Consider the following 52,851-nt stretch of genomic DNA (forward strand, 5'->3'; position numbering starts at 1 on the left):
AACCTTGCGGCCGCAACACAGCTCCCTGCATTGGACTTGCAGCTCTCTTGATCGAAGCCGCCGATCCGGAAGCAACGATGGTTGTCATGCCCGCGGATCATGTGATTCAAGACTATCAGAAGTTTCAGAACGCCATTGCGATGGCTGAAGAAGCCCTTGAGAACAGCCCCGAAGAACTCATTCTTTTTGGAATCCCTCCAGTGAGTCCGGAAACCGGATACGGGTATATCGAGGTCAGCAAATCTGATTCACAACAACTTCATCAGGTTGTTGGATTTCGAGAGAAGCCCGATCTCGAAACGGCAAAGTCTTATGTCGAACAGGGACGATTTCTTTGGAATTCCGGAATCTTTGTCTGGCGGGCTTCAACGATTCTCTCAGCAATCCGCACTCATCAACCGGAGATTGGGCGTTATCTCGACGAGTTGCGAAGCCATATTGGCACCGAACAGTGGAACGAAGCACTTCAGAAAACGTTTCCGCTGATGCCATCTGTCTCGATTGACTATGCTGTCCTTGAACACGAAATGAAACTTTCCGTTGTCGAAGCAAAATTCGACTGGGATGATGTCGGTAGTTGGGAAGCGATGTCTCGTCTGAATCCTCAAGACGAGGCGGGAAACACTTCAATCGGCCGAACGTGTGTCGTTGACTCGAACGATTGCATTATCCACAGCAGTGGCGAACAAGTCGTTACACTGTTGGGAATGGAGAACTGCATCGTCGTTCACACCCTCGATGCGACACTTGTCGCGGACCGAAGCGACCAGAATGCGATTCGCGAACTGGTCAAAAGACTGGAAGAACAAGGATATGACCGAGTCCTCTGAGGACTTCCCACAAACCGGCAGACTTCTGGGAGTCGATTACGGAACGAAGCGGGTCGGGATTGCTGTCTCGACACCCGATCAGAAGATCGCCAGTCCTCTGGAGATTCTCACACGCCAAAACGAAAACTACGACGCGAAGTATTTCAAGGAGGTGATTTCCGAATACCGAATCTCTGCACTCGTCGTCGGGCTCCCGATCCATGTGAATGGAACCGAAGGTCAGAAAGCGCGCGAAGCTCGGGAATACGGGGGATGGCTTTCGCAACTGACGAACCTTCCCGTCAAATATTGGGATGAGCGGTATACGTCTGTCGCCGCCGAAGACTGCATGATCGGAATTGATTTCACGCGGAAGCAGCGGAAACGGCGGATGGATATGGTGGCTGCTCAAATCATGCTTCAAGCATACCTGGATCATCAGGAAACTCTTCGACGCGATGCAGCCGCCGTCGAAGCGGAAGCGCAGGACAATGCCAGTGAATCGGCGAATGAATCGCTCGATTCAGCAGACTGACACGCGCGAACATCTCATTACATTGAGAACTGTTTCACCGGTGAAATCACGATGACCTCGCGGCTCACATCTCCTCACTTGTCGGGAGTTCTTCTTCAGCTTCGGCATCCGGCTCCGGTTCAACCTCCACAGTGGGAAGTCGACCAATCGTGTTGAGCATGTCGATGACAGATTGCTCGTTCCAGTTGTCTTCATTCACACGCATCGAAAGCAGGACTTCCCCCTGCTTCCCTTGAAAGACACCTTCCACGATATGAAAGACTCGCCCGGTGGGAGGATCGCGTCCGATCTCGAACTTGAACGGGACCAGTTCTTCTCCAATGGCGACTTCGACGATTCGGGATTCTGAATCGTTGATCACCAATGGTGTTCCGCCCCCTCCTTTTCGAAGAAGCGTATCACGAATGTGTTGACGGACATCTTCTTCGCTTCGAAATCGACTGTCGACTTCCACAACAGTGAGAAGCCCGTCACCGGCGAACCGTTCGAAGTACGAGCCTCGAATACTCATCAGGTAAGCGACATTCCATTCGATCGTTCCCTGCGGGAGATACGTATCGGGAATGTCGATCGCGACAATCTCGGCAAGCAGTTCTCCGGCTCGTTCCGGGTCTTCGTTGACTTCCGGTTGAAACCACCAGGCGGCGCCTCCGCAAACACAGCAGAAAAGAAGCAAAATTGCGGAAGCGAATCCAGCAATCAAAATCAGGACCGGATGAGCAGACGTTGATTTGCCTGTCAGATCATCCGCCATCATCTTCTTGTTCTCGGGGATGTCATTCTTGGATGGCATCATTTCCCCTGCAGTGGGATTTCGAGTTGCGACTCGGCGATCACCAGATCAGCTCGATGTTTGGCAACGATTTCCTGAATCGACTCAAGGACTTCAGGGTGTTTTTCATTGAGGTTGAATCGTTCACTTGGATCGTGATTGAGATGATAGAGCAACGGCGGATCGTGTTCGTGACGAACTCCCGATCCTTTGACATAAGATGTCTGAGTGAAGAAATGCGCTTTCCATGGACCGGAACGAACTGCCATCAGCTCTGTTCCTCGATAGAAGAACACTGTGTCGCGAGGACTTGGTCCGGTCCCGAAGAGAACGGGCGAAATGTTGACGCCGTCAACGACGCGATCTTGAGGAATAGCTCCTCCACTCAACTCAATGAAAGTCGTGTAGAGATCCATCGTCGAAGCCAGTTCCAGAGTGACTTGTCCAGCGGGAATCGTTCCGGGCCACCACGCGATTCCCGGTTCTCGCATTCCCCCTTCCCAAGTTGCTCCTTTTCCCTCTTTGAGGAGTCCAGCGGACCCTCCATGTTCGTTGTAAGTCAGCCACGGACCGTTGTCGCTGGAGAAAAAGACACACGTATTCTTGTCGATTCCTTCCGCGCGAAGCATCTCGAGAATTTGACCAACTGACCAGTCGATCTCTTCGATGACATCACCGTAAAGACCGCGAGCGCTCACATCTTCAAAGTCTTTGCCCCGAAACAGAGGGACATGAGGCAAGCTGTGCGGGAGGTAAATGAAGAACGGTTGGTCTCCGCGATCCTTAATGAACTCGACGGCATGCTCGGTATATCTGCGAGTGATCGTCGTTTGATCCGCCGGACGTTCGACGACTTCGAGATCCTTGATGATCGGGACATTCCAGTACTCCGTTTTTGGATCGAGAAACGCCTGGCGTCCTTTCGGCCCATGGGAACTTTCACGATCCATGTCATTGGAATACGGAATCCCGAAGTAAGTATCGAAGCCGTTGCTCGTCGGCAGAAACTGAGGAAGATGTCCGAGGTGCCATTTTCCGAAACAGGCGGTCTTGTACCCCTGCTCCCGCAACGCTTCGGCCAGCGTGACTTCGCTCTCGGGAATCCCTCCTCCGGAATCGGGGAAGAGGACGCGTCGCTTGTCACTGCACATTCCGCTACGAACCGGAAGCCGTCCTGTCATCAGAGCTGCTCGACTCGGCGTACAAACTGACGAAGCGGAATAGAACTGTGTGAATCGAAGTCCCTCGGCCGCCATTTGATCGAGATGCGGAGTACGGATCGTCGGATTTCCATAGCAACTGAGATCTCCGTACCCGAGATCGTCGGCGTAAATGATGATGAAATTCGGAGAATCATCCGCTGTCGTCACCTGAGTCGACGTTCCCAGCATGAGGACCACGAAAACGTTCAGCATGAGAAATCGATTGAGCATGAGCACTCTCGCCAATCTGTTCGCGCCTGAGGAATTGTCCGCTACCGACGAAAACGTCACACTCCGATACGGCCCTTCGCAATGAAAACGCCAGGCTGTAAATCGCCAGAACACGCGATCTCACCTCGGCCTTCACTGAACGGTTTGGCACAGCAATTCAAGCTGTGACTGCCCGTGTGAGAAGGGGAAACCAATGCGAGAGATGTTCTGGCAACAATGTCTTCGCCGTTCGCATCATGGCCAGATTAACGATTCGCGTCAAACGGATGCGACTCCGCCGCTCCCAAATGCTTTTCATTCAACACGAAGCTCACTTATGATCTACGTTCGTGGATTCATCGTCTTTCCAGAGTTTTCGAAATATCGACTAAGGAACGTAATGCGTCGCCCGTTTCACAACCTCTTGCCCCTGGCATTTGTCGCCTGCGGACTCTCAGCTTGTCTCGCTGCGGATCATGGTCCCGCTTATGTCGATCCCGAAGTCGCTGCGGAGAAGGACCCGGACTTTCTTTTTCAAGGGGAGTACGCCAATTCCGATCGCGGTGTTCAAGTCATCGCTTTGGGAAATGGCGAGTTCCGCACAGTGACTTATCCAGGTGGATTGCCGGGAGCCGGCTGGACTCAAAAAGAACGCCGATCACGAGAAGGAACACGTGAGTCACTCGCGAGTGTTCTCGAAGGAGTCGAGCGAGTCGAACGTCAGAGCGACACACTCGGACTTGCTCCGCCCGAAGATGCGATTGTTCTCTTCGACGGAACGAAAGAGACATTCACCAAACACTGGCGTGATGGAGCATCGATGACCGTCGACGGTTTGCTCATTCAGGGAGCGACAAGCATCGACGAAATGCAGGACTTCCAACTTCATCTCGAATTCCGACTTCCCTACATGCCCGAAGCTCGAGGTCAGGCACGCGGCAACAGCGGGTGCTATGTCCAAGGTCGGTATGAAATCCAGATGCTTGATTCGTTCGGCTTCGGCCCCAAAGACAACGAATGCGGCGGAATCTACAAAGCCTCCGCCCCGAAACTGAACATGACATTCCCGCCGCTCACCTGGCAAACTTACGATATCGATTTTCAAGCGGCCCGCTTTGATGACGCCGGAGAGAAAACCGCTCCCGCCAAAGTGACCGTGCGTCACAACGGAACCATCATCCACGAAAACCTTTCACTCCCGGCCAATACCCCCGGCGGAGTCATGAAAGATGAATCCGCCGCACCGGGGCCATTGTTCCTTCAGAACCATGGCGACGAAGTCCGCTACCGAAACATCTGGTTCGTTCCGGCTTCCTCAGAAGACTCTCAAGAACAACAGAGTTAAACCTCTCTTCTCTCGGTCAGTGGCCGTCTTCCTTGTTCGTAGAAATCTCCGGATGGAGTTATCAGTTGTCACGATTTGAACTCGCACTGGTCTGTGCTTTGATCGCCCCATCGATTGCGAGTGCAGTCGATCAATCATTTGTCACGATTGATGTCGACGAAGCCCAGACCGATCCGGACTTTTCGATTCAGGGTGAATACGCTCCTCACGACGAATCAGCTTCCAACAAAGGAGTCCAGGTCGTTGCCCAGGGTGATGGTCTCTTCCGAGTGGTGATCTACAACGGAGGACTTCCCGGCGCGGGATGGGATCGAAAACCTCCCCAAGTCATTCCGGAAGAGGACGGCGAAATTGTTCTGGAACTTCTGGAAACCTTCGGCGTTAAGAAGAAACTTCGCGAAAGTCCAACACTTGGGGCCACTCCTCCACCGGATGCGGTCGTTCTCTTCGATGGGACCGACGAATCACTTCGCGTGCATTGGAAGGACGGGACTCGCAAGACGGAAGACGGATTGCTGATCGAAGGGGCGACGACGACTGATGAGTTCCAGGACTTTCACCTGCACCTTGAGTTCATGACGCCCTATCGCCCACATGCAAGGGGACAGGCCCGCGGCAACAGTGGCGTGTATTATCAAGGTCGATACGAGACTCAGGTCCTCGACTCATTCGGCCTCGACGGAAAGAGCAACGAGACCGGCGGGATCTATGAGATCCGTGACCCCGACCTCAACATGTGTTTTCCTCCGCTCACGTGGCAAACCTACGATGTTGATTTCACCGCTCCTCGATTTGATGCAACTGGACAGAAACAATCGAACGCCAAAATCACTGTTCGACTGAATGGAGTTGTCGTTCAACGAGATGTTGAGATCCCTCGCACGACGCGTGCTGCTCCCTTGAAAGAGTCCGCAGCTTCAGGCCCGCTGTTTCTCCAGGACCATGGCAATCCAGTTCACTTTCGCAACATCTGGATTCAAACACGCGACGCAGCCGCAGAAGCTCGACGCCCTCGGATTCCCGGTTACGAAAGATTCGAGGCCAACCGAATCGATTCCGTCGCGGGTGGTCAACTTCTTGTTTCTGAGTTGGGGTGTGTTCAGTGCCATGCCAGCAACAACCCGACTCTCACTCAGGAAGCAACCAAACAAGCGCCCATCCTGACGAGTCTGGGATCGCGAGCCGAACCACAATGGGTTTTCGATTTCCTTCTGAATCCTCACGGCGTGAAAGCCGGAACTCTCATGCCCGATCTTCTCACCGGGATGACTGACGACGAGAAACTCGTCGCTGCGCAAGCCCTCACGACGTTTCTAACGCAAGGGAGCCGCATCGCCCATCGAAGCTACGATCGTGGAGCAAGTAATCGCGGGGAGAAGCTGTTCCACTCGATTGGTTGTGTCGCCTGTCACGCACCGCAAGACGGCACCATAGTCGCAGACTCCTCGACTGTCCCACTCCCGAAACTCGATCAGAAATACAGCGTCGATTCACTTGCCGCTTTTCTGCGTGCCCCGCATCAGGTTCGTCCATCCGGTCGAATGCCCTCGTTCAACTTAAGTGATGAAGAAGCACTCGATCTCGCGTTTTACCTGTCCGGAAACGAGAACGCTGCTCGAACCCCAAACGTTTACTTCTCCGTGTATCACGGAGACTGGGAAGCACTTCCGAACTTCGACGAACTCAAGCCTGTCTCACAGGGAACAACGGACGGTTTGAATATCGCCGAAGCTGGGCGAACGGAACAGTTCGGAATGCGTTTCGAGGCTTATCTCAACGTGACTGAACCCGGAACTCATGCGTTCTGGCTGGGATCGGATGATGGAAGCGCGTTGTATGTTGATGGAGAACGAGTCATCAACAACGATGGCATTCACCCTCACAACGACCAAAACGGAAAAGTGGTTCTCCAGGAGGATGTTCACAAAATCCGCGTCGATTACTTCGAGTATCACGGAGAAGAATCACTCTCGTTAGATTATCGAGCTCCGAAATCCGCACGGCAGGACATTAGCGCACTGCTGACACTCAATGAAGACGGAACCCCGGTCGAAAAGCTCGAACCGATCGACTCCGATCTCGCTGGGCCGGTCTATGAACAAGATGACCAATTGATCAATCAAGGAGCGAAACTCTTCTCGACTCTTGGTTGCGCTGCGTGCCATCAGCTTGACCGAGACGGTCAACGCATTCCGAGTGAGTTGCACTCCAAACCACTGGCAGAACTTGATCTCACAGCGGGCTGTCTGACGAATCTTGAAAACAGAAGCTCCGATCAAACGATCCCAGAATACGATCTCACGGCCGCTCAACAATCGGCGATCCGAACTTTTCTCTCCGACCCGATGGCCAATCCCTCAACCGATCCCGAGGAAGCGATTCGGGAAACCATGGTCCGATTCAATTGCTATGCCTGTCACGAACGAAACGGACAAGGCGGACCGGAACTGGACCGAAACAGCCTCTTCCTGACAACACAACACGAGATGGGAGACGAGGGACGATTGCCGCCGCCACTCAATGGTGTTGGTGACAAGCTGCAACCGAAGTGGTTGCAACGGGTTCTCGACAGAGGATCGAACGAACGACCTTACATGCTGACGCGGATGCCAAGATTCGGAGCCTCAAATACAGGCGACCTGCACGAACACTTCATCAATGCAGATCAGCAGACCAGCGACATCGACGTTGAATTCGAGATCCCAGAACATCGCGTGAAGTCCTCCGGTCGCCAACTCGTCGGTGACGGCGGCCTCGCATGTATTAAGTGTCACACTTTTGGAAATCATCAAGCGACCGGGATTCAGGCCATTGACCTGACGCGAATGACCGACCGAATCCGCAAGGACTGGTTTCAACGGTATCTGTTTGAGCCCGCCAAATATCGGCCGGGAACCCGCATGCCAACCGGATTCCCCGACGGCAAAGCTGTTGTCACCGATCTTTTCGAGGGCGATCCCGATCAGCAAATCGCATCGATCTGGAATTACCTGAGTGACGGAACCAAGGCCGGAGTCCCTGATGGGCTCGTTGCGAAAATGATCGAGCTTGAACCTGAAGACGAGCCGATTATCTATCGCAATTTTCTGGAAGGCGTCTCTCCTCGCGGAATTGCGGTTGGCTACCCTGAAAAGGCACATCTGGCCTGGGATGCCAATCAACTCTGTTTGAAAACAATCTGGCACGGACGGTTTATCGATGCCTCCAAACATTGGGTCGGTCGAGGTCAGGGAAACCAGTCTCCGTTGGGAGATCATATCCTCACGCTGGAACCCGGCTTCCCGTTTTCTGTGCTCCCCTCACGTGCGACGCCGTGGCGGAATCTCAATATTCGTGACGAAGCTGGCTATCAATTCGGGGGCTACCGACTGAATGACAAAGGACAGCCCGCGTTCTTCTATCAAACCCCGTTCGGTTCCGTGACCGACTTTCCGAAGCCGATTGCCAGCTCCGGTGAAGACGCAGGATTCGAACGAACTTTGACCATTACTGTTCAGGAAGAAACACCGAACCTTTATTTCCGAGCTGCCGTTGGTCGAGAGATTCAACCTGTTGGAGATGGTTTTCAGATTGATGGGTCGATGATCATCAATCTGGAGTCAACAAACGCTCCATTCATCCGGACGATTGGCGGCAATTCCGAATTGCTCGTTCCAATTTCAGAAGCCCCCGGAGAAACCATGATTGTTCAACGGATTTTCTGGTAGATGGATTGAGAATTGATGGTGAACAATCAGGACAACCCGTCGCCGAGTGATCTTGGATTCCGGATGCCGGCAGAGTGGGAACCTCAGGAGTCGATCTGGCTCTCGTGGCCGCACAACGAAGCGACCTGGCCCGGAGCATTTGAACCGGTCCCAGCTGTCTTTGCGCAAATCGCCAAGCACGTTTCCAAAGGACAACTTGTTCGCATCAATGTTCTCGATCAACACATGGCCGAGAACGTAAGATCCCTCGTTGAGCAAGCAGGCGGGCGAGTTGAGAACCTCCGTTTTCACCTCAATCCGACAAACGATTCCTGGGTCAGGGACCACGGGCCGATTTATCTCATCCGAGACGAAAACGAACGGCGGGAACGAGCCATCTCGAACTGGATCTACAATTCGTGGGGAGAGAAGTACCCTCCGTTCGATTCAGACAACTGGATTCCGCGGCGGATCGCAGACGAATTTCAGGAACTCAGTTTTGATCAATCGATGGTTCTCGAAGGAGGATCCATTGACGTGAACGGGGCGGGTTCTCTCCTGACGACAACATCCTGCCTGCTGAACCCAAACCGCAATCCGCATCTTTCAAAATCAGAAATTGAGTCCGCTCTCCAAAAGGTTTTGGGCGTCAGACAAATCCTCTGGCTCGGTGATGGAATTCTGGGGGACGATACCGACGGCCACATTGACGACATCACTCGATTTGTTTCGACCAACCGGATTGTGACTGCTGTTGAATCGGACGAAAGCGATCCGAACTTTGAACCACTCCAGAAGAACCTCGAACTTCTACAGTCGATGCGAAATCTGGATAACGAACCGTTTGAGATCATCGAACTTCCGATGCCAGCACCGCGTTTTTTCGAATCTCAACGGCTTCCAGCGAGTTACGCAAACTTCCTCATCACCAACCAGAAAGTGCTCGTTCCGGTTTATCGATGTGACGCAGATCAAGCCGCGATCGACGTTCTTTCTGAATCCTTCCCGGACCGCGAAGTTGTGGGGATCGACTGCACCGACCTCGTCTGGGGTCTCGGAGCGATTCACTGCGTGACTCAGCAGCAACCGCTCGGCGAGATTGTTTCCGAAGTTTCCTGAGTTGAAGTTTTTCGAGTTTTTGAAACTCCCGTCGTTCCCCAGAGGTATTCATCTGCAGACAAGGAAAGACTTGTGGCGGAGGAACAGGTGGAACTCGCTCAACGGTGTCTTGCAGGGGAGGAATCTGCCCTACGGGAGTTCGTCGATGCGTTTCAGGTTCAGGTGTTTGACCTCTGCTTTCGCATGTTACGACACCGGCAAGACGCTGAAGACATTGCGCAGGAGTCGCTGATTCGAGCGATTCGCTACTTGAAGAGTTGGGATCCGAAATATCCCCTGAGGCCATGGGTTCTCAAGATTGCAGCGAATCGGTGCCGCACGGCGCTGACGAAACGGTCTCGAACGCCAACACCAACTGCTCATCTTCCGGAATCCGTTTGCGACCAACAGAATCCCCAGCTAGGACTGGCGGAAGAGTTGGAACTCGCCATGCAGGAACTGAAAGCGGAGCACCTGGAGTGTTTCGTGCTGTTTTATCAACACGAGTTGAGCATTCAGAAAATCGCGGAACAGATGTCTGTTCCGGACGGAACGATCAAAACGTGGCTGCATCGAAGCCGAAAACAACTTGCGGAAATGCTGAGAAAACGAGGAACCACCCCTTCAGTGGATGACTCGCTGTAAAATAACTGAACTTCACAATCTGCCAAAAACGGCAAACAGATTCCCGACAAACTTCTGAACATTCAATCGAACGGAGAGTGCATCGAGTTTTCGAGATCGGAACGATTCGAATCAAGTTGCCCATCCAACGGAAATTGACCAATGAGTGCTTCTTCATCACCCAGCTGTGAACTCTTTCGACGGACTTTGCAAGAAGCCATCGAAAACCGCACTCCCCTTCTCGCCGGAGTCGAGGATCACCCGAAGCATTGCGGATCGGCGGAATGCCGGAACATGTGGGAAGATCACCTGTTGCTGGAACGTGCAATTGCAGAATGGAGGAATCGACCGGTTTCCATCGACATGACAGATGCTGTTGTCGCTGCTTTGACAGAAGAAGCTTCGAATACTCCGTCGACGTCGATTCATGTTGAGCGTGCGAAGCCTGCAAAAGCGTTTTCATCGACGAATCGTCTGTTCACACCGAAAGCTGCGGGCGTCTCGATTGTGGCTGCGACGACACTCTTCGTTTTTCTGAGCAGCTTGATGACACGTCCACAGCCCGAAATCGTGACCCGTGAGGAAGTTGTCGTCCCTGCCAGTGACTCTTCAAATCTCGCAGAATTTCAGGACGCAGAATCGCTCAATCTGGATGCGGTGAAAGACTTCGGAAAATCCTACGGAAAGCTGCTGAAGGGCACTGCAACCACGTTGACCGGTTCACTCTCAGTGGTGCTTTCCGACAGCGAAACAGCTGTGATTGAACCGACCGCGAACTGGTTTTCATCGCTGAACGATCAGCTGAAAACGATTGACGAGCAGTTCGACAAGACTTTGAAAATGGTCGTTCCTCAAGAAGAGGAAATGCAGGACCAGACTCAACGGTCTCTTCCCGGGCAACAGTCCGATCTTCGCACCGCGTGAGAATTCTGAACTCCGACCGGGACGGAAGCCTCGCTTAAGCTTGCAAGTTTGAGGCTCTCATCAAATCAGAATGAGTATTCCGGATTGTTCCGGTCGAAGTCGGCGTCGGTGAATCCGACATTCAGCTTGAGGTTCTGATACGTGTATTCCTCGAGAAGCTGAGGCCGCTGATTTGGTGGAGCGGGGAAATCGTAATTTTCGACGCGAATTGGCAGCCGCGAATTCTTCTCGAAGAAGACTCGCGTCAACGCAAAATCGAATTGCCGTCGCGGTCTTGGGTGCGTGACTTCAATCACTTCACACGCGATATCTCCCATCTTCGCATCCGGGTAAAATTTGACATCGATCTCACCGTATTTCGACTCGAGTTCCCACTGCTCGATCACGAGTTCCATCAGCCGCTTCATCCCCGCATCGGTAATTGGATGGCGTGTATTCGCCATCACTGTGGGGCTGTTGACTGGCAAACTGACTGTCCCCACGAGAGACGACAGGCCGCTTGCTTCATGAGCAAGAAGTTGATTCTGATTCTTGCCTGCCACGTACAGCACTTCTCTTCCGGGCGCTGGCGAGATAAACCGCATATAAACGCTGAACGGCTGATGTCTCACCTTGAGAAGCGTCTGTTCAGTGGTCAGTTGGTTGTTGATGAATTCCCGTTTCACGAACGTCGCCTGGTAGTCTTTGATCTGATTCAATTTCTCCAGCGAGTGCCTGGCCATTTCCAGTGCTGGCACCAGTGGGTGCTGATTCGCAGCTTCTTGAGCTGCAACAGGCCCCACGAGCAAAAACGCGCCGAACATCAAAAAGTACACGCCAATTTTGCAGAAGTTACAAGCAGCGGGGGACTGAGTGCTTCGAATGGTCAGGTGTGAAGATTCCATACCTATGAATCCATCAGTTGAGAGTGTTTGTGTGACGGTTCCTCAGAACGACGCAATTCTCATGCCCGGTGAGAACTGGAGTCCACGAGGAGCTGTCAGGATGCGATTCCGTTTCCAGGATTTCGTTTTCATTCTAACGAGTTACGTGGAGCGAGTCAGAAGAATTCCGGGAGGTTGCACAAAACGCAATTCGTGCGGGACTCCCAGCAATGCACACAACACAGACCTCCGTGTGAACCCAGCCCACGCACTTTCGCACAACGAACACATTTCACGCATTCCCCCGAATGGACCAGCAATCTTCGACCAGTGACCTGCGAACTTCGCATCACAAGTCGAGTGTTCTCGGAGACTTATTGACTCATTTTTTTGAACCACCGTATACTCCGCGCTCGCAACTCTCGGCGGAAACCCAAATCGGGTGAATTCCACCTGGCTGAGAGACGGAAGGATTTCGTCTTTTCAGAAGACCCGTTTGGAGCCATTCAAGCCCAACTCCCTCCCTGCGAACTCGACCTGACACTTCGATAATTAACTCGCGAACGGATTCCGAGTGCCCCCCTCCCCATCCCGTTCCCTATTGCGATTCGTCGTTGCTTTGAGCTTGATGCTCATCGCCTCGGGAGTGCTGCGCGCTCAGCAAACCGGCAGCGGGCACAGTGTCAACTTCTCGAAACGCGTCAACTTCTCCAATGACGAAAACCGGTCCAACGGCGACCCGGCGGTTGTTCATGTCCAGAAACCTGTGAATTCGCAGGTGCATCCCGTCTCGATCAAGTCTGACTATTCTCTGGAATTTCAGGACGGCAAAGAATCTGCCCGCTTGATTCGAGGACACATCGAAGTTCGACAAGGTCAACAGGTCTGGTCAGCCCCACAAGGTGTGGTCTGGAAATCTCCGCCTGATGCCAACGGAGTCGAACGCCTCGTTGTCTATCTTGAAGAGACTCCCGACCTGAATGCATCACTTGTTGAGCCCGGTCATCGCGAGACACGACCGTACTTTGTGGTCTATCTGAATTCATCTGCCGGACTCGAATTTCACCACCGGTCAAATTCGAGTTTGCCATCGGCGATCAAAGATCCCGTCGCATTGAGAGCCCGCGAGAGAAGATCGCTGGAACAAGGCAACATTCAACTTGTTCAGAACGAAGGGGCTCCCTTTGAGTTGCTGGTCCCTTCGCTTCCAACTCCGCAGTCTCCGTTTCGAAGACGTGTCACCATCGGTCCTCGATTTCTTGGCGAGCGGATTTACGCGAAGGCAGAATACTCCGAAGATTCCATTCAGCCAGAGTACGTCATCACGGTGACTGGCGGTGTCAATATCGTGGTCGACAACGTTCCGCTGACGATTCAGGGACAAACCTTCCTGTCACGAATCGATCTCACAGCTGACAAAGCTGTCGTCTGGACGGATGCCAATCGGACCGGTGAACTGAGCGGTTTCGACATTGATGAAACAACTCCGTTCGAAGTTTACCTTGAAGGAAATATTACTGTCCGACAGGGTGCAAACGTCATTCAGGCTTCTAAAGCTTATTATGATGTGAACCAGAAACGAGGATTGCTCGTTGACGCGGAAATCCGAACGGAAATCGCCCAGTTCGACGGAACGATCCGACTGCGGGCTGCTGAATTGAGACAACTCAACGACACCCGATTCCATGCCCGGAATGCCTGGTTCACAACAAGCGAATTCGGCAAACCCAAATATCGCCTGGAAGCCAGCGACATCTTTATGGAAGAGCGGCCTTCGCTGTTCCCCAACGCGATTGATCCGCAAACCGGTCAACCTGATCCGTCCACGCTGTGGATCGAGAGTCGAAACAATCGCCTCTTTATCGAAGACGTTCCCGTCTTTGCTGCCCCTTACCTGACCGGTCCCGCAGAAGATCCGCGCATTCCTGTCAGTGAGGTCAAAGGAGGTTACTCCGGAGTCTTCGGTGCAGAATTGGAGACAGCCTGGAGCCTGGAGGGAATCTTCGGATGGAACCTTCCGGAAGGAACCGAACTCAACCTCGAAGCAGATTACTTCTCAAAACGAGGACCCGGTGTTGGTCTTGAGACTGAGTTTGACACGATCTTCCCGACGTTCGGTGCTCCGATGCGGCACTACGGCGAAGGAAATCTGTACTACATCAACGATCACGGGGAAGACAATCTCGGCCTTGGAAGACGCGATCTTCCGCCGCCCAATGACAATCGTGGTCGCCTCCTTTGGAGAAGCCGAAGCGAGTGGAATCCGTTTACATCGTTGACGGCCGAGACCGGAGTTGTGTTCAACAACGACCGAAACTTCATCGAACAATATTACGAAGACGAATGGGATCAGGATAAAGATCTTCAAAACCGTCTCATCCTCGATCATCAGATCAACAATACAACCGCAAGCATTCTCGGGGCGATTCGTTCGAACAACTTCTCGAATCAAACCGACTGGTTCCCCCGGGGCGATTTGACAATCCTCGGTCAACCCGTTTTCGATACTCCCGTCAATTGGAGTTCACACTCATCCATCGGCTATGCCCGGCTGAATCAGGCTGAAAGTCCGCCTGACCCGATGGCCGATCCGTTCGTTCCTCTCGACTACTTCGCCGACTCCGAAGGCGTGGTCGCGATGTCCCGGCATGAACTCAGCCTTCCGCTGAATGCAGGCCCGGCGAAAGTCGTCCCGTATGTGCTCGGGGAAGTTGCCTACTGGGGAGAAGATCTGACAGGTGATGAAATGACTCGCTGGTACGGCAGCGCCGGTGTGAGAGGAAGTATTCAGTTTGCGAAATACATGCCGTATGTCCGAAGCTCGATTCTCGGGCTGAATGGACTGGCTCATAAAGTTTCACTCGATGCGGACTATTACTACGCCCAATCGTCAGCGGATCTTGAAGATATCCCGCAGTACAATCCGTTCGACGAAGATGCTCAGGAACGGTTTCGGGAACGATTTCAGGTGATCGAGTTCGGAGGCGTGCTTCCCGAAGTCTATGATCCGCGTTACTACGCTGTTCGATCCGGTTCGGGTCGATCGGTGACTGATCCGTATCATGAACTGGTAGATGATCAACACGCTGTCCGGCTGTCTCTCGGTCAACGATGGCAAACGAAGGTTGGACCTCCCGAGAATCCGCGAACTGTCGACTGGATGGAACTCGACCTTGGTGTCACGATTTTCCCCGATGCTGTGGAAGACAACTTCGGCGAAACCTTCGGGTTGCTCACCGGTCGTTATGCGTGGAATGTCAGTCCGAGAACATCGCTTCTGGCGAGCGGGGCGTTCGACTTCTTCGATATGGGACAGCAGGTCTTCAATGTCGGAGTCTTGAGCCAACGGTCAGAACGTGGAAGCTTCTATGTCGGATATCGAAATCTGACAGCTGGCCCGATTGAAAGTCAGTTATTGACCGGAAGTGCCTCGTACGTAATGAGCCCCAACTTGTATGTCGCGACTCTCGGAGCTTCTTACGACATCGCCGAAGGAATCGATCGCGGACAGACGTTCACAGTCACCCGCATCAGCGAGAACTTCCTGTTCCACTTCGGACTGGGCTATGATCGCAGTCGAGACAACGTCGGCGTCGCGGTCTCACTCGAACCGAAATTCGGAAGCTATGGTCGCGGTTCAATGCAGCTGAATTCACTTCTCGGAATTCAGTAAGCGAATCGACAAACCGCGAAGATGCTCTACCGATGTTGCGCGAAGAGATCTTTCGTCTTCAGCTGACTCTCCATCCTCCACTCGCGGAGAGCATCGAGCAGTTTTCTTTTCTTTGAAACATGCCCGGGATCGTCGGAATTCCAGAGATTAACAACTTCGTCGGGATCGGCATTCAGGTCGAAGAGTTGACCATCGTCTTCGCCGAGAAAATGGACAAGCTTCCAATCACGGCTCCGGACCATCGTGATGAATTCGGTGCCCGTCAGAATTCCATCTTTCGCCTGTTCCGCGAACACGAATTCCCGCTCGGGAGCGTCTTTGCCTTCAAGAACCGGCAGAAGAGACTCTGCTTCCATGTCTTCCGGGGGAGTGATTCCAGCAAGTTCGAGAATCATTGGCCCGAGGTCGAACTGGCTGCACAGCCCGTCATAGCGTCGCCCCGCTTCGAATCGTCCGGGTGACCAGACAATCGTCGGCATTCGAGTGATGATGTCGTACATCGTCCACTTCTGCGAATGACCGTGATCCGTCAGACAGTCTCCGTGGTCGGATGTGAAAATGACGACCGAATTCTCGAGGTATCCTTTTCGCTCAAGCGATTCGAGAATTTCGCCAACCTTGTGATCAATCATCGTCACATTGGCGAGATAGTAAGCTCGCTGGCGATGGCGTTGTTCCTCGGTCGGATTCAGATCCAGAACGACGGAATCGTGATCAATTTCGTTGTTGTGCTGACGAAGCTCTTTGAATGCCGCAGGCTGATTGTCGAGTTCTTCCTGAGTGACTTCTAACAGCGGGAGTTCTTTGTCCAGATACTTCTCTGCGTATTCCGGAGTGGGATCGTACGGAGGATGAGGACCGGGAAATCCAATCTGAAGGAAGAGCGGCTCCGTTTGCGGATAGGAGTCAATCCACCATTTGGCCATCTCTCCCACGAACATGTCGGAATGAAGATCTTCCGGGAGTTCCCACAGAAACGCACCGAGTGCTTCCTGATAGTCTTCGCGCGTTCGGTACTGCTCGCGTTGCTGCTTCACAAGTCCGCGTGCCCGCAAGGCTTTGTCCCACTCGTCGAAGTAATAACGTTCTTCGAGATATCGGTCCTTGTTCTCGACAACATACCGTTCGTGAAACCCAAGCGGTGTGTGATAGGGATACGTGTGCATCTTCCCGATGTTCACGCATCGATAGCCGGACTCATTGAGAGACTCAATCCATGAATGCTGCCACAGGTCGGCGTTTTTGAGAACACCCGTCGTGTGCGGGTAGTATCCAGTGAAGAGAGATGCCCGGCTGGGAGCGCAACTTGCCGCAGTGACGTGACAGTTTGTCAGTGTCGTCCCCTCACGAACTAACCGATCCAGGTGAGGAGTTTCCATGTGCGGAAACCCCAACTCAGCGATCGTGTCGAATCGCTGTTGATCGGTGATGATGAAGATAATATTGGGACGATCAGCCATTGACGTTTCACTTCAAACTGGAACTTGTCTCAACACTCCGAGGGAATCGATCGCATCCGGGACGCGCTTGCAACGCAGGTCACACTCGTCAGCGGACTTCGAATCATGTCAATTCAATTCGCAAACGTCCAGCGCAGCGACAAGCTCTCCATTGAACTCCACTGATCGGAGCGCCAGAATGAACAACGTTTGAAGATCGAAAAACTTCCACGAAAACTCACTGTCAAAAGAGTTTCCTATGCCAATCCGATTCCTGGCTCCTGCAGTGCTCATCCTCGCGTTGTCGAGTTTCTCACAGACCTTTGCGGAGTTTCCCACTGCGGAAGATTGGCCAAACTGGCGCGGCCCTCTGCACACCGGAGAGGCTAATCCCGAACAAAATCCTCCTGTCAACTGGAGCAATTCCGAAAACATTGCATGGACATCTCGAGTTCTCGGGAAGGGCCATGGCTCTCCGATCATTGTCGGGGATCAGATCGTCCTCGCGACCTCTGACGACGAAGCCGAAATTCGATTCCTCGTCAGCTACGATCGATCGACTGGTGAGCAGAGCTGGATCACTCCCATTCATTCGGGAAATGCAACACCTCCTCGCAATGAGAAGGGAACGCAAGCGTCAGCCACTCCGGCCTGTGACGGCGAACGAATCTATATCAACTTTCTGCATGACGGAGCCGCCTGGACGAGTGCCGTTTCGCTCGACGGAGAAATTCTCTGGCAAACGCGGATCACTCCTTATACCGTCCATCAGGGCTACGGCTCGTCACCGTTTCTGTTTGGCGATCTCGTCATCGTCTCGGCGGACAATAAATCCGGAGGCGCCATTGCGGGTCTGAACCGAAGCAACGGGGAAATCGTGTGGAAACATCAACGCCCCAAGAAGCCGAACTACTCGTCTCCTGTCGTCTATCAAACATCCGGAAGCGATCAACTTTTGATGACGGGCTGTGATCTTGTCACCAGCTTGAATCCCCAAACCGGCGAAGTGAACTGGGAAATTGAAGGCGCCACGACAGAGTGCGTCACAACCACCGTTGCGACGAACGGACTCATCTACGCAAGCGGTGGATACCCGAAGAATCACCTTTCCGCTGTTCGCACCGATGGCAGCGGCGAGGTTGTCTGGGAGAACGGAACACGAGTGTATGTCCCGTCGATGCTCATCAAGGACGACCGTCTTTATGCTGTGACCGATGCCGGTGTCGCCATGTGCTGGGATGCTTTGACCGGCGACGAGATCTGGAAGGGCAGACTGGGCGGAACGTTTTCTTCATCGCCGATCCTGATCGACGATAAGATTTACGCGACCAACGAAGAAGGGCTGACCTACGTGTTTCTCGCTTCTCCCGACGAACTTCAGCTGCTGGCAAAGAATCAGCTCGGCGAAATTTGCTTCGCGTCTCCAGCTGTCTCTCATGATCAGCTATTCATTCGATACGGCGAGATGGTCGACGGGAAACGTCAGGAGTTTCTCGCGTGTATCTCAACGAGTGAAAACTGATCCGCGCGAAACCGCCGGTTCTTCAACCAGCACTGCTGAAACAACACTGCTGAAGCATTACTCCGCGGACAACACACCCATCCAGACTGGCTGATATCAGTCAGGCAAAGTTGTCTCTCGACGATTCTGCGGAACACACGGATTGTTCTTGCCGTGAGCGCAGATCGAATCGATTAGCGCAGTCGTATTCCTCCCTCGCCATTCGATTCCGATCCCGAATTCCATTCATTCAAGCGACATCGTCTCTCGGTCGAATTAGAAGCAGGAGCGGTCATCTGTGCCGATCAGATCATGGTCGCACAGATGCATCGATCGAGAAACGATCGCCCCTCATTGCAGACCGCTCTCCTCCAGTGTGTCGTCAACAGAGTGCATCTTGATTTTGTTGCACCGTTGGACATCCCGCGCACACTGACGCCGTTGAATCCAACTTCTGGAGTCGAAATGCCACTGTCCATCCTGGGAATGGGAACTGCGTTGCCTGAGACCAAAGTCACACAAGAGCAAGCACTGCACATCGCACGTCAGCTCGTGAACAACGATCCGGATCTCACCGATACGCTTGAACGTCTTTACCCCAAAACGACGATTCAACATCGTCATGTGGTCGTCGATCAATTGCTTCTCAACAGCCTTCTCGACAAGTCAGAAGAATCCGGACGTGTCGCTGAGATCATCCGCAACAACGGTGGTCCAGGCACGGCGAAGAGATTGAAAGTCGTCGAGAAAGCGGCCGGTCCACTGGCAGAACGTGCTGCGCGACAGGCTCTCGAAGAAGCAGGCATCGCCCCGGAAGAAGTCACTCATCTGGTCACCGTTTCAAGCACCGTGGGCTCTGCTCCGGGATTCGACACTTCTCTGATTCAACGCATGGGACTCTCCCCGCAGGTGCATCGCACCAATGTTGGCCTCATGATGTGTCAGGCAGCACTGAATGGATTGCGAGTTTCCAATGCTTATGCCAGCTCGGAAACCGATGCAGTGGTCCTGATGGTCTCCCTTGAGATCTGCAGTGCCCACTACGACTTCAATCCGATGCCGAAGAAACTCGTGACGAATGCGATCTTCTCGGATGGAGCAGCTGCGCTCGTCGGGACTTCGCAGAAGACCTCTGACTGGACGATCGATTCCAGTGGCGGTTATCTGCTTCACGATGAACGAGACAACCTCCGGGTTGGCTTCAGCGATCAGGGTCTCGACATCCGCCTGTCGACAAAGGTTCCGAACTTGATCGAAGAGCGCCTCGGAAAGTGGATCGACCAGTGGCTCTCCAAGTCTGGACTCACTCGCCAGGACATCAAGTCGTGGGCGATTCATCCCGGCGGCCCGAAGATTCTCGAAGCAGCGGCAACATCTCTCGGAATCACAAACACGGACCTGAGTGACAGCTGGAACGTTTTGGCCGACGTGGGGAACATGTCGTCCCCGACGGTCCTGTTCGTTCTCGATCGTCTCCGCAAAGCTGCTGCGGAACTGCCCTGTGTCGCCATTGCTTTCGGCCCGGGACTGACAATCGAAGCAACTCTTATTGGTCGACAAGCTGGAGAGGGCGCCCTGACAACGGACTTGCCCGCTGTCGCTTAACCCAAGAGTGCAGACTACTCAAGAGAAAGAGCCCGGTGATTGCCACCGGGCTCTTTGCGTTTCATCAATTCATCAGGGCTTGATCCAATCCTGATGGCAGCGATTCTTTCGTCAGTCTTCCATGGAGGCAGTCAACTGGAGAACGTACCAGAACAGGGTTGCCAGTGACGAGAAGATCGCCAGAGAAGCTGCGACGTATTGATCCGTCCGATAGACATGCAGAACGTTTGAGGTCTCCCACAGAATGAATCCGCTCATGAGAACAACCATTCCCATCGCGAACCACGTTCCGAGTGTGAAGCCGGTCAAAAAGTGAACGACGATCAATGCCAACACCGCCCAGAAGGCCAGTGACAGAATTCCTCGCAGGAACGAGAAGTCGGTTTTCGTGATCATCACAAACGCGGTCAAACCACCGAAAATCATCAGCGTGAACAGAGCAGCCTGAACGATGATTTGATCCCCGCCCTGCATATGCGTACGGATCAACCAGATCATCGGGGCGAAGAGAATGGCTTCTGCAAACGCATACAATCCCAGCCCCATATATTGAAGCCCTGGATTCGCCGGAGATGCTGCCATTCTATGAGCAGCAGTACTGGCAATGAAGAAAGCGATCAGAACCAGCCACCAGTTTCCGAAAGCAATATTAGCGAGCGGTTCCACGATCGATGGAGTATTCACCATAATCGCTGTCAATGCGATAAACAGTGCAACTGCTCCGGCGACGTGAGCGTACGTCTTCCGAATGAACGAAACCCGCTCTTCCTGTCGGGCATCAGCAACAAAGTGATCTTCGTAACCGAAATCTGGGGAATAACTCATAACCGTCCTCGTTTAAATCTGGCTTGGAAAGCAATACCTGCAGCATTCATTTCAGCAGCATCATTTGAACGGAGACGTGAGACTGGGAAGTGATCGGTTTTGTGATTCAGAACCGATCCAACCAAGTGACAGGACCCGCATTCAGTGCATCCGCATCGTTCGTTGTGGATCTGTCGAAACGAACATCTCAGACCCGGGCAAGCAAACTCAGCCATTCAGTTTATCAAAACAACTCTCAAGAGTGTCGCAGAAAAGAGACTCACTTCACACGACCAAATATTCTAAGTCAGATTCCATCCTGATCCAGTTCCTCAATTCGAGATTCCCAGAAATCCAAATCAAAGATTTCGTCGTCCGAATCACGGGAGGGCTCCTCAGAATCGTGATTCGATGAACGATCGTTTCGCTTCCCAGTACGCTTCGAAGCGGAATTGGAATCCGCTGGTTTCGCTTGTGACTTCGCCGAGTTTGCAGCCTTTTTCCGCAAATCCGCGCGTTGAGCGTCGAGAGCATCCCGCTTTTGCCGCGTTTCCCGGACCACTTCCTTCTCGATCTGATCAATGTCGAGGTCTCGAAATTCGTCCATCCAGACGTCGACGTTTTCCGGAAGTTCCGGTTTTTCAACGACTTTCGGCGCGGGATCGTGCGACGAACGACTGTCGATCTCTTTCAGAAACTGTTCCGAATCAATCGCGGTCGCTCGCCGTGCTCGTGCGGATTTGTGAAGCCGATGATCACTTGACACAACAACGAGTTGCTTTGGCGCGGAATGAGACGCAATCTGTTCTTCGATCGTGTCGTCTGCTTCCTCGCCAGGCGCCGAAAAGACGACAAGCATTCCATGAAAGCGAAATTCACTGGAATCGCGAAAGTCCGACCCGCGACCATCGAACACTACAATCGTTCGTGAACGTTGCTCGCGATCAAGCCCGTGACGAATTCGGTGCAAAAGGCGTTGCCGACACCGCTCAAGATCGCCCGGTCCGTAGGAAACTCGGGCGAGTCCTGCGGCGTGCAGGAGATTGTATCCGTCAATGAGTACATCAGCTTGCATCGACTTCGATGGGTTAGGCTACCTCTCAATCGATGAGGCAACTACAGTGTGGAATCAGTGAGTGATCGGGGAACGAGAGCACGGCGTTTCGAGTGAAACTCCTCGCCACTCATCGTCTCAACGATCAAACTCATCCTGAAACTGTTTAGGACTCGAAGCCTCTTTCGAGAAACCACTCGACGCGCGGACTTCAGGATCACTTCAAGAACATTTCGATACGGTTATCTCAAGTTTTCACGAGCAGATAGAACGGTCACAGACAAATCGATCACCATGTCAAACCTTGCCAGTGAGAACACGGACCTGAGCATCCTGCTCTAAAATTGTTCACAATTTGAGATTGTAGCGAATCTGACCACAGATTCGGCGATCAATTGCCATTCACCGGGCAATTCGGACGAGTCAATGAAACGAAAGAAGCGAGAACTCAAGATCATCGGATGGAGAGAGTGGGTTTCGCTCCCCAATCTCGAAATCCCTGCCATCAAAGCCAAAATTGACACGGGAGCCACAACTTCGAGCCTGCATGCCATTCACATCGAACGGTTTCGTCGCAAAGGCAAAGACTTTGCCCGATTTCAAGTTCACCCCTGGCAGCGGAATTCCCAACTCACCGTTTCGGCCGAAGCTCCTCTCATCGAATACCGGTCTGTGCGAAGTTCAAGCGGGCACGAAACCTCACGTCCGGTCATTCTGACCGAGATTTCGATGTTCGACGAAGTCTGGCCCATCGAGTTGACGCTCACGAATCGGGACCAGATGGGATTTCGAATGCTCATCGGCCGCCGAGCGATGCGTGGACGATTTCTCGTCGATTCAGCCCGTTCATTTCTCGATCGAACTCGCGCTCCGCAGCGGCGTCGCAAAGACTGAACCTGTCTCGAGCCACTTCGTGCTTCATTCAGAAGAAGCTTACTTCAACGCCCAGGCAATCAGCTTCGGAATCTGCCCCATTTGCGCCAACGTCGACACACGCTTTCGCGCGCCCCAGGTTCCAAGTGCTTCTGAATAGCCATGCTGATGGTCGACAATTTGCAGCGCTTCGCGAACGTCTTCATGACAAATTTGATCGCGACCGTTTGTCGAAGCTCTCCAGCGGGCAATCCACAACGTTGTCGGCAAAACAATGGCCAGACTTTGAAACCCTTCGACCACGCTCATGTTGTAGAACGCCGGTCCGCAGAAGTGGAGTCCCTGAACTTTCACTCGAAAATACCGCGTCAGCAATTCTTCCGATTCTTCTGGAAGCGGACCAAAGCTCTTCTCCAGTGTCGAAAACGGAACTTCTCCGAGCTCATTCCCAAACGCCGGAGTCAGCCCGCTCCCACTCGTCAATCGAAACGCCGCGCGCAGCTGTTTCCATCGTCCCTTGAATGAACGATCCGCCGACGCGAACGTATCTTTCCTCGCGTATTGACCCGCCAGTAGTCGAAACTGTTTCATTGCCAACGACGAAGGATTTTCCAGCTCGGGAAGCTCTTGCAGTTCCTCTTCAATTGCTGTCGTCAGGATTTCGAGCAGTTCGTCGATCCGTTCGCCGCGAATGTTTTGAAAATTGGTCTGAGCGATCAAATCGAGCCAGCTCAGTGCCCGAAGCACTTTGACTCCCACCGAAGCCCCATCATTCGCGAGTGTCTGATCAATCGCGTTGACGATGGAGAGTGTCTCATCCCAATGAAGTTTTGTTCGCTTGATCACGGCGGGAGCGGGAAACTTTGTCGCCTTTTCAGGAACAACGAGTTCCGCAATCTCGCGAATTTCCTTCTTCTGTCTTCGAACCGGAGTTCCCCGGTTTTCCGTCACACTCGGACAACTGAATCGCAAACTGACGGCAACAGTGTCCCCTTTGGGATGAAACGCATAGGGATAAATTCGGCATGCCAGTGGCTTCGCTGGTTCGCCAAATTTCCCATGAATGCGGCAAAGCCCTTTCTCATCCAGAAAGACACACGACCCGTCCGCTTCCTGCGCAAGCCTCAATGTGCGTTTGCCGGTGAGTGATCGTTCTTCAATCACCAGGTCCTTTTGAGAGGCTCCAATCTGATCGGAATCCCAACCCTGCGATTCGATCCGCTCGCGTTCTTCGTCGGTGATAAAAATCGCATGCTGCTTGCAACATCCACCACAGTTGTGGCACGTCCAGTTTTGAAGCGTCGGTAACTCAATTGCAATCCGGGACATAAAACACAGCGATTGGTTAAGGACGAAAACTCCGTGAGATGATATACTTACACGTGTTGCATCGAACAGAGGTGAACCTGATTTTGCAGGCGGTGTCTGTCAACGCATCGACATCGAATGCAGCGTCATGTTCAAGCTGAACATTCGTGGATTCAGGTTTAGCGAAAGGAAGAATTCTTGGGAGAACCACAACGCGACAAGCTCAAAGTCGAAGCTCGCAAGTGTGTGATTGTTTCCGTCATCGATCCCTTGTCGGATCAAGATCGTGACAAAGCTTTCGATGAAATGGAAGGCTTGATCACAACAGCTGGCTCTGAGGTTGTCGGAACACTGATGCAGGTTCGAAACAAACCCGATTCCGCCACGTACATCGGAAAGGGAAAAGTTCTTGAACTTAAGGAATTGATCGGTGCAACCGGTGCTGATTTGATCGCCTTCGACGCTCACCTGTCTCCGTCTCAGGGAAAACATCTCGAAGAAGCCACAAAGACTCAAGTCGTTGACCGAAGCGAAATCATTCTCGATATCTTCGCAACGCACGCACGATCACATGAGTCCAAACTTCAGGTCGAACTGGCGCAGCTTCTGTACCTGAGACCGCGTCTGACACGCATGTGGACTCACCTGGAACGAATCACCGGCGGAATCGGCAGTGGTAAGGGTCCAGGGGAAAAGCAATTGGAGACGGACCGCCGACTCCTCGATCGAAGAATCTCTGAACTGAAACGACGGCTCAGCGAAGTCATCGATCGACGCGAACGACAGGTCGCCAGTCGAAATCGACACATGACCGTCTCGCTGGTGGGATACACTAACGCCGGAAAAAGCACCTTGATGAATGCTCTGACCGGTGCGGATGTTTACATCGCAGACAAACTCTTCGCGACGCTGGACACTCGGACCCGAAAGTGGAATCTCCCGAACTACGGATCTGTCCTGTTGAGTGATACCGTCGGGTTCATTCGAAATCTGCCTCACCATCTCGTGGCATCGTTCAAGTCGACGCTCGCAGAAGCCCGTCACGCGGACTTACTTCTCCATGTCGTTGACAGCAGCCACCCGGAAGCAGTCAAACAAATTGAGACCGTCAGCCAGGTTCTCGAAGAAATCGGAGTCGATAGCGACGACCCCATTCTTGTCCTCAACAAGGTCGATGCTGTTGAAGACCGAGCCAAGCTCGATGTTCTTCGTGCACGATTCCCAAACTCTGTCACGGTCAGTGCTCGCGACAAGATTGGATTCGACAAATTGCAAGACGCTGTCAGTGAGCGAATCGCCGATGGCTTTCTCGATGCTCGTGTGACTGCCTCAGCAGGGAACGGAAAGGTCTTCGCTTACCTTTCTGAACATGCGGAAGTGATGAACACCGAGTACGAGGACAGCAGCGTCGTTTACCAATGTCGAATTCCCCGACGATTTGCGTATGGGCTGACACAAGCTGGGGCGGATGTTATGAGCCTCGATGGAACTCCCCTCACCCTCGTCGACGAGCCGGATGAGTGGTAAACAGGATCAAGTCGGTTGCAGGGCATCCGACGTTCTTTTAGAGCATTTTCTGATTTTGTATGCACTCCCTCGCACGAGCAAGCACAGCCTTTTAACTTGTGAAACAGTGCAAGCGAGTGCACAGGAAAGAGCAACTTGCTCTAATCGTGCGCGAACGATATGCGGTCCGATGAATCTCCGACCTTCCACGGTTTGAGATTCTGCATCGATCGTGAACCCACCAACCAAGCGACCTGGACAAGACGGCATGACGAGGCAGACAACTGGAATCCCTGATCTCGACGAGATGCTGGGAGGGGGACTCATTCCTGGCACGCTGACTGTTGTGCTCGGTGCGACTGGGATCGGAAAGACGCAACTGGGAATCCAATACGCTCATGCGGGGAAAGACCAGGAAGGCGAGTCGGGCATCATTTACGATATGACCTCCCGGGGCGACACGCAGAGTCACGCGGATTACGCCCAGCGACTGTTCGACTGGACATTGCGGGAACGTCCTTCGGAAATGACAGACGTCTCCGTCTCCGACATCTGGAACCCGGAAGTAGCCCGGTGGGATGCCCTCCATCTGTTCCAGCGTGCCGGCCGCCGAGTCACGATGTCTGATATGGACTTCGATCAGAAGAAAGAATGGAAAGCAGAACTCAATCGGAAGCTGAACGAAACGATTGCTTTCTTTTACGGAAACTTCTGCCAGGGCGTTCGACGTTGTGTCATCGATGGCATCGAGCCCTCGGATCGTGCGAGTGACTCCTTCCAGTTCGATCTGTTCGAATACATTTACCACCAGATTCTCCGCAAGGAATCGGACTGGGTCGCGCGGGATTATCTCCGCGTCGCTTTCCGGCAGCACGAGCAAGAAGTCTTGGCCCATGCTTACGATCACTCGGATGTCGGGTGCATGATGCTCTGCACAACGCACGAAACCATGCTCGACGACTTGCTCACCCGGCAAATTGAAAGCGGCGATGTTCTATCGAATGCGAACACCATCATCCTCATGGGCAAAGTTCGCGAGGAAGGCCGAATCAAACGAGCGCTGCACGTCGCCAAGCATCGCGGAAGTGCATGTGATGACCGCATTCGTGAGTTCGTCGTTACGGAATCCGGGCTGCAATTGAGTCTGGACTGACCAGCTGAAAAAGATTGGAGCATTTTCTGATTTTGCTTGCACGATCTCGCACGAGCAAGCACAGCCTTTGAACTTACAAAACAGTGCAAGCGAGTGCACTGGAAAGAGCAACTTGCTCTAAGCGACCGCGAAACTGATCTATCGCGAAGCTGTTGCCCCGGAATTGTCAGGGAGCATCTCTTCGGTCACGCGGAGCACGCATCGAAACCCGACATCGGGCGCTGATCGCTTGATATTCGCGTGACCGCGAATCCACAACTCCCAATCGTCACGAGAACCTCGCACCACTCGCTCGCCGAGAATTTCGGCCAGCTTGGGGCCTTCTGGATCACGCATCGGCGTCCCGGATCTTGTGACCAGTTCCTGATACGCTTGCGACGAATACCAGTCGTGGACCCATTCTCGGGCGTTTCCGGACAGATCGTAAATTCCCGTACGAGTCAAATCCGTCGGTCGTGATCCCACAGAAAGGATCTCGGACAAGTCGCCATCGACTCGCGGAGGATCGGTATTTCCCCAGGGATACACAAATCCATTCGGGCCACGTGCCGCCCGCTCCCACTCAGATTCTGTCGGAAGGTCTTTCCCAGCCCACTTGGCGTAATCCAAAACATCTCTGAAGGGCAGGCCGAGAGCTGGATAGTCCGCTGCGTTCTTCTCATCAATTCCAACTGGAAGAATCGGCTTCGCAGCAGAGGGTTCCGCCTCCAGAAACCGCTCGTACTGTGCGACGGTCGTTTCCGTCACATCAATATAAAACGGAGAGACGTAAACGTTGACTTGAGGGGATGCGTCTGTCTCGGGACGGTCCGTTCCTTGAACAAACACGCCACTCTCAATCAACTGCATCTCCGAACCATCAGCTTCACAGATGAGTCGCTGGGGAAGGCCCTGTGCGTTCAAACCAAAGTCCGGAAGCCACAAGAATCCCTTGGGCAAAGTCATCTGCGGCGTTAACCGAGGATTGAAAGTGGCCTCTTCTTCCGGCACCTGAACAATCATCCGGCGACCGTCGTACTTTGGCCGAATGACTGAGAACTGATTCTTCTGCGAAGCTTCTGATGACTCGGAAATATTGAACCGAACCGGAGCTGCCTGATAAACGAAATGGTTGTGCGTAATCGGTTCCGAATCATTGACCTTCGGACCTTTCGCAGGAGTGTTCTTCGCTGGCGCAGGTCTCGCAGGAGTTGCTGCACGCGTGGGAGCGGCCGCTTTGGGAGGAGGGCTTGGAGGAGCAGAAGTCGGCGTTTTGGGAGCCGGTGGTGGTACGGGTTCCTCGGAACCGCACCCGGAAAAGATCAGCCCAAGCGACAAAAAGAAAATCGTCCAGCGCATTTTGATGAGACTAACCTCGGATTGCCAACTGGCGAGAACTCGATCATTCGTCGAACGAGTCGATGAAAACCGACACGAAAAGTGCTTTATCATCGTTCTCCATGCGGCGATGTTCAATCGATGTTAACAAGAAAAGGGAAGAAAGCCGAAGCTCTCTTCCCTTTGTTAACTTTTCATTCAGATTGCAATCGTCGCAGCCCAGTGAGGCTCTTCAACTCTATTCGCGAGTCCGGACTCGAACGGTTGGCTCTTGTGCAACTTCGCCGTCTTCTTCGGCCATGTGCTGAGCAATGCTGACGATTTGCTGAGCTGCTTGCAGCTGGGCCAGAGAGAAGTACGGGGTGTCAGGCACACCGATTCGATCGTACTTCTGATTCTGGAGTTCTCGCCAGCTCATTTGATTCGCCACGTTCCAGGCAGCTGCCTGGGCTGGGGCACTGTGAATCTTTCCAGTTCCGACGAGATCAATCAGGTTCACCAAGACAGGGTCCTGTGTGTATTTTTCAACAGGAATGACTGCATATGGAGCTTTTGCCCGAGGTTCCGCTTTGCCATGTTCCAGGCAAACAGAAACGTATTCGACGCTCAAGGTCTTTTGCGGAGGGATCGAGAAGAATCCTCCTCCACCCCCGCCACCGCCGCCGTAGCCTCCGCCGCCACCACCGCCGCCGCCGAGACCACCCCCGGCTGCCTGTGCTCCTCCACCAGCACCGCCAGCTCCACCACCAGCACCGCCTCCGTAACCGCCGCCACCACCACCAGAGAACTGGGCAGAGACAGGAACGAGAACGAAGCTCGAAGGAACTTTCACCGTGATCGGTTCGTCAGTCATGTTGGTGAAGAACAGTTTTCCACCCATTGCGTCTTTCGCAACAGGCTTCACGTGCAGATCACCGCTCTCCATCCCTTCAAACATTTCGACCTGCGGAGCAGATGGGTCGAACTTTGTTTTCGTCAATGGACGTCCAGCCAGGAGGTCTGACTGAGCAACAAAAATCTGCAAGCCCATCGCGAGGGCGAACACTCCGGACAATTTCGTCGACTGCGACAAGCGCGTCATAACTGGGCTCCCTGAATGGAAGGAGTAAACGTACGATCCGTAGATCGCATTGAATTGAAGAAAAGTATTGTGTCGATTGTGACAACTTTGTGGCCAGACAGCCTCATCCAAAGATGTTCACTTTGAGTTTATCGATCGCTGAACGCGTCGAGCAATCAAAACTTATGTAAACAAGACCAATTCACTTGATTCCGTTTCAGGCGTGCGTGCATTATCCGTATTAAACGCAGAGGCTCCTCGACGAAAACTTGATCTGAGGTGGAATTCGATCCGTTCACCCTGACAGATCCCATCATCAGAAACGTCAAACGATCCCATCTCTCAACAGGAGCACCAAACTTGTCGGCGCATCACCTCGATCCCGAGAAAATCATTGAAACCGTCGCAACCCTTCGAAACCGAATTCAAGAACGTTTTCCTGACGCCGGTCTTGCCACCGTCGCGGACGATCTTCTCAATATCGCCCGAGATGCTCATCAGACCGGAACGGCGATCAAAAGACCGATGTACGGAGTGAGATTGATCTCCTTCCTGTTCATCATTGCGATCTCAGCCTGTTTCGTGATGGTCATCAGAGTGATTCGCATCCCCAACCAGCCTCTCCCAGCTGGGGAACTCGTTCAGGGACTCGACGCTGGCTTCAACGCACTCGTCTTAATCGGTGCCACTGTCATCTTTCTCATGACGCTTGAGACGCGCGTGAAACGCTCTCGAACAGTCAAAGCAATCCACCGCTTGAGGTCGCTGGTTCACATTATTGACATGCACCAGCTCACCAAAGATCCCGAGCGCGTGCTCACCCGCGATCCAAAACACAATACGCGGTCATCCCCGAAAAGAATGATGAACCGCTTCCTGTTGAACCGGTATCTCGACTATTGTTCGGAGATGCTCGCACTCTGCGGGAAAATCGCCGCTGTCTATGTTGACGAGTTTTCGGACCCGCAAGCTGTCGCAGTTGTGAACGACCTCGAAAATCTGACCACGGGACTCGGACGCAAAATCTGGCAGAAGATTATGATTCTGCACTCCTTCCCGGAGAGTGAACCAGAAGCACAAGCTGAGTCCAGTTTGACCGGGAACACCAAGAGTGACGCAAGCGAGACAGATGCAATTTCAAACACGGAGTCCTGACTCACCGTCAGAGGCGACTGATTGAGAGATCTCGCCCGAAGCACGAATTCTTCGGGCAGTTGATGGGCAATTCAATCACCAGACTGCTTCACAATCGATTTCCCGCGAGGTTTCAATGGACGAATTGACAACCATTTCTTCTTGTGAGGGATGTGGAGCTTGTTGTCGCTGGCAGGGTGCTCCGCCGGATTATGTCGCTCTGGCATTGAACGATCACTTTCAAGACGACCCATCGTTCGCGGACGACTTCCAGCGGTTTCAGAATCTTCCGGAGAAGGCCAAAGAACTGCTCGACACGTATCTGTTGAAGTTCAAAGAAAACTCAATCGACAAAAACGGACCGTGCGTCTGGCTCGATGAGAATCTCGAATACTGCCTCTTTTACGACCATCGCCCGTCAAGCTGTCGGTCTCTGGCCGTCGGCGACGGAGGATGCATTGTCTACCGAAAGATGTTCGGCATCGATCCTTCGGAGTGATCTTCCGAACCGCCCTCAAATTGAAATGCTTCAATCGGGAATCAACTTCTTAGAGGTTCCTCGTGACTTCTCAGAAAAGCAGAAGTTGAAGTTGAAGGCGGTGCGGAACATTTTCCGTGCTGGTTGGCACTCACTCGCGCGAGCAAACTCAGCCTTTTCCCTGATGAAAAGGTCCAAGCGAGCGCACAGGAAAGAGCAACGTGCTCTAAACGGATCCAGAAACGTGCTCGCTCCGGGTTTCTTCCGGTTCAGATCTGTGATCCGAAAACAAGTCGTTCATGTCACTCCGCAAAAGCAAGCTCGCGCTCCACAGCCCGATCGGCAAGGTCAACAAATTCGCTGGAGGAATGATCATCACAAAGATCGACGCAATGATCCCCAGCTGCCGCCAGAAGGGACCGCGACCGGACCGCAGCTGAACAGCGGCAAAGATCACGAAAATTGAGCAAAGGATCAGTTCATTCATCATCCCGAGATGAAAGAGCCCGGGCATGTTGTTCAAGACGGGAAAATACTTCTCGACGACTCCTGATTCGAAAAGCAGAACCTTGCCCTGAAGAAGCACGACAACGCTGAACGACCCGGCAAAAATCAGTGCCGACGAAATATCTTGCACAAGCCGAAGTCGTTCGGTTTCGCCCCCGTCTTGAGACTTCCTGGCGGCACGCAGCTTCCACCAACTTCTCCAGACGAGCGAGAGCACAACCACCACACTCAACGCGATGATACAGACGATGCAGGCAATCACGACAAATTGAACATCGTTATCAATGCGTGTCGACGAATAGATCGTCCCACGCCCTTCGTTGATAAACAGTTCGGAATCCACAAGTGTTGCGGTCGGAATCAGTTCTCCAGAGACTAAACGAACTCCTCGCGTCGACGACAATTGCCTGAGAACTCTCACGAGCTCATCAATCTCGCTTCTGACGCTGACGCTGGTGACGTCCACTCCGAGATCTTGCAGAGCCTCTTCGATCGGGCTGGTTGACAATCCGATGTGATCCGGACGCCGAGGACCCCGCGTGAGGGTCATCACCGGGACAGACTCAGTCAAATTGACTCGAACTTCACTCGCGTTTCTCCTGAGTCCTTCGTCATCGAGTTTCTCAAATCGCAGCCATGCTTCGGTCCGCAACCTCTCTGACACGGGAATGGAACCGACGCCCTTTCCTCGGCCGGATGTCGTCAGCCGCAGTTTGTCGTACACCCCCGAAGCTGGTCGTAAATCACCTGCGGTCGAATCCCAGACGGAGTATTCCGTAGCCCCGTATTTGGCGAGAACTTCTGCTTCAACAAAGTAGATGGTTCCAGCCCAGAGACATCCCCACACCATGAGTCCTGCCAGGACTTTCAAAAGCGTTGCGCTGCTCACACGGATTCCATTCCAGACCTTCCGCAAAATCCGAAGCACTGTGCGGCCAGCCAGCACGGTCCAATCGCGAAGCTTGAGAAGCAGTCTCTTCAACAGCGATCCACTTTTGAGAAGAGAACTCTTGAATGCCCCCAATCGTTGGGCTGCATCAGTCTCGCTCCAGGGAACTTCCGTGAACGTCTTCGCGACGTCATCTTTCCACAATCGATCCGCGCGAAAGACGGCGAACACGATCAGTTTGAAAATCCATGTCGGAGAGAATGGAATGATGCTGAGCAAGACGAGCATTCTGCACAATTCAATCTTCTGACGACTCAACAGCAACTGACCGAGGACGTAAGAAGCGATTCCAAACGGAGCAGCCAAGGCGAAGAATCCCCCGTCCTCTCCGAGGAGAATCATGAAGATCAATGCCGTTTCGATGAATCCAATTGCGACCATGCACTTGCCAAGCATTAAGACGGATCCCTTCCGCCCGGCAACCGGTTGACTTTGTGATTCTTGACTCGTTTGCGGTTCCGGAGAGTGCGTGCTCGAAATGTCCTCGACAGCCGTTTTTACTTCGCTTGCTTTCTGGAATCGCTGTTCAGGCTCCCGATCGAGAGCCCGTCGAACAACACCATCGAGCCGGTGATCCATCGGAAAATGTTCCGACGGAGGTCGAAAGTGCCCGAGCGGAAGCTGCCCTGTCAGCATTTCATAAATCACCACTCCCAACGAAAAGATGTCTGCTCGATGATCAACGGTCCCGGGTTTCTCGAACTGCTCCGGAGCCATGTAGTGGGGTGTTCCCATGACTTGCCAGGTTCCGGTGAGGGGAAACTGGTCCGGCACGCCCGACAGTTTCGCAAGCCCGAAGTCCGCAATTTTGACGTTCCCATCCTGCGTCAACAGGATGTTCTCCGGTTTAATGTCGCGATGAACAACGCCTCGTTCATGGGCGAATTGCAGGGCTTCACAGATCTTGGGAACAATTGCGAGGGCTTCCCCCGGGGTGAGTCGCGCGGTTTGTTCGAGTTGCCGGAGACTGGTACCGTCAACGTATTCCATGATCAGAAAGTAAAGGTCATCTTTCCGTCCGAAATCATGGATAGTGACGATGTTCGGATGCCCCAGGTGGGCCAGCGCTCGAGCTTCTCGCTGAAATCTTTCCGCGAATGAAGGATCTTGATCGAAGTCGGGACGCAAGATTTTCAGCGCGACCATCCGATCGAGGTTCCGTTGACGGGCTTTGTAGACAACCCCCATCCCCCCGTGCCCGATCATCTCCAAGATGTCGAGTTCGGGAAAATGGGGCGTCAGCTCTTCCGGTGTGGGCGCCACGAACTTCGGCTGATAAGGACTTTTCTGGTAATCCGTGGCTGGATGGCTTTCGAATCCAATGTCCAAGAGACAGCGTGGACATAAGCCAGAAACCGCGCTGGTGCCCAGCGGTGACTGGCATTGTGGACAGAGTTGATCTTCCCCGTTCATCTTCGACCTCGTATTGAGTCAGGATGTTGTTGCACCCTGTACTCAGCAGTTTGTCGACGATCGTTACAGAACTTATTGAAAACTTGCACCAGTTTTCCGAAACAGCTTAGGAACTAAGACTTCGGGCGAATGAATTCAACTCGTCGTCAATGGCGTCGGCCCCGGTTTCGTCGATTGTGTCTGCGATCACTTCTCTCAACAGCTCACGAAACCGCTTCCGCAATCGAAAAGCCGCAACCTTCACAGCAGTCTCGTTCATCGCAAGTGACTCTGCTATCTGCTGATACGGACGGGCTGTCTCTTTCTGAGTCAGATGGGGGAGAAGTCTTTCAAACAGAGGTTCCTTCCCCTTGCTGCGATAATCCTGTCGAAGCTGTTCGACGACCTGTTCGAGAATTGTGAGTGCCCATTGACGCTCAAAGAGTGCTTCGGGAGTGACTTTCTCAACGGGTTCATGTGAATACCGCTCTTCACCGACAGCTGCATCGATTGAGAAAACGACGCAGCCTCCGCCGCGCTTCTGTGCGTTTTCACGCCGTCGTTCATTCGAAAGAAAGAGCTGAAACGACTTCAGAAGGAACGATCGAAACTTACCCTTCGCAGCCTCCGCTTTTGAGATCAATGCCCCGCTCAGAAGTTCGGAAAGAAATCCCTGCACCTGTTCCTGGGCGTCCGCCGATTGAGAACCTCGCCGCCGCGCGAAGGCGTAGAGTGGATACCAGTAGATCTGACACAGCTCCGCCAACGCGTCTCGAGACTCCGCGGACGCCACTCCGCGATCCGCCGACCGAACGAGAGTCCAGCGAGTCGTTTGAAACGGCACCGGACTGGCAATGTCTGTCGGCACGACTGCGCCTCCACGATTTCGAAGAGCTTCCCATCGAGGAAAGCTCTTCGCAGATCACCTGAGAGAGTTAAGGGTTTGCTACAAAACGGTATCCGGTCCCACGCACTGAGAGCAAGTGCTTTGGGTTGGCAGGATCGGATTCGATGTACTTTCTCAGTCGAAGAACGAAGTTATCAATCGTCCGCGAGGACACGTCCGCTCCCTGCTCCCAGACGTCCCGTAAGATCCTCGACCGCGACAGGACATCTCCTTCGTGCTCAATGAAGTATCTGAGAAGCTGCATCTCCATGGTCGTCAACTGATGTGTCTCTTCCCCACAGACAACTTCGAAAGTCTTGAAGTTGATGTGCACATCCTGAATCTGAAATTCGTCAATCTCCGTCGCATGTTTCACAACGAGAGGGGCACGCGGACGACGCAAAAGATTTCTCACACGGCTGAGCAACTCCGGCAATGCGAACGGTTTGGTCACATACTGATCGGTCCCGCAGTCGAACGCATGCATTTTGTCTTCACTGAGATTTCGGGCACTGAGCACAATAATTGGCACTGATTGGTCACGTTCCCGAATCTCCCGACAGATTTCGTATCCGCTCATTCCGGGCAACATCAGGTCGAGAACAACGAGGTCGACCTGATGCGAATTTTCCTCGAAATACGCAAGTGTCGACGGACCGTCTCCCAGCACGACCGGGTCATACCCTTCAGCTTCGAAGTTAAAGCGCAGCCCGTTCGCAATCGCCTCTTCGTCTTCAACAATTAAAATTCTCTTTGTCTCGCTGGCCATAGCTGCATATCTATCATCCGGAAATTTTCGCGGTTCGTCTCTCGTATTCTCTATCTGAAGCGATGTTTCGGCAAGTGCTATCAACCGTTGGAATCTCTCAGGAAGGCGCTCCTCGATGTGATGACCCGCCCGGGATTCGAGAGGCGAAGACAAACCGCCACAGCGATTGATGCTGCTCCTTGACGTTGTCAAACGAATTGTGAGACGATCTCATTCAACCCCCAGCGTTCCCTCTGTCTCACCCCGCCTCTGAGGAGCCCTAAGTGATCAGACCGAAATACTTATCGAGTCTTGCACTGCTCATTCTAACCTGCGGTTCTCTGCATGCTGTTGCGTCGGACCCTCTCAGCCCGATGGACTCAGCACAGAAATTTCAACTCGACGCAAACTGTGACATTCAACTCGTTGCGAGTGAGCCGGATGTCGTCGATCCGGTTCACATGGCGTTCGATCCTGACAACCGACTCTGGGTTGTCGAAATGTCCGACTACCCCAACGGACCGGATCCGAATCAACACGGTCTTTCCAGAATTCGAATCCTGACAGACTCCGACGGAGATGGACACTACTCCGACCCGAAACTCTTCAAAGAGGGTCTCCTTTTCGCCAACGGACTGATGTTCTGGCAAGATGGTGTGATCGTCACAGCGAACGGACAGGTTCTGTTTCTTCGTGATCAAGACGGAGACGGTTTGTGCGATGAGACTCAAATCTGGTTCGAAGGTTTTGCAACCGCGAATCCACAGCTGCGGCACAATCATCCGCAACTCGCACTCGACGGATACATCTATATCGCCAATGGACTCCGAGGCGGAGAGATCATCCCCGGACCGGATGCCCCGTGGGAAATAGACTTACAAGCGAATCCACTTTCGATTGCCGGGAGAGATTTCCGTTTCCATCCGCGAACCGGCGAATACGAAGCGGTCGCGGGGATGAGTCAGTTCGGACTGACATTTCTCAATGGAGACCGATTCGTTTGCACGAATCGCAACCCCGCACGGCAGATCGTCCTCGAGAACGATCAACTCACTCTGACTCCCGGATTGGTCGTCGATCGTCACTACGAAGACGTTGCCCCTGCCGGAGAGAATTCCGTCCTCTATCCGATTTCCACTACCTGGACGACGTCGAATCTGCACGCGAATCAGTTCACGGCCGCCTGCGGAGTTCAAGTTTATCCCGACCATTCTCTCGGTGCACAATTTCACAAAGCCATCTTCACTTGCGATCCGACCGCGAACCTCGTTCATTGCACACGAATTCGTGAAGCGGGACCGACCTATCGAGACATCCCGGACGACAGTCAACGCGAGTTCCTTGCCTCAACGGACTCATGGTTTCGCCCGGTCAATCTCGCTCTCGGTCCGGACGAGGGGCTTTACGTTGTCGACATGTATCGCGCCGTCATCGAACATCCTCAATTCATGCCCGAAGAATTGAAGGACCGGCCGGATCTTGTTCTCGGTCGAGACCGCGGTCGAATCTGGCGGATCGTCGGAAACCAATCGGAGAAGTCAGCACCGACCGAATTCCAACAGGCGAACTCTCAACCTTCCACACAGTCGCTGCTTGACTCGCTGATCATTGACCAAGCGATATCAACATCGTCCTGGGAGAAAGAAACCGCATTTCGGCGACTTATCGAGAAGAATGATCCGCAAACCCCTCAACACTTGCGGAACCTTCAGCAAGACCACCAAGTCGATCCACTCTTCGCCGTTGCGATTCTGAATTCTTTCAACGCAGTTGAACTCGAAGACATGAAACGAGTCCTCAATACAAAAGGTGGCCCCGGTCTCACACCGTTCATCGTGAACGTCGGGGCTGAACGCTTTTCCAATTCCCCGGAGTGGTTCGAGCTTGTGAATTCTCATCTTGAGTCGTTCAGCGAACGCGCTTCGAACGAACAACCGCTCACGTCTTCCAACATTCGCAAGCAAGTTTTTGCGACGCTCGGGCGAATCCGATGGAGAGACCTGACATCCGCCAATCAGGACTTCATTCTGAACTCTCTCTTCGCAAACGATGCAGACGACGACGCAGAATGGATCGCTGCGTTTCTGGGTGTCAGTGCGAGATCCGACTCCGGAGAGATCCTTTCGAAACTTCTCGAACTCGAATGCCATCCTGAGAAACAGGAAACTCAGATTGTCGTGCTGAACTCGCTCGCTGCACTCTTCGCTCGACAATCGACCACCGAAGAAGTCGAAGAGAGACTGACGCAGACACTTCAGAGTTCAGAGATCACCTTACAGCAGAAGCTGGCATGCGTTGCAGGAATCTCCAAGGGACTGAAAGGCGGGTCCCGAGCAACTCGAGCATTGCTTGAAAAAAGCAACGAAGCACACTTCACCCAACTCGTTGATGACGCATGTGAACTGTTCCTGGAAAATGATCCTCGATCGAAGGTCGATCCGATGATCTGTCAGGTTCTGGGATTGGGAGTAGATTCGGCGTCGCTTCAAATTCTCGTCGACGCAACCGCTTCGGGACACGCTCAAAGGGCGTCCTCTGCGCTCGCTGCGATCTTCAACCGTCCCAGCGAACAACTTGTCCCGACGCTCTCGACTCTCTTGCCTCAACGACGAGGGGCCATTCGCCGTCAGATCCTGCAACAGATGGCGCGATCGACATCGCTGGCAGCATTGCTGCTCGATGAGCTTGAGTCGGAAGGTGTTCATCGAATGGAGATCGACGACTCGCTGGAACGTTCGCTTTTGAGAATCGGAGATGAAGCCCAGAAAGCCCGTGCGAAGGAACTTCTTCGACGTGAACCACCGGCTGACCGAGTGAGCGTGCTCGCGGAGTATCGGCATTGCCTGCAACTTGAAGCGAACCCGTCGCACGGAATGAAGATCTTCGAACAACAGTGCGCAACGTGTCACAAAGTCGGTTCAATCGGCGTCAATGTCGCTCCCGACATTTCTGATTCCAGAACGAAGACGCCCGATTTCTTTCTGATGAACATTCTCGATCCGAACCGAGCCATCGATGCCAACTACTTCAGCTATACCGTTGTTGATACATCGGGGAGAATTTACACCGGTATTCTGGCATCCGAGACCTCAGCAGCGATGACTCTCAAGCAACCCGAAGGCAAGACGATCTCGATTCCGCGCGATGAGATTGAGCAGGTCAAAAACAACGGAGTCTCACTGATGCCGGTCGGACTTGAAAGAACCATCAACCCGCAACAAATGGCCGATTTAATTTCGTTCCTCAAGAACTGGCGTTACCTCGATGGACAAGTCCCGTCCGAAGTCATCAAGCCACTTCAGCCCGGCCAATAACGTTTGCTGCGAGTGCAACACTCTTCATCACTGAAGAAAAAAGACGACCCAGCGCGGGCGATTCCCGCGTTGGGTCGTGTCATTGAATTCGAGAGAAGCAATCAAGCGATGCTTGTTATTCCTGCTTCTCGAGGGAAACCGGATCGATCGTCTGCAATGGCTCAGAAGCCAGTTGAGTTCCCGTCGCATCCGGAGCTGCAAAGGTGATGATCTTTGGAATCTGCGTGTACTTGACCGCAGCTTGTCCCGTCGTGGAGCTGCTGATCTCTCCTTTGACGTTTCCGCTTCGGAATGGACCGGCACCCACAACGAACCAGTTGTTGTCTTCGGACTGTGCGAGCGCCTGACCGCCGGTACCGAGCGCAATCCCTGTGCCTGTTTCGAAGGCCACGAGACCAATCTTCGCGGTCCCTGACTGTTTCTTTCGTTCAGCGAATCGCACTTCAGGCAGAGTGACGACTCCAGGCAGAACAATTTCCGGAACACCGATGAATGAATTCGACGAAGCTGTCCCGACAGCACCTGTTCGAAGTTCGACGGTGATCTCGCTCTGATCGGCAGAATCGACCAGTCGAGCACCGGACTGAAGGATGCGGTGCCGGACCGAAGCGATCACGTAACTCTTGTCGACACAGTCCGCGTACTTGTCATTCAGAAAGACCGCATGACCACGAAACGGCCGAAAGTCGATCTTGTCGAGCGACTGATCCACCGCGTTTGTGATCAGTAGCTGTTCGGTTGAAGTTCTTGCTGTGTTTGACGTTGTGGCTGTCGCACAGCCCCAGCCAGAGATCAGGACCAGCGACAAAAGTGAAACTCGAAATGAAACCATCGGACTCCTCCTCCGTCACGATATCGAATCGTGAGAGTGACCCGCGAATAATGAATGGGGGATGACGTTGCTTGAGTAGCAGGGGAAGGGAGAGAGATTTCGTGACTAGCCGACAACTCCGAAGTCTGTCAAGCTAATTTTCATCGCACTTTTGGATTCGAATATCCGCCCGTAAAGAGATTCGGGGCCCTCACAATTTATGAACAGATTTCCCCCATACACCTACATTCCCGGAAAGAATCCGCATCCGATTTCCGATCCGGCCGGACATATGCACGGAGATTCAAACGAGCCCGGAATGGATCCTCGGTCCCTGTTTCAACGTGCGCTCGAACTCTTCAATCATGGCTATTACTGGGAAGCTCACGAAGCTTGGGAACATGTCTGGATTGAGTACGGCAAGCAAGGACCACAGGCGGACTTCATCAAAGGATTGATCAAGCTCTCCGCATGTGGAGTCAAATGCCTCGAAGGAAACAGGACCGGCGCAGAACGACATCTCCGGCGAGCTGTTGAATTGCTCGATCTCTCGCAATCGGTCAAAGACTCAATCGACTCGTTCGGAGTTTCAATCGAGCGACTTCGCCAGCAAATCGCGACTCTCGAAACGAACCTGCCGATTCAGGACTCCGAACTCGATCCGGGTCCCGTTCTTCCGATCCTCGGGACGATTCCCGTGTCGGGTCGATCAAACAATTGAACGAAGTGTTACGCCTGCCACATGTACCGTTCGAAGTCAGGACCGCAGACTTCCAGATCGATAGTCCCTTCGCTTGGAATGCGATTGACCGCTTCTCCGTTCTGCATGAGTTCGACTGCAAAGTGCATTCGGTGACCAACCTCGACTCCGAGGTCCGATTTGGGAATCGAAACTTCAAGCACTTTTCCGATTGCCGCAGTCACGTTTGAGTTCGCAACGACTTCGTTTTCACGAACAACCGACGTCTCGATCGAACCGTTCATTTTGATTTGAACTTCAATTCCGTACGGTTCCACGAATCGAACTCGCATCTCTTCGTAATCTTTCAGGTCCGACTTCGCCGCGAGAATCGTGTCGCATCGGAGAAGGAATCGTTCCTGATCGAAGCCGAAATACAGATCGGTGATCGCGCTGTCGGAGACCATTGTCATCGTTCCGCGTTCACTCCCAGCTTCATAATGACCGGCATTTAACCATTCAAAGAAGCTGATGCGGCCATCAACCTTGACGTTGAGAAGTGCCTTCGGTTGAGTGTGCAGATGCTTCCGCTCCGCATGGGTCACCGGTTCAAACATCACCGACGGCGGCATTTCACCGAGCAGGGTATAGACGTTTCGAAGGTGCCGCCGAAAGAGTTCATCGAACAGGTCATCCTGACCGGAATGATGATCGTCTCCGTACCACCAGTACCAGTCACTCCCCTCAGCGATCATCAGTTCCTTCCACGCTTCCTGAATCGCTTCAGGAGCGAAGCGGCCAGACTTTTCGGCCTTCTTCAAGAAGGAACGTGTGATGTGAACGAGATCCCACGCATCGCGATCTTCCTGATGTCCGATCCAGATATAGAAGTCGTGATTGATCCAGCTACCCGCGAAGAGTCGATTGATCTTCTTTTGCGGCGGATGCTTGGCGAGGAACTCGCTGACGCGAACCGAATTGACTTGAGGATCGGTAACCGACTTTCGATACAAGCTGCGAAGAAATCCGACGCCGCCGTCCGGGAAGTATTCCCAGCAGTTCTCGCCATCAAGCACGATCGGCACGAATGCCGGTTGATCCGGATTATGTTTTTCAACAGCGTGAGCGATCCCTTTCACCTTGGCGAGCAAATCATCCGCTGCCCAGTTTGGATCGTTCCGCTGATAGTGAAATCCGATCAAATCACTGAGTCCGTGGTCACGGAAGATAATGCTCAGCGACTCCCCTTCACTGCTCACCTTCCACGGTTGATACAACAGCTCCGGGCGATTGACATTTCCGTGAGCGTCTCGATGGACAAAGTTATCCGTTGAGTGTCCCAGAATCTCTTCGTCGGTCGCGATCCACTCGATGCCCACGTCAATGATCGACGCGAGAATGTCTTGCGAAACGGATCCTTCAGACGGCCAAAGCCCTCGCGGTGGTTCGCCGAACAGCTTTGTATGGTACGCGACCGCTTTCTCCAGATGTCGTTTGACATCTTCTTTGTAGCTTTCGGTGTATTGCGGCATCTTGCAGCCGGGCATCGCTTCTCGCGCAGACTTCTTATCCCAGAGCAATGGAAGAATCGGGTGATAGAACGGAGTGGTCGTGATCTCCACTTGCCCGCCTTCTGACAACTCGCGATGCAATGGAATCACTTCCGCAACAAGCTCTCGCTGCCGGTCCAGCAGCCAGTTCTTTTCGTCTTCCGTCCAGTCTCGCCCCTTGGCTCGAAACTCGGTCAGATCGGTATCTCGCTCGAAGACGAGTTCGTGAATCCAGGTCAGATTGTTCCAGACCTGCAGGTCCCGCAACTCCTGTTTTGTGAATCGCATCAGAGCGATCTCAGCAGAGTCCCGACCCAAGCCTCGCTTTTGAAACAATTCATGATATCGCGGATAAATGCGAATCATGCTTTGCTCGTTCGCCATAAAGAAGTTGTCGAGCAAATAGCAGGCGTGTTCCTGATCGAGACTGTCTGCCGGCATTCTCGAAACTTTAAGGTGCCGGTCGACGTGACCGTTTTCGTAGCGTTGAATCTGCTCCAGCAAACTCGGAACGAGATTAATCGTGCAATGAAATTCTGGAACCTCCTGAATGTGCATCGCCATCCCGAGGTAGTCTTTTGTGGCATGCAACCGCACCCACGGCATCAGAGTTTCATCGGCGACATCATCCGGGTAATACGGTTGATGCTGATGCCAGAACAACGCAAGCGAGACAGGTTTCATCGGGAACACTTCATGAGGATCAACGTCACGCTGCGACTCAACTCTTGCAGCGATCCAAAACAAAAACTCAAACGCAACACACTGTTGCTCATCGAAAGGAACCCATCGTGATCATCGAGCTGACAGCTTCTCGCTCATCACGAATCTGATCGAACGCGATCCAAGGCTCGTTCGTAAACGTCAATATAGTTCCGGGCGCTCCCCGACCAAGAGGAATCTTTCCGCATTCCATGATCGACGATCTTTCTCCAGTCATCACGGAAGTGCTGATACAGGCCGACGGCTCTCCAGACGGTGTCCAGAAATGCATCTCCGTGATAGTGGTGAAACTGAAATCCGTTGGCGGTCCCGTTTGCGAGCGTCTCCGAATTGGTGTCGACAACAGAATCGGCCAACCCGCCCACGGCATTCACGATTGGTGGCGTTCCATAGATCAAGCTGTACTGTTGATTCAACCCGCACGGCTCAAACTGGCTGGGCATCAAGTACGCATCGGCTCCCGCTTCAATGCGATGAGCGAGGGCATCGTCAAAGCCGATCACCGCTGCGACTTTCTCAGGATGCGACTCCTGCAGCCCGCGGAGATAATTTTCGTGTCTCTCTTCACCAGTTCCCAAAACGACGAGTTGCACATTCGCCCCGAGGAACTGGCCAGCCTTGAGAGTGATTAAGTCCAACCCCTTCTGGTCGGTCAGACGAGAAATCATTCCGAACAGCATCGCCTCTGGCTTCTCGGGAAGCCCCACTTCTGTTTGAAGGGCTGCTTTACAGCGTGCTTTCCCTTCTTCAACTGTGTCGGCGGAATACTGCGTCTCGATACGGGGATCAATTTCGGGATTCCAGACAGTCATGTCGACGCCGTTCAGAATCCCGACGAGATCGTCCCCACGGTATTCGAGAACGGGATCGAGTCCGTATCCGAATTCGGGGCGACAAATTTCTTTCGCGTACGTCGGACTCACCGTCGTCACCTGATCCGCCATCGCGATCCCGGCTTTGAGGAGATTCAAATGTCCCCAGAATTCGAGCTGACGCCAATTGAAGAACCGGGGATGAATCCCTGTGTTCATCATCTGCCAACTCGGAAACTGCCCCTGAAACGCCATGTTGTGGATCGTCATAACGGTCCCGACATCCTGCAACGGACCGCCTTGTTCACGGCTTTGCAGAACGAGCGCGGGAATCAGACCGGTCTGCCAGTCATTCGCATGAATCACATCCGGTATGAAAAGCGTTCGTGCCAATTCGACAGCTGCCCGACTGAAAAACAGAAACCGTTCCGCATTGTCGGCGTAGTCGCTTCCCCCTTCGACATACAGCCCGCTGCGATCAAAGAAACTCGGGCAATCGATTAGCAGGACCTTGACGAGATCTCCGGGAAGGCGAGTCTCATAAACGGTCGCTTCAATCGTGGTGCTGGGAAAATCAATGCGGACTTCCCCAACAACACTGCCGCGCTGGTCTTCCGGGATGAATCGCCGATAACAGGGCATGACCAGCACAACTTCATTGCCTGCCTCAGCAAGAGCATTCGAAAGCCCGGAAGCCACATCCGCAAGCCCACCCGTTTTCGCGAATGGAACCGCTTCAGAAGAAACCATCATGATCCGCATCGAAAGCTCCTGAGATGGCCACAAGTAAATCAGATTTTGGTCTGACGATATTACGAAGGAGAACGTAACGCATTACCGTCCGAAACTCCAATTCCGACCGACGTTGATCACTCGAATCCACCAATCCTGATCATTACAGCGAATTCAGATCGACGTTCTCCCCTCTGAAATCTTCTGAAAGATGAGCGAAGCGAATCTCTGCCAAGTGGGGAGACCGAGTTCATCAGCCGTCGCTTGTGAGTCAGCGGTCGCCAACGTATGCTCGATAGTGAGTTTTTGAGTTTTCCTCCCTCCCACCAACTCCCTGGAGCTTCTTCCCATGAAGACACTTCTTCTCGCCGCCACAACGGCCACATTCTTACTCAGTTCGACATTCGCAAACGCTGTGGATGTGACCTTGAACGTTGGCGATCAAGCCCCCAGCTTCGTCATTCAAGACGATACCGGTGCCAACTGGAACTCAGACAAGCACTTCGCAAACAAAACCGTCGTCGTTTACTTCTATCCAGCCGACATGACCGGCGGATGCACCAAGCAAGCCTGCGGGTTCCGCGATGATCTCTCGAAGCTGGAAGGCGAAAACGTTGAAGTCGTCGGCGTGAGTGGCGACTCAGTTCGCAATCACCAACTCTTCAAGAAGGCTCACGACCTCAACTTTACACTTCTCGCTGATCCCGATGGCGTCGCTGCCACTGCCTTCGGAGTCCCATTCACGAAAGGCGAAAAATCGATTACCCGTGAAATTGATGGGAAAGAAGAAGTCCTGACTCGCGGCGGAACAGCAAAACGCTGGACGTTTGTCGTCAAGAACGGAAAAGTTGTCTACAAGGACGACAAAGTCAACGCGGCTGAAGACAGCCAGAAAATTCTCGCAGCCATCGAAGGCCTGAAGAAATAACACGACGGCGTTCGATCGAACACGCTGTTCGCAGTGATCTCGTTCACTCGTCTCGAACTCCGTTGCGTGCATCTCATTCAATTCCTTGAGATGCCCGCACGGATTCGAGAAGCGAACGACGCTCAGATACTCATTCACATCGTTCACACTATTGAGTCGCTTCTTATGATACGTTTGCTGACCACACTCTGCCTGTTCTCCCTGTTTGTTTCCGAGTCATACGCTCAACCTAACTTCGTCATCTTTGTCGCTGACGATATGGCATGGGACGACTGCGGCGCCTATGGTCATCCCAACATCAAAACTCCGAACATCGATCAACTTGCCGAAGAAGGCATGCGCTTCGATCGCGCGTATCTGACATGTTCGTCCTGCAGCCCGAGCCGGTGCTCGATGCTCACCGGTCGATATCCTCATTCGACCGGCGCTGGCGAGTTGCATTTACCACTGCCTGCCGATCAAACCCTTTTCAGCACACCACTGAGAGAAAAAGGCTATTACACCGCTTCGGTTGGGAAGTGGCATCTTGGGGACGCCGCCATTTCGCAAATGGACCTCGTGAAACAAGGAGGAGGTCCAGGCGGAGAAGGTGACTGGGTAGACGTTCTTCAGAATCGCCCCAAGGACAAGCCGTTCTTCCTGTGGTTGGCGGCAACCGATCCTCACCGAGCGTATCGTCCGGGTGCCATCGATCCTCCGCACACAACAGACGACGTTCGTGTCCCGCCCATCTTTCCGGACACAACTCCGGTTCGCGAAGATCTTGCCCTGTACTACGACGAAATCGGTCGCTTTGACGAATACATTGGGAAAGTCCGAGACGAACTCAGCAGTCAAGGTGTTCTCGACGAAACCTTCATCCTCGTCATCAGCGACAATGGACGACCGTTTCCTCGCTGTAAAACGACCGTGCTTGAAGACGGCGTCAAAACACCATTCATCGTCCGGTATCCGCCGATCGTCAAGCCGAACCAATCGACAACATCCATCGTGAGCACCATCGACATCGCCCCGACCGTTGTTGAACTGGCCGGAGCCGAGCAACTCGATTCCTTCCAGGGGAAGTCATTTGTCCCGGTTCTTCGTACTCCAACAATTCACTCACGACTCTCCGCTTACTCAGAACACAACTGGCACGACTATCGCGCGTTTGAACGAAGTGTCTGTACGAGCAAATACCGCTTCGTTCGGAACTGGGCTCCCAGCCTCCCTGCGACTCCGCCAGCTGATGCCGTTCGTTCGCCAACGTATGACGAAATGAAACGACTTCACGCGGAGAAAAACCTCGCTCCCACTCAAAATCTGATTTTCGACACACCGCAACCGGAACGTGAACTTTACGACGTCGTCAACGATCCTCATTGCCTCGTGAATCTTCTGACAGATGTTCCGAAGACCTCGGAAATCGAACGGATCGCGCTGGAACACGAAGGCATGTTGAATCAGTGGCAACAAGACACCGATGACTCCTTCCCCGGGTTCGACAAACTCACCCCGGACGGATTTCACCGTGTCACAGGCAAACGAATTCCCGGCGTTGGGGCTCCTCATCCGTCATTGAAAAAGTGACCCCGATGCATCACCGTTCAGTGTGCAATCCCCCCGTCTTTCAAGAGTGGAGGTCAGTCGATGCATTTGCAATTTCGAATCACCCGTTTTGTCTGTGTCTCCCTCTGTTGTTTTGCGAGTCTGAGCGCATACGCTGAGAACGAAAATAACAAGCTGCAATTCGACGGATCCGAAGCACACGTTTTCAAAACGATCGGTGACGACGAACTAAAGATCCATGTCTTCCAGCCTCCGACTCCGTCAGAAGCCCCGCGTCCTGCGATTGTGTTCTTCTTCGGCGGAGGTTGGAAAGCAGGATCACCGAAGCAATTCGAGCAACATTGTCGCTATCTTGCAGAACGCGGAGTGGTCGCGATGACGGCTGATTACCGGGTCTCATCACGACACGGAACGAAAGCCAAAGAAGCAGTCCAGGACGCCAAGTCGGCAATGCGATGGGTTCGAAACCATGCCGACGAACTGAAGATCGATCCGAATCGCCTCGCTGCGGGAGGAGGATCCGCCGGCGGTCACCTCGCCGCTTGCACAGCGACGATTTCCCAATTCGATGAACCGGGAGAGTCCAACGACGTAAGCTGCATCCCGAATGCGCTCGTCCTGTACAATCCAGCCGTCACACTGGCTCCGTTCGAAGGAAATCAACCGCTCTCAAAAGACAGGGTCGACCGTGACGGGACTCTCGAAGAGCGAATGGGAACGAAGCCCGAAAACCTCTCGCCAGCTCACAACATCCGGTCCGATCTTCCTCCAACAATCATGTTTTTCGGAACAGAAGACTTCTTGCTCGACGGGGCGAAGTTCTTCGAAAAAGAGATGCTCGCATCAGGCAACCAATGCGAACTCGTCCTGTACGACGACTATGCCCACGGCTTCTTTAACTACGGCAAGCACGAAAACAAACCCTTCGTCGCCACTCTCATCGCGACCGACAAGTTCCTGAACTCACTCGGCTTTGTCGATGAAAATGAACATGTCGAGGAATGGTTGTCGAAGCAATAAACCGTGTGCTCAGTACGCTGTGCGATGTGCTCGACTGAAGACCTTCGGGATGGAAGGAACCCGTGAATCCATTCCCTCCTTTGTCGAAGTGAAACGGGATTCTCCGAGACAACAAATGGTTCACTTCAGTTTCCAGCGAGCCATCCGCAAGACAGCTTTGGACTGATCTGCCGGTTTCTCATACCAGACAGTCAAAAATGAGCCATCTTCAAGTTCGACTGTCGATGGATATCCCAAATCGCCGGAAGCCCCGTCATCACTGATCGTCATCGGCTCGGACCATGATTTCCCGTTGTCGTCGCTGATTCGTGCCTGATTCCCGTACGGGCGGCGACGATATCCGTAGGTCATCAGCAATCGCCCATCGCTCAGTTTTGTGAGATGACTCGGAAGTCCCCACACACCGATCGACTCCGGCACCGACCACGTCTTCCCCCCGTCGGTCGAGACACTCTGAAATGTTTCGTGATGATTTTCTGAATTGTGATTTCGAATGTGAACGACAATCGTTCCATTCTCAGCCTCGACAGCATGCAGTTCGTGATAGTGATTCGGATCATCACCTTCTCGGGCGGGAATCTCCGCAAGCCATTCCCACGTCACTCCATCGTCCCCGGAAACCGCCACGCCCACGCGACGGTTCTCCTCCCACAACTGCTTCCCGGCGTAAAGAATCCTTCCGTCGGAAAGCTGAATCGGACCATGCGGACTACTGACAAGACAGTCGTACTTCGCCGACCAGTTCAAGCCTTGATCCTCCGAACGCAACATCCAAGTCCCGAGTTCTTGCTGTCGCTCTTTCTCACTCCAGGCCCATCCCTCCGCTTTCCAGCGGTCGAGACGAGACGAGTCCCACGTGCGTCACGTTCGGCTTTCTCAATAATCGGTTCGTAGGCCAAAGAAGAAAACGTTGTGACCAGAATTGCGCCTGATGCCGTCTCCAGAACGCCAGCGTCGCGATCATCAATTGCAGAATCGAGAAGTGTCCGCGGCCAGCTCCAACTCTTTCCATCATCGTCAGATGTCATCCACTCGACAGTTCCGAATGGACCGACATGTGCCTCTCGACGTCCCGACCAGACAAGCAACAATCGACCAGATTTCTGACGCGTGAGCGTCGGCCAGCCATGATAGAATTCAGGCTGTTGACTGATCGTTCGGACAGAAAGAATTTCCGCAGCAGGAGGGTCTGCAAAAGCCTGACCCGTCAAGGTCATGAGAATGATTGCCACACTGCAGGCAATCAAGGGGATTCGTCGTTTGCTGAACTGGTTCATGCAAGAATTCTGATCACTCCGGCACAGCAATACAACCGACTGCCAGCGACGACATTGAGCTTCACTCACACACGCTTTCCAATGGACACAAAAAGATGTTGAATTGTGGACTCAACGAGTGGTTCAACCACTCCCACCAGAAATTGTGAGTCAGTGAAGCATCAACGTCGACGTTCGATCATGCCATTGCCATCGCCTCTAACCGTCCCAACGAATGGATCACGAGAGACTCAGCACAGCACAATACTCATAAGACGATCTCCAATTCGGAGTGAGTTACGCCTCGCAATTTCCGAGTGAAACCACATCCGGTCCACAGCAACCAGCTTCAGCGTAGAGATCGTCTTTCGCATCCGCTTCGAGAACACAAAAGACTTCCCACTTGTGGCCGTCGGGGTCGACAGCCCACACCTTATCCTGAACCGCGTAGCAACAGGTCGTCCCTTCTTCGGTGATGGTCTCGATTCCCGTCTTCTGAAATCGTTCGATGGCAGCATGGACATCGACCACAGACTTCACCTGAATTCCAAAGTGCGCGGAACCTCGTTCAACCTGAAACGACTCTTCCACTTCGTTCAATGTCAGATTCACTGAAGGGTCCGTCGGCTCAAACTTCGCGTAACGTGCTCGCTCTTTACTGGGCGAACACCCGAGAAGCACCTGATAAAAAGCCTTCGACTTTTCGATATCCGTCACGTTCAAAGCAACGTGCAGACGAAAGTTGCCAGGAAAGTCGACAGCGGATTGAAGAGACATGTTCAGACTCCTTGTGAAACAGAACTGAGGTATTCAGAAATCTTCTGTTTGATTTCATCACGAATGCGACGAAAGACTTCCAACTTCTGTGCTTCGGTCCCGGTTGCATCGGCGGGATCTTCAAATGGCCAATGCAACACAGACTTCGCCCCGGGAAAGACGGGACACGACTCCCGGGCGTTGTCACAAACTGTGACAACCAGATCAAAAGCTTGATTCTCAAATTGCCCGACCGACTTGCTCTCGTAAGACGAAATATCGATGCCCAGTTCACTCATCGCTTCAACAGCCAATGGATGCACATACCCGGACGGCTTCGAACCCGCCGAGTGCGATTCCCAGAGTGCTTCCGCCATCTGAGATCGGCACGAGTTTCCCGTGCACAAGATGAGTACGCGCTGCATTTCACTCCCCCCTCAGGGATTCAAATTTCATTCCGCCCGATACCAGCCACCAAGACTTCACAGCGACTGAAATCAACGACTGACGATTGCCTCACTCACCGGTTTCATTTTCCAACCACGACAGAATTTTCTGCTCGATTTCATCGCGAACTTCGCGAAACGCATTCAACTGCTCTTCTTCCGTCCCCTCGACCGCTGCCGGATCTGGAAACGGCATGCAAAGCGTATTGAGTGCAAATGGCCAAACTCTTGGACAGGATTGCTCCGCCTGTTCGCAAACGAAAATCACATGACTCGCGGAGACCTTCCCGAGATACTCGCTCAACGATTTCGAACGATGATTGTCGAGACTGATTCCCACTTCGTTCATCACTTGAATCGTGAATGGATGGATTCCCTTGGGAGCCAGCCCGGCACTACACGCATCGAAATGGGCCTCACCATGTTTCCGCAGAAACGCCTCCGCCATCTGGCTGCGGGCAGAATTTCCGGTACACAGAAACAGCACAACAGGCTTCTCAGCAACGAATGGCTTAATGGTCACATTGCCATATGTAGTGGTAAATTTTTTTATTGAACCGCTTCTTGCCGAGACGACAAATCAGTCATCAGCATCGTTTCCAGACATGAGAAGAACCCGTCCAGGCAGCCGCACCGCAGCTGGTAGTAACTCAACGAACCTTCTTTGCGAACCGTCACCAGCCCGACATCTTTCAGCACCGCCAGATGCTTGGAGACCGTCGACTGATCAGATCCGACCTCATTCGTCAAATCACCAACACACATGTCTTTCTTCTGAAGAAGATCAAGCATCAGCAACCGACTCGGATGCGACATCGCCTTCGCGACCTTCGCCCGTGCTTCGTATCGTGCTCGCTCTTTCTCATTCATGGTCATATTGCCATGTTATCATCGACGCCCATCCCAGTCAACATCCAACGAATCCTACCCAAACCACCACAAACCAGAAAGAAGACTTCGCAACCAAAGAAGCCCACACCCGCTACCACTCACCCAAAAACATCGCCACATCCAGAGAAACGACCGGCGAGTGCCCTTCCCGCAACGCATTCACCGTCGACGCAGGAGTCAAAACACTTACGGACTCATCGAGACCACACGAAACCGGAACTCGGTACCCCTCATGCGACCACGGAAAAAGCGTCTGACGGAACCAAAGATGCGGCGATTCACTGTCTGAATATCGCACAAACACCCCGTCCGGCAGTTCACCAAGCACGCATTGAAATGTTCGCTTCGCCCGCTGATTCGTGATTCGATCACGGTGCAGATGCTGGTCAACCTCAGAGATCCCGCACTTCTCTGCAAGCCCCAATTCCGAGTTCCCACGCACTCACGCAGCTTTAAAATCTACAAACCGGTCCCGCCGACACTCTCCACACGGACGATGCCCAGACGCAAATGCCGTCGCCTCATCCAGAAAGAAGAGTTCTGTATATTTCCCGGGCTCCATCAACGCCCTTCTCCGACCTCGAAACTCCGTTTCACAAATGATCCATCGCTTCTCCGAACAGAATTGCTTGACAAGATTTCGCTCACACCCGTGAAGACACCCTCGATTCCCCATAAACATCCCACGAGCCGAAACAGCCTCAATCACACTTTCCGGCGTCACCCGATTCTGAAGCGGCACTCAACAACTCCTTCTTGATCGTACCTTTGATTCAAACGACCACCCGATAGACGAAACGCGTCCCGCTCTTTGTTTTTCAACACCAGGTCGCCTCGTTGATCTCCAGCTTCTGCAACACCTCAGCCAGCGATTTCCTGCCGCCAACATCGCTTGCCCCTCCTGCAACAGCTTCACAATCTGCTCAGGCTTACGTCGTCGTCGCTTCGTCATCAAAGTCTCCTCGAACCAAAATCGGTCGGTTGACTCTCATAACATCTGGATCAGAAAATGGGGAGCACGCCAATAAACGCTTGCAGCGTTTCCCGCTCCATCGTTTCAACCTGTTGCGTCTTCTGTAGTGTTTCCTCATCGATGTAACCTTCGATGTTGTCACGGATGATCTGCTTCAGTTCTGCCGGTTCGATGGCTTCTGTTTCGACGCAGCCCCCGCTGAAGTTCTTCGCCCGCGAATCTCCGGACTTCGGGGGACGGCTCAAGAGGTGATATTCTTCGATCTGTTGTTCTGTGACTGCGATCCGATCGAAGTAGATCACAGCTTTCGGAGCGTAGCGCCTCAGTTTGGTTTGGATGTCTTCATTGATCGACAATCCGCTGGGATCGTAATCGCCGACATAGAGGATTTGTGTCGGCTTGCAGATGTTGACCTGATTGCGAACTCGAGTCTTCGCCAGTTCATCTTGAACGGCTTTCAGTTTCTTTGGCCCAAACTCTCCGACTTTCGTCGTGCGAAACATCTTCACCAGAACCCGAAGCACAGGCCGATAGTTTCGCACTTCACCGGGACTGTAGTAATCCTGCGCGTGTTGCTTCAGATACATCACCGTCAATTGACCGACAGTCGTCGTCGCAGCCGGTGCCGCATTTAATTCTCGCCAGTCAGCAATGGCTTGATCGTAAGCGTTTCGGCTTTCAGAAGTGCCGTAGGCCCCGAAGTAGACAACCCGCCCGTTGATCGTCGCGTAGGCTTGCCCGGTTGCTTTGTGTTTGGAGTATCTTGGAGTTCGCGGCATCGTGATTCCCCTTGCGTTTTGATCACGACTACAGAAACAAATTCTGTAGTTAGAGCCTATCCGGAATCCTCTTCATGCTGTAAGTCGGTATTTGAACGGAGCTTGGTTGGGTGAAGGAGCTAAGCGGCGGAGCATGCGACCAATGGAAGCCACATAGATCATGGCTTCGCTCGATTTG

General features: G+C 53.1%; 43 protein-coding genes (1 of these 43 only partly in view). 20 read left to right on the forward strand and 23 right to left on the reverse strand.

Features of this window, described 5'->3' with window-relative positions:
• Window positions 1-830, forward strand: the 3' portion of a protein-coding gene (locus KOR42_RS09925; RefSeq protein WP_146509275.1) for a mannose-1-phosphate guanylyltransferase. 238 nt of this gene lie to the left of the window's left edge; the window shows 830 of its 1,068 coding nt (coding positions 239-1,068); its start codon lies off the left edge, out of view; its stop codon occupies window positions 828-830.
• A complete protein-coding gene (gene ruvX / locus KOR42_RS09930) occupies window positions 814-1,344 on the forward strand; it encodes a Holliday junction resolvase RuvX (protein ID WP_146509277.1) in 531 nt (176 codons plus the stop codon). Before KOR42_RS09925 ends, ruvX begins: the two co-directional genes overlap by 17 nt.
• 64 nt (window positions 1,345-1,408) lie before the next feature.
• Here ruvX and KOR42_RS09935 read toward each other — a convergent pair whose 3' ends face one another.
• Both KOR42_RS09935 and KOR42_RS09940 read right to left on the reverse strand, forming a co-directional pair.
• Window positions 1,409-2,140 (reverse strand): hypothetical protein, encoded by a 732-nt coding sequence (locus tag KOR42_RS09935; RefSeq protein ID WP_231740833.1) that lies wholly within the window; start codon window positions 2,138-2,140, stop codon window positions 1,409-1,411.
• Complete coding sequence (locus tag KOR42_RS09940) at window positions 2,137-3,549, reverse strand: sulfatase family protein (RefSeq protein ID WP_146509281.1); 1,413 nt, start codon at window positions 3,547-3,549, stop codon at window positions 2,137-2,139. The genes KOR42_RS09935 and KOR42_RS09940 overlap by 4 nt, the downstream gene beginning before the upstream one ends.
• Before the next feature lie 379 nt (window positions 3,550-3,928).
• On the opposite strand from KOR42_RS09940, the gene KOR42_RS09945 reads away from it, so the two are divergent.
• The 5 genes from KOR42_RS09945 to KOR42_RS09965 all read left to right on the forward strand — a co-directional run bounded on the left by KOR42_RS09945 (window position 3,929) and on the right by KOR42_RS09965 (window position 11,205).
• Window positions 3,929-4,873 (forward strand): 3-keto-disaccharide hydrolase, encoded by a 945-nt coding sequence (locus KOR42_RS09945; protein WP_146510063.1) that lies wholly within the window; start codon window positions 3,929-3,931, stop codon window positions 4,871-4,873.
• Between the two features lie 65 nt (window positions 4,874-4,938).
• Window positions 4,939-8,580, forward strand: coding sequence for a family 16 glycoside hydrolase (locus KOR42_RS09950; RefSeq protein WP_146509283.1), 3,642 nt, complete (start codon window positions 4,939-4,941; stop codon window positions 8,578-8,580).
• 15 nt (window positions 8,581-8,595) lie between these two features.
• Window positions 8,596-9,678, forward strand: a complete 1,083-nt coding sequence (locus KOR42_RS09955; RefSeq protein ID WP_146509285.1) for an agmatine deiminase family protein — start codon at window positions 8,596-8,598, stop codon at window positions 9,676-9,678.
• Window positions 9,679-9,750: 72 nt separating this feature from the next.
• Window positions 9,751-10,302: an RNA polymerase sigma factor gene (locus tag KOR42_RS09960; RefSeq protein ID WP_146509287.1), complete on the forward strand. Its 552-nt coding sequence runs from the start codon at window positions 9,751-9,753 to the stop codon at window positions 10,300-10,302.
• A gap of 141 nt (window positions 10,303-10,443) precedes the next feature.
• Window positions 10,444-11,205, forward strand: a complete 762-nt coding sequence (locus tag KOR42_RS09965) for a hypothetical protein (protein WP_146509289.1) — start codon at window positions 10,444-10,446, stop codon at window positions 11,203-11,205.
• 65 nt (window positions 11,206-11,270) lie between these two features.
• Here KOR42_RS09965 and KOR42_RS09970 read toward each other — a convergent pair whose 3' ends face one another.
• A complete protein-coding gene (locus KOR42_RS09970) occupies window positions 11,271-12,089 on the reverse strand; it encodes a DUF1571 domain-containing protein (RefSeq protein ID WP_146509291.1) in 819 nt (272 codons plus the stop codon).
• 553 nt (window positions 12,090-12,642) lie between these two features.
• On the opposite strand from KOR42_RS09970, the gene KOR42_RS09975 reads away from it, so the two are divergent.
• Window positions 12,643-15,741, forward strand: a complete 3,099-nt coding sequence (locus tag KOR42_RS09975; protein ID WP_146509293.1) for an LPS-assembly protein LptD — start codon at window positions 12,643-12,645, stop codon at window positions 15,739-15,741.
• Between the two features lie 26 nt (window positions 15,742-15,767).
• Here KOR42_RS09975 and KOR42_RS09980 read toward each other — a convergent pair whose 3' ends face one another.
• The gene (locus tag KOR42_RS09980) at window positions 15,768-17,201 is read right to left on the reverse strand and encodes a sulfatase family protein (RefSeq protein WP_146509307.1); all 1,434 of its coding nucleotides are present in this window, start codon (window positions 17,199-17,201) and stop codon (window positions 15,768-15,770) included.
• Between the two features lie 238 nt (window positions 17,202-17,439).
• Here KOR42_RS09980 and KOR42_RS09985 point away from each other — a divergent pair, with 238 nt between their 5' ends.
• Together KOR42_RS09985 and KOR42_RS09990 are read left to right on the forward strand one after the other, a co-directional pair.
• The gene (locus KOR42_RS09985) at window positions 17,440-18,702 is read left to right on the forward strand and encodes an outer membrane protein assembly factor BamB family protein (RefSeq protein ID WP_146509309.1); all 1,263 of its coding nucleotides are present in this window, start codon (window positions 17,440-17,442) and stop codon (window positions 18,700-18,702) included.
• 444 nt (window positions 18,703-19,146) lie between these two features.
• Entirely contained in the window at window positions 19,147-20,286 is a 1,140-nt protein-coding gene (locus KOR42_RS09990; RefSeq protein ID WP_197441026.1) for a type III polyketide synthase, read from the forward strand.
• Window positions 20,287-20,397: 111 nt separating this feature from the next.
• Here the strand turns inward: KOR42_RS09990 and KOR42_RS09995 are convergent, their stop codons facing one another.
• Together KOR42_RS09995 and KOR42_RS10000 are read right to left on the reverse strand one after the other, a co-directional pair.
• Window positions 20,398-21,111, reverse strand: coding sequence for a Bax inhibitor-1/YccA family protein (locus KOR42_RS09995; RefSeq protein ID WP_146509313.1), 714 nt, complete (start codon window positions 21,109-21,111; stop codon window positions 20,398-20,400).
• Window positions 21,112-21,397: 286 nt separating this feature from the next.
• A complete protein-coding gene (locus tag KOR42_RS10000) occupies window positions 21,398-22,165 on the reverse strand; it encodes an NYN domain-containing protein (RefSeq protein WP_146509314.1) in 768 nt (255 codons plus the stop codon).
• Between the two features lie 405 nt (window positions 22,166-22,570).
• On the opposite strand from KOR42_RS10000, the gene KOR42_RS10005 reads away from it, so the two are divergent.
• A complete protein-coding gene (locus KOR42_RS10005; RefSeq protein ID WP_146509316.1) occupies window positions 22,571-23,038 on the forward strand; it encodes an ATP-dependent zinc protease family protein in 468 nt (155 codons plus the stop codon).
• A gap of 39 nt (window positions 23,039-23,077) precedes the next feature.
• On the opposite strand, the gene KOR42_RS10010 is transcribed toward KOR42_RS10005, so the two are convergent.
• Complete coding sequence (locus KOR42_RS10010; RefSeq protein ID WP_146509318.1) at window positions 23,078-24,346, reverse strand: YkgJ family cysteine cluster protein; 1,269 nt, start codon at window positions 24,344-24,346, stop codon at window positions 23,078-23,080.
• Between the two features lie 177 nt (window positions 24,347-24,523).
• Between KOR42_RS10010 and hflX the strand changes: the two genes are divergently transcribed.
• Together hflX and KOR42_RS10020 are read left to right on the forward strand one after the other, a co-directional pair.
• The gene (gene hflX / locus KOR42_RS10015; protein WP_146509320.1) at window positions 24,524-25,852 is read left to right on the forward strand and encodes a GTPase HflX; all 1,329 of its coding nucleotides are present in this window, start codon (window positions 24,524-24,526) and stop codon (window positions 25,850-25,852) included.
• Between the two features lie 247 nt (window positions 25,853-26,099).
• A complete protein-coding gene (locus tag KOR42_RS10020) occupies window positions 26,100-26,984 on the forward strand; it encodes an RAD55 family ATPase (RefSeq protein WP_146509322.1) in 885 nt (294 codons plus the stop codon).
• Window positions 26,985-27,122: 138 nt separating this feature from the next.
• Here the strand turns inward: KOR42_RS10020 and KOR42_RS10025 are convergent, their stop codons facing one another.
• Together KOR42_RS10025 and KOR42_RS26530 are read right to left on the reverse strand one after the other, a co-directional pair.
• Entirely contained in the window at window positions 27,123-28,322 is a 1,200-nt protein-coding gene (locus tag KOR42_RS10025) for a formylglycine-generating enzyme family protein (RefSeq protein WP_146509323.1), read from the reverse strand.
• 217 nt (window positions 28,323-28,539) lie between these two features.
• Window positions 28,540-29,382, reverse strand: a complete 843-nt coding sequence (locus KOR42_RS26530; protein ID WP_197441027.1) for a hypothetical protein — start codon at window positions 29,380-29,382, stop codon at window positions 28,540-28,542.
• 339 nt (window positions 29,383-29,721) lie between these two features.
• Here KOR42_RS26530 and KOR42_RS10035 point away from each other — a divergent pair, with 339 nt between their 5' ends.
• Window positions 29,722-30,516 carry a hypothetical protein gene (locus KOR42_RS10035; RefSeq protein WP_197441028.1) on the forward strand — a complete coding sequence of 265 codons (795 nt, stop codon included), beginning with the start codon at window positions 29,722-29,724 and terminating at the stop codon, window positions 30,514-30,516.
• 115 nt (window positions 30,517-30,631) lie between these two features.
• Window positions 30,632-30,994 carry a YkgJ family cysteine cluster protein gene (locus tag KOR42_RS10040; protein WP_146509327.1) on the forward strand — a complete coding sequence of 121 codons (363 nt, stop codon included), beginning with the start codon at window positions 30,632-30,634 and terminating at the stop codon, window positions 30,992-30,994.
• A 205-nt stretch (window positions 30,995-31,199) separates the two neighbouring features.
• Here KOR42_RS10040 and KOR42_RS10045 read toward each other — a convergent pair whose 3' ends face one another.
• From KOR42_RS10045 to KOR42_RS10055, 3 genes are all read right to left on the reverse strand, one after another.
• Window positions 31,200-33,842, reverse strand: coding sequence for a serine/threonine-protein kinase (locus KOR42_RS10045; RefSeq protein WP_146509329.1), 2,643 nt, complete (start codon window positions 33,840-33,842; stop codon window positions 31,200-31,202).
• 106 nt (window positions 33,843-33,948) lie between these two features.
• A complete protein-coding gene (locus KOR42_RS10050) occupies window positions 33,949-34,689 on the reverse strand; it encodes an RNA polymerase sigma factor (protein ID WP_146509331.1) in 741 nt (246 codons plus the stop codon).
• A 67-nt stretch (window positions 34,690-34,756) separates the two neighbouring features.
• On the reverse strand, window positions 34,757-35,476 hold the full coding sequence (locus tag KOR42_RS10055; protein ID WP_146509333.1) for a response regulator transcription factor: 720 nt from the start codon (window positions 35,474-35,476) through the stop codon (window positions 34,757-34,759).
• A 263-nt stretch (window positions 35,477-35,739) separates the two neighbouring features.
• On the opposite strand from KOR42_RS10055, the gene KOR42_RS10060 reads away from it, so the two are divergent.
• Window positions 35,740-38,769, forward strand: a complete 3,030-nt coding sequence (locus tag KOR42_RS10060; protein WP_146509335.1) for a PVC-type heme-binding CxxCH protein — start codon at window positions 35,740-35,742, stop codon at window positions 38,767-38,769.
• 115 nt (window positions 38,770-38,884) lie between these two features.
• On the opposite strand, the gene KOR42_RS10065 is transcribed toward KOR42_RS10060, so the two are convergent.
• A complete protein-coding gene (locus tag KOR42_RS10065) occupies window positions 38,885-39,601 on the reverse strand; it encodes a DUF6655 family protein (protein ID WP_146509337.1) in 717 nt (238 codons plus the stop codon).
• 199 nt (window positions 39,602-39,800) lie between these two features.
• On the opposite strand from KOR42_RS10065, the gene KOR42_RS10070 reads away from it, so the two are divergent.
• Window positions 39,801-40,301, forward strand: coding sequence for a DUF309 domain-containing protein (locus KOR42_RS10070; RefSeq protein ID WP_146509339.1), 501 nt, complete (start codon window positions 39,801-39,803; stop codon window positions 40,299-40,301).
• Between the two features lie 8 nt (window positions 40,302-40,309).
• On the opposite strand, the gene KOR42_RS10075 is transcribed toward KOR42_RS10070, so the two are convergent.
• Entirely contained in the window at window positions 40,310-42,493 is a 2,184-nt protein-coding gene (locus tag KOR42_RS10075) for a glycoside hydrolase family 57 protein (RefSeq protein WP_146509341.1), read from the reverse strand.
• Window positions 42,494-42,630: 137 nt separating this feature from the next.
• Entirely contained in the window at window positions 42,631-44,106 is a 1,476-nt protein-coding gene (glgA, locus tag KOR42_RS10080; RefSeq protein ID WP_146509343.1) for a glycogen synthase GlgA, read from the reverse strand.
• A 319-nt stretch (window positions 44,107-44,425) separates the two neighbouring features.
• Between glgA and KOR42_RS10085 the strand changes: the two genes are divergently transcribed.
• The 3 genes from KOR42_RS10085 to KOR42_RS10095 all read left to right on the forward strand — a co-directional run bounded on the left by KOR42_RS10085 (window position 44,426) and on the right by KOR42_RS10095 (window position 47,572).
• Window positions 44,426-45,004 (forward strand): peroxiredoxin, encoded by a 579-nt coding sequence (locus KOR42_RS10085; protein WP_146509345.1) that lies wholly within the window; start codon window positions 44,426-44,428, stop codon window positions 45,002-45,004.
• A gap of 165 nt (window positions 45,005-45,169) precedes the next feature.
• Window positions 45,170-46,573: a sulfatase family protein gene (locus KOR42_RS10090; RefSeq protein ID WP_146509347.1), complete on the forward strand. Its 1,404-nt coding sequence runs from the start codon at window positions 45,170-45,172 to the stop codon at window positions 46,571-46,573.
• Window positions 46,574-46,633: 60 nt separating this feature from the next.
• Window positions 46,634-47,572, forward strand: coding sequence for an alpha/beta hydrolase (locus KOR42_RS10095; protein WP_146509349.1), 939 nt, complete (start codon window positions 46,634-46,636; stop codon window positions 47,570-47,572).
• Window positions 47,573-47,692: 120 nt separating this feature from the next.
• Here KOR42_RS10095 and KOR42_RS26535 read toward each other — a convergent pair whose 3' ends face one another.
• The 8 genes from KOR42_RS26535 to KOR42_RS10135 all read right to left on the reverse strand — a co-directional run bounded on the left by KOR42_RS26535 (window position 47,693) and on the right by KOR42_RS10135 (window position 52,673).
• Entirely contained in the window at window positions 47,693-48,343 is a 651-nt protein-coding gene (locus KOR42_RS26535; RefSeq protein WP_197441030.1) for a sialidase family protein, read from the reverse strand.
• Window positions 48,316-48,849, reverse strand: coding sequence for a hypothetical protein (locus KOR42_RS26540; protein ID WP_197441031.1), 534 nt, complete (start codon window positions 48,847-48,849; stop codon window positions 48,316-48,318). Before KOR42_RS26540 ends, KOR42_RS26535 begins: the two co-directional genes overlap by 28 nt.
• A 276-nt stretch (window positions 48,850-49,125) precedes the next feature.
• A complete protein-coding gene (locus tag KOR42_RS10105; RefSeq protein ID WP_146509351.1) occupies window positions 49,126-49,605 on the reverse strand; it encodes an ArsI/CadI family heavy metal resistance metalloenzyme in 480 nt (159 codons plus the stop codon).
• A gap of 2 nt (window positions 49,606-49,607) precedes the next feature.
• Window positions 49,608-50,009, reverse strand: a complete 402-nt coding sequence (locus KOR42_RS10110) for an arsenate reductase ArsC (RefSeq protein WP_146509353.1) — start codon at window positions 50,007-50,009, stop codon at window positions 49,608-49,610.
• 91 nt (window positions 50,010-50,100) lie between these two features.
• Window positions 50,101-50,553 carry an arsenate reductase ArsC gene (locus KOR42_RS10115; RefSeq protein WP_231740834.1) on the reverse strand — a complete coding sequence of 151 codons (453 nt, stop codon included), beginning with the start codon at window positions 50,551-50,553 and terminating at the stop codon, window positions 50,101-50,103.
• Window positions 50,554-50,579: 26 nt separating this feature from the next.
• Window positions 50,580-50,900 carry an ArsR/SmtB family transcription factor gene (locus KOR42_RS10120; protein WP_146509355.1) on the reverse strand — a complete coding sequence of 107 codons (321 nt, stop codon included), beginning with the start codon at window positions 50,898-50,900 and terminating at the stop codon, window positions 50,580-50,582.
• Between the two features lie 112 nt (window positions 50,901-51,012).
• Window positions 51,013-51,363 carry a hypothetical protein gene (locus tag KOR42_RS10125; protein WP_146509357.1) on the reverse strand — a complete coding sequence of 117 codons (351 nt, stop codon included), beginning with the start codon at window positions 51,361-51,363 and terminating at the stop codon, window positions 51,013-51,015.
• Window positions 51,364-51,923: 560 nt separating this feature from the next.
• The gene (locus tag KOR42_RS10135; RefSeq protein WP_146509361.1) at window positions 51,924-52,673 is read right to left on the reverse strand and encodes a hypothetical protein; all 750 of its coding nucleotides are present in this window, start codon (window positions 52,671-52,673) and stop codon (window positions 51,924-51,926) included.
• Window positions 52,674-52,851 lie beyond the last annotated feature (178 nt).

It is taken from the genome of Thalassoglobus neptunius (genome assembly GCF_007859735.1).
Classification (GTDB): Bacteria; Planctomycetota; Planctomycetia; order Planctomycetales; family Planctomycetaceae; genus Thalassoglobus; species Thalassoglobus neptunius.

Coding starts and splice junctions, on each gene's coding strand:
- glgA (WP_146509343.1), bottom strand. CDS start 44,106: ATGCGGATCATGATGGTTTCTTCTGAAGCGGTTCCATTCGCGAAAACG.
- KOR42_RS26530 (WP_197441027.1), bottom strand. CDS start 29,382: ATGACGCGCTTGTCGCAGTCGACGAAATTGTCCGGAGTGTTCGCCCTC.
- KOR42_RS10135 (WP_146509361.1), bottom strand. CDS start 52,673: ATGCCGCGAACTCCAAGATACTCCAAACACAAAGCAACCGGGCAAGCC.
- KOR42_RS10005 (WP_146509316.1), top strand. CDS start 22,571: ATGAAACGAAAGAAGCGAGAACTCAAGATCATCGGATGGAGAGAGTGG.
- KOR42_RS10090 (WP_146509347.1), top strand. CDS start 45,170: ATGATACGTTTGCTGACCACACTCTGCCTGTTCTCCCTGTTTGTTTCC.
- KOR42_RS09955 (WP_146509285.1), top strand. CDS start 8,596: ATGGTGAACAATCAGGACAACCCGTCGCCGAGTGATCTTGGATTCCGG.
- KOR42_RS10085 (WP_146509345.1), top strand. CDS start 44,426: ATGAAGACACTTCTTCTCGCCGCCACAACGGCCACATTCTTACTCAGT.
- KOR42_RS10045 (WP_146509329.1), bottom strand. CDS start 33,842: ATGAACGGGGAAGATCAACTCTGTCCACAATGCCAGTCACCGCTGGGC.
- KOR42_RS09945 (WP_146510063.1), top strand. CDS start 3,929: ATGCGTCGCCCGTTTCACAACCTCTTGCCCCTGGCATTTGTCGCCTGC.
- KOR42_RS10040 (WP_146509327.1), top strand. CDS start 30,632: ATGGACGAATTGACAACCATTTCTTCTTGTGAGGGATGTGGAGCTTGT.
- KOR42_RS10020 (WP_146509322.1), top strand. CDS start 26,100: ATGACGAGGCAGACAACTGGAATCCCTGATCTCGACGAGATGCTGGGA.
- KOR42_RS10000 (WP_146509314.1), bottom strand. CDS start 22,165: ATGCAAGCTGATGTACTCATTGACGGATACAATCTCCTGCACGCCGCA.
- KOR42_RS09995 (WP_146509313.1), bottom strand. CDS start 21,111: ATGAGTTATTCCCCAGATTTCGGTTACGAAGATCACTTTGTTGCTGAT.
- KOR42_RS10010 (WP_146509318.1), bottom strand. CDS start 24,346: ATGTCCCGGATTGCAATTGAGTTACCGACGCTTCAAAACTGGACGTGC.
- KOR42_RS26540 (WP_197441031.1), bottom strand. CDS start 48,849: ATGAACCAGTTCAGCAAACGACGAATCCCCTTGATTGCCTGCAGTGTG.
- KOR42_RS10075 (WP_146509341.1), bottom strand. CDS start 42,493: ATGAAACCTGTCTCGCTTGCGTTGTTCTGGCATCAGCATCAACCGTAT.
- KOR42_RS09940 (WP_146509281.1), bottom strand. CDS start 3,549: ATGCTCAATCGATTTCTCATGCTGAACGTTTTCGTGGTCCTCATGCTG.
- ruvX (WP_146509277.1), top strand. CDS start 814: ATGACCGAGTCCTCTGAGGACTTCCCACAAACCGGCAGACTTCTGGGA.
- KOR42_RS10070 (WP_146509339.1), top strand. CDS start 39,801: ATGAACAGATTTCCCCCATACACCTACATTCCCGGAAAGAATCCGCAT.
- KOR42_RS09935 (WP_231740833.1), bottom strand. CDS start 2,140: ATGATGCCATCCAAGAATGACATCCCCGAGAACAAGAAGATGATGGCG.
- KOR42_RS09985 (WP_146509309.1), top strand. CDS start 17,440: ATGCCAATCCGATTCCTGGCTCCTGCAGTGCTCATCCTCGCGTTGTCG.
- KOR42_RS09980 (WP_146509307.1), bottom strand. CDS start 17,201: ATGGCTGATCGTCCCAATATTATCTTCATCATCACCGATCAACAGCGA.
- KOR42_RS26535 (WP_197441030.1), bottom strand. CDS start 48,343: ATGTTGCGTTCGGAGGATCAAGGCTTGAACTGGTCGGCGAAGTACGAC.
- KOR42_RS10105 (WP_146509351.1), bottom strand. CDS start 49,605: ATGTCTCTTCAATCCGCTGTCGACTTTCCTGGCAACTTTCGTCTGCAC.
- KOR42_RS10065 (WP_146509337.1), bottom strand. CDS start 39,601: ATGGTTTCATTTCGAGTTTCACTTTTGTCGCTGGTCCTGATCTCTGGC.
- KOR42_RS09965 (WP_146509289.1), top strand. CDS start 10,444: ATGAGTGCTTCTTCATCACCCAGCTGTGAACTCTTTCGACGGACTTTG.
- KOR42_RS10025 (WP_146509323.1), bottom strand. CDS start 28,322: ATGCGCTGGACGATTTTCTTTTTGTCGCTTGGGCTGATCTTTTCCGGG.
- KOR42_RS09970 (WP_146509291.1), bottom strand. CDS start 12,089: ATGGAATCTTCACACCTGACCATTCGAAGCACTCAGTCCCCCGCTGCT.
- KOR42_RS10095 (WP_146509349.1), top strand. CDS start 46,634: ATGCATTTGCAATTTCGAATCACCCGTTTTGTCTGTGTCTCCCTCTGT.
- KOR42_RS09990 (WP_197441026.1), top strand. CDS start 19,147: ATGCCACTGTCCATCCTGGGAATGGGAACTGCGTTGCCTGAGACCAAA.
- KOR42_RS10120 (WP_146509355.1), bottom strand. CDS start 50,900: ATGAATGAGAAAGAGCGAGCACGATACGAAGCACGGGCGAAGGTCGCG.
- KOR42_RS10110 (WP_146509353.1), bottom strand. CDS start 50,009: ATGCAGCGCGTACTCATCTTGTGCACGGGAAACTCGTGCCGATCTCAG.
- KOR42_RS10055 (WP_146509333.1), bottom strand. CDS start 35,476: ATGGCCAGCGAGACAAAGAGAATTTTAATTGTTGAAGACGAAGAGGCG.